The 46,571-nt window shown below is 46.4% G+C and carries 44 protein-coding genes, 1 tRNA gene and 2 rRNA genes; 42 read left to right on the top strand and 5 right to left on the bottom strand.

Annotated features, from left to right (window positions below):
• Positions 1 to 155 precede the first annotated feature (155 nt).
• The 10 genes from rrf (at position 156) to rsmI (ending at position 7,146) form a co-directional block, all read left to right on the top strand.
• Positions 156 to 271 (top strand): 5S ribosomal RNA (gene rrf / locus DP120_RS18075).
• Between the two features lie 208 nt (positions 272 to 479).
• A complete protein-coding gene (locus DP120_RS18070) occupies positions 480 to 1,922 on the top strand; it encodes an aminotransferase class I/II-fold pyridoxal phosphate-dependent enzyme (RefSeq protein ID WP_112225054.1) in 1,443 nt (480 codons plus the stop codon).
• Complete coding sequence (tmk, locus tag DP120_RS18065; protein ID WP_112225052.1) at positions 1,922 to 2,566, top strand: dTMP kinase; 645 nt, start codon at positions 1,922 to 1,924, stop codon at positions 2,564 to 2,566. The genes DP120_RS18070 and tmk overlap by 1 nt, the downstream gene beginning before the upstream one ends.
• Before the next feature lie 58 nt (positions 2,567 to 2,624).
• The gene (locus DP120_RS18060; protein ID WP_084242251.1) at positions 2,625 to 2,954 is read left to right on the top strand and encodes a cyclic-di-AMP receptor; all 330 of its coding nucleotides are present in this window, start codon (positions 2,625 to 2,627) and stop codon (positions 2,952 to 2,954) included.
• Positions 2,955 to 3,033: 79 nt separating this feature from the next.
• Positions 3,034 to 4,026, top strand: a complete 993-nt coding sequence (holB, locus tag DP120_RS18055; protein ID WP_112225049.1) for a DNA polymerase III subunit delta' — start codon at positions 3,034 to 3,036, stop codon at positions 4,024 to 4,026.
• A 3-nt stretch (positions 4,027 to 4,029) separates the two neighbouring features.
• Positions 4,030 to 4,842, top strand: a complete 813-nt coding sequence (locus DP120_RS18050) for a PSP1 domain-containing protein (protein ID WP_112225047.1) — start codon at positions 4,030 to 4,032, stop codon at positions 4,840 to 4,842.
• 10 nt (positions 4,843 to 4,852) lie between these two features.
• Positions 4,853 to 5,215, top strand: a complete 363-nt coding sequence (yabA, locus tag DP120_RS18045; RefSeq protein ID WP_084242258.1) for a DNA replication initiation control protein YabA — start codon at positions 4,853 to 4,855, stop codon at positions 5,213 to 5,215.
• A 71-nt stretch (positions 5,216 to 5,286) separates the two neighbouring features.
• Positions 5,287 to 6,024, top strand: a complete 738-nt coding sequence (locus tag DP120_RS18040; protein WP_112225062.1) for a tRNA1(Val) (adenine(37)-N6)-methyltransferase — start codon at positions 5,287 to 5,289, stop codon at positions 6,022 to 6,024.
• A complete protein-coding gene (locus DP120_RS18035) occupies positions 6,011 to 6,277 on the top strand; it encodes a GIY-YIG nuclease family protein (protein ID WP_112225044.1) in 267 nt (88 codons plus the stop codon). Before DP120_RS18040 ends, DP120_RS18035 begins: the two co-directional genes overlap by 14 nt.
• Positions 6,277 to 7,146, top strand: a complete 870-nt coding sequence (gene rsmI / locus DP120_RS18030) for a 16S rRNA (cytidine(1402)-2'-O)-methyltransferase (protein ID WP_112225042.1) — start codon at positions 6,277 to 6,279, stop codon at positions 7,144 to 7,146. The genes DP120_RS18035 and rsmI overlap by 1 nt, the downstream gene beginning before the upstream one ends.
• Positions 7,147 to 7,185: 39 nt before the next feature.
• Here the strand turns inward: rsmI and DP120_RS18025 are convergent, their stop codons facing one another.
• Entirely contained in the window at positions 7,186 to 7,464 is a 279-nt protein-coding gene (locus tag DP120_RS18025; RefSeq protein ID WP_084242246.1) for an AbrB/MazE/SpoVT family DNA-binding domain-containing protein, read from the bottom strand.
• Between the two features lie 330 nt (positions 7,465 to 7,794).
• Here DP120_RS18025 and metG point away from each other — a divergent pair, with 330 nt between their 5' ends.
• The 18 genes from metG (at position 7,795) to DP120_RS17935 (ending at position 28,042) form a co-directional block, all read left to right on the top strand.
• Positions 7,795 to 9,753, top strand: coding sequence for a methionine--tRNA ligase (gene metG / locus DP120_RS18020; protein WP_112225040.1), 1,959 nt, complete (start codon positions 7,795 to 7,797; stop codon positions 9,751 to 9,753).
• A gap of 191 nt (positions 9,754 to 9,944) precedes the next feature.
• Positions 9,945 to 10,712: a TatD family hydrolase gene (locus tag DP120_RS18015; RefSeq protein ID WP_112225038.1), complete on the top strand. Its 768-nt coding sequence runs from the start codon at positions 9,945 to 9,947 to the stop codon at positions 10,710 to 10,712.
• A gap of 87 nt (positions 10,713 to 10,799) precedes the next feature.
• Complete coding sequence (locus DP120_RS18010) at positions 10,800 to 12,107, top strand: G5 and 3D domain-containing protein (protein WP_240612031.1); 1,308 nt, start codon at positions 10,800 to 10,802, stop codon at positions 12,105 to 12,107.
• Positions 12,108 to 12,216: 109 nt separating this feature from the next.
• The gene (rnmV, locus tag DP120_RS18005; RefSeq protein ID WP_112225036.1) at positions 12,217 to 12,777 is read left to right on the top strand and encodes a ribonuclease M5; all 561 of its coding nucleotides are present in this window, start codon (positions 12,217 to 12,219) and stop codon (positions 12,775 to 12,777) included.
• Complete coding sequence (gene rsmA / locus DP120_RS18000) at positions 12,774 to 13,652, top strand: 16S rRNA (adenine(1518)-N(6)/adenine(1519)-N(6))-dimethyltransferase RsmA (protein WP_112225034.1); 879 nt, start codon at positions 12,774 to 12,776, stop codon at positions 13,650 to 13,652. The genes rnmV and rsmA overlap by 4 nt, the downstream gene beginning before the upstream one ends.
• 160 nt (positions 13,653 to 13,812) lie before the next feature.
• Positions 13,813 to 14,076, top strand: coding sequence for a biofilm formation stimulator Veg (gene veg, locus DP120_RS17995; protein WP_071152415.1), 264 nt, complete (start codon positions 13,813 to 13,815; stop codon positions 14,074 to 14,076).
• Positions 14,077 to 14,222: 146 nt separating this feature from the next.
• Positions 14,223 to 15,086, top strand: a complete 864-nt coding sequence (gene ispE, locus DP120_RS17990; RefSeq protein WP_112225032.1) for a 4-(cytidine 5'-diphospho)-2-C-methyl-D-erythritol kinase — start codon at positions 14,223 to 14,225, stop codon at positions 15,084 to 15,086.
• A gap of 56 nt (positions 15,087 to 15,142) precedes the next feature.
• Positions 15,143 to 15,970, top strand: a complete 828-nt coding sequence (purR, locus tag DP120_RS17985; protein ID WP_112225030.1) for a pur operon repressor — start codon at positions 15,143 to 15,145, stop codon at positions 15,968 to 15,970.
• Positions 15,971 to 15,972: 2 nt separating this feature from the next.
• Positions 15,973 to 16,347 carry a RidA family protein gene (locus DP120_RS17980; protein ID WP_112225028.1) on the top strand — a complete coding sequence of 125 codons (375 nt, stop codon included), beginning with the start codon at positions 15,973 to 15,975 and terminating at the stop codon, positions 16,345 to 16,347.
• A gap of 153 nt (positions 16,348 to 16,500) precedes the next feature.
• The gene (spoVG, locus tag DP120_RS17975) at positions 16,501 to 16,785 is read left to right on the top strand and encodes a septation regulator SpoVG (protein ID WP_084242255.1); all 285 of its coding nucleotides are present in this window, start codon (positions 16,501 to 16,503) and stop codon (positions 16,783 to 16,785) included.
• Positions 16,786 to 17,284: 499 nt separating this feature from the next.
• Positions 17,285 to 18,658, top strand: a complete 1,374-nt coding sequence (gene glmU, locus DP120_RS17970) for a bifunctional UDP-N-acetylglucosamine diphosphorylase/glucosamine-1-phosphate N-acetyltransferase GlmU (RefSeq protein ID WP_112225026.1) — start codon at positions 17,285 to 17,287, stop codon at positions 18,656 to 18,658.
• A gap of 13 nt (positions 18,659 to 18,671) precedes the next feature.
• Positions 18,672 to 19,634 carry a ribose-phosphate diphosphokinase gene (locus tag DP120_RS17965; RefSeq protein WP_112225024.1) on the top strand — a complete coding sequence of 321 codons (963 nt, stop codon included), beginning with the start codon at positions 18,672 to 18,674 and terminating at the stop codon, positions 19,632 to 19,634.
• A gap of 97 nt (positions 19,635 to 19,731) precedes the next feature.
• Positions 19,732 to 20,391 carry a 50S ribosomal protein L25/general stress protein Ctc gene (locus DP120_RS17960; RefSeq protein ID WP_112225058.1) on the top strand — a complete coding sequence of 220 codons (660 nt, stop codon included), beginning with the start codon at positions 19,732 to 19,734 and terminating at the stop codon, positions 20,389 to 20,391.
• A 106-nt stretch (positions 20,392 to 20,497) separates the two neighbouring features.
• Positions 20,498 to 21,061 carry an aminoacyl-tRNA hydrolase gene (gene pth / locus DP120_RS17955; RefSeq protein WP_112225022.1) on the top strand — a complete coding sequence of 188 codons (564 nt, stop codon included), beginning with the start codon at positions 20,498 to 20,500 and terminating at the stop codon, positions 21,059 to 21,061.
• 63 nt (positions 21,062 to 21,124) lie between these two features.
• Positions 21,125 to 24,658: a transcription-repair coupling factor gene (gene mfd / locus DP120_RS17950; RefSeq protein WP_112225020.1), complete on the top strand. Its 3,534-nt coding sequence runs from the start codon at positions 21,125 to 21,127 to the stop codon at positions 24,656 to 24,658.
• A 44-nt stretch (positions 24,659 to 24,702) separates the two neighbouring features.
• Positions 24,703 to 26,289 carry a putative polysaccharide biosynthesis protein gene (locus tag DP120_RS17945; RefSeq protein WP_112225018.1) on the top strand — a complete coding sequence of 529 codons (1,587 nt, stop codon included), beginning with the start codon at positions 24,703 to 24,705 and terminating at the stop codon, positions 26,287 to 26,289.
• Positions 26,286 to 27,749 (top strand): bifunctional methyltransferase/pyrophosphohydrolase YabN, encoded by a 1,464-nt coding sequence (gene yabN, locus DP120_RS17940; protein ID WP_112225016.1) that lies wholly within the window; start codon positions 26,286 to 26,288, stop codon positions 27,747 to 27,749. The genes DP120_RS17945 and yabN overlap by 4 nt, the downstream gene beginning before the upstream one ends.
• A 2-nt stretch (positions 27,750 to 27,751) precedes the next feature.
• Complete coding sequence (locus DP120_RS17935) at positions 27,752 to 28,042, top strand: RNA-binding S4 domain-containing protein (protein ID WP_112225014.1); 291 nt, start codon at positions 27,752 to 27,754, stop codon at positions 28,040 to 28,042.
• Between the two features lie 130 nt (positions 28,043 to 28,172).
• Here the strand turns inward: DP120_RS17935 and argF are convergent, their stop codons facing one another.
• From argF to DP120_RS17920, 3 genes are read right to left on the bottom strand one after another with little or no spacing between them, the layout of a single operon-like run.
• Entirely contained in the window at positions 28,173 to 29,123 is a 951-nt protein-coding gene (gene argF / locus DP120_RS17930) for an ornithine carbamoyltransferase (protein ID WP_112225012.1), read from the bottom strand.
• Entirely contained in the window at positions 29,120 to 32,212 is a 3,093-nt protein-coding gene (carB, locus tag DP120_RS17925) for a carbamoyl-phosphate synthase (glutamine-hydrolyzing) large subunit (protein ID WP_112225010.1), read from the bottom strand. The genes argF and carB overlap by 4 nt, the downstream gene beginning before the upstream one ends.
• Complete coding sequence (locus DP120_RS17920; RefSeq protein ID WP_112225008.1) at positions 32,205 to 33,275, bottom strand: carbamoyl phosphate synthase small subunit; 1,071 nt, start codon at positions 33,273 to 33,275, stop codon at positions 32,205 to 32,207. The genes carB and DP120_RS17920 overlap by 8 nt, the downstream gene beginning before the upstream one ends.
• Before the next feature lie 283 nt (positions 33,276 to 33,558).
• Here DP120_RS17920 and DP120_RS17915 point away from each other — a divergent pair, with 283 nt between their 5' ends.
• The gene (locus DP120_RS17915; RefSeq protein ID WP_112225006.1) at positions 33,559 to 33,945 is read left to right on the top strand and encodes an FtsB family cell division protein; all 387 of its coding nucleotides are present in this window, start codon (positions 33,559 to 33,561) and stop codon (positions 33,943 to 33,945) included.
• Positions 33,946 to 34,084: 139 nt separating this feature from the next.
• Entirely contained in the window at positions 34,085 to 34,504 is a 420-nt protein-coding gene (locus tag DP120_RS17910) for a S1 domain-containing RNA-binding protein (protein ID WP_112225004.1), read from the top strand.
• A 185-nt stretch (positions 34,505 to 34,689) separates the two neighbouring features.
• Here the strand turns inward: DP120_RS17910 and DP120_RS17905 are convergent.
• A tRNA-Met gene (locus DP120_RS17905) sits at positions 34,690 to 34,763 on the bottom strand.
• A gap of 119 nt (positions 34,764 to 34,882) precedes the next feature.
• Here DP120_RS17905 and tilS point away from each other — a divergent pair.
• The 12 genes from tilS to DP120_RS17840 all read left to right on the top strand — a co-directional run.
• Positions 34,883 to 36,295: a tRNA lysidine(34) synthetase TilS gene (gene tilS / locus DP120_RS17900; RefSeq protein WP_112225002.1), complete on the top strand. Its 1,413-nt coding sequence runs from the start codon at positions 34,883 to 34,885 to the stop codon at positions 36,293 to 36,295.
• An 11-nt stretch (positions 36,296 to 36,306) separates the two neighbouring features.
• Entirely contained in the window at positions 36,307 to 36,858 is a 552-nt protein-coding gene (hpt, locus tag DP120_RS17895) for a hypoxanthine phosphoribosyltransferase (RefSeq protein WP_112225000.1), read from the top strand.
• Positions 36,859 to 36,978: 120 nt separating this feature from the next.
• Positions 36,979 to 38,991, top strand: coding sequence for an ATP-dependent zinc metalloprotease FtsH (gene ftsH / locus DP120_RS17890; RefSeq protein ID WP_112224998.1), 2,013 nt, complete (start codon positions 36,979 to 36,981; stop codon positions 38,989 to 38,991).
• A 115-nt stretch (positions 38,992 to 39,106) separates the two neighbouring features.
• Positions 39,107 to 39,874 carry a type III pantothenate kinase gene (locus tag DP120_RS17885; RefSeq protein ID WP_112224997.1) on the top strand — a complete coding sequence of 256 codons (768 nt, stop codon included), beginning with the start codon at positions 39,107 to 39,109 and terminating at the stop codon, positions 39,872 to 39,874.
• Between the two features lie 18 nt (positions 39,875 to 39,892).
• Positions 39,893 to 40,774, top strand: coding sequence for an Hsp33 family molecular chaperone HslO (hslO, locus tag DP120_RS17880; RefSeq protein ID WP_112224994.1), 882 nt, complete (start codon positions 39,893 to 39,895; stop codon positions 40,772 to 40,774).
• Positions 40,758 to 41,702 (top strand): peptidyl-prolyl cis-trans isomerase, encoded by a 945-nt coding sequence (locus DP120_RS17875; protein WP_112224993.1) that lies wholly within the window; start codon positions 40,758 to 40,760, stop codon positions 41,700 to 41,702. The genes hslO and DP120_RS17875 overlap by 17 nt, the downstream gene beginning before the upstream one ends.
• 100 nt (positions 41,703 to 41,802) lie before the next feature.
• On the top strand, positions 41,803 to 42,735 hold the full coding sequence (gene cysK, locus DP120_RS17870; protein WP_112224992.1) for a cysteine synthase A: 933 nt from the start codon (positions 41,803 to 41,805) through the stop codon (positions 42,733 to 42,735).
• A gap of 130 nt (positions 42,736 to 42,865) precedes the next feature.
• Positions 42,866 to 43,678 (top strand): dihydropteroate synthase, encoded by an 813-nt coding sequence (gene folP, locus DP120_RS17865; protein WP_233786025.1) that lies wholly within the window; start codon positions 42,866 to 42,868, stop codon positions 43,676 to 43,678.
• Positions 43,678 to 44,043 carry a dihydroneopterin aldolase gene (folB, locus tag DP120_RS17860; RefSeq protein WP_112224991.1) on the top strand — a complete coding sequence of 122 codons (366 nt, stop codon included), beginning with the start codon at positions 43,678 to 43,680 and terminating at the stop codon, positions 44,041 to 44,043. The genes folP and folB overlap by 1 nt, the downstream gene beginning before the upstream one ends.
• Positions 44,040 to 44,525 (top strand): 2-amino-4-hydroxy-6-hydroxymethyldihydropteridine diphosphokinase, encoded by a 486-nt coding sequence (folK, locus tag DP120_RS17855; RefSeq protein ID WP_112224990.1) that lies wholly within the window; start codon positions 44,040 to 44,042, stop codon positions 44,523 to 44,525. Before folB ends, folK begins: the two co-directional genes overlap by 4 nt.
• Before the next feature lie 157 nt (positions 44,526 to 44,682).
• A complete protein-coding gene (gene lysS / locus DP120_RS17850) occupies positions 44,683 to 46,167 on the top strand; it encodes a lysine--tRNA ligase (RefSeq protein WP_112224989.1) in 1,485 nt (494 codons plus the stop codon).
• A 345-nt stretch (positions 46,168 to 46,512) separates the two neighbouring features.
• Positions 46,513 to 46,571: ribosomal RNA gene (locus tag DP120_RS17840) — 16S ribosomal RNA — on the top strand; the annotation flags it as partial.

Raw genomic sequence — 46,571 nt, 5'->3', positions numbered from 1 at the left:
GAGGTAGATAGGTTCGAGGTGGAAGCGTGGCGACACGTGCAGCTGACGAATACTAATCGATCGAGGACTTAACCAATACTTTTATGAATTGCTTTGCATCAAAAATGTTTCACCGTCGTTTATCCAGTTTTGAGGGCGCAAGCACTCAAATACAGTCCAGTGACGATGGCAAAGAGGCCACACCCGTTCCCATCCCGAACACGGCAGTTAAGCTCTTTTGCGCCGATGGTAGTTGGGGGTCTCCCCCTGTGAGAGTAGGACGCCGCTGGGCATACAGAAGAAGGTCGTTACCGCGTAAGCGGTAGCGGCCTTTTTTGTCATAAATTTTGTCAGAAATAACGATTTTATTGTTAATAACAAGGAACCTGCTAATAAAAAGAACAGGCAAGAAAATTACTGGAAAGGTGCTTTCTATGAATCGACTTTGCCCATTTGGTGCCAAAGTTCGTTATAATGGAAGGAACAAGGAAGATGTGAGGATGGACTATATGACGCAGCGACGCCCTTTAGTGGAAGCGTTAAAGAATTTTCAGCAACAGCGGCCGGTTTCTTTTCACGTTCCCGGACATAAGCATGGGGAATTATCGGGCTTGCCGAACGAGATACGCTCTGCTTTGCAATACGATCAAACTGAATTGAGCGGATTGGACGATCTGCATTATCCGGAAGGGGCTATTAGAGAAGCTCAGCAATTATTGGCCGAGGCTTATGAAGCTGATAAAAGTTTCTTTTTGGTAAACGGATCAACCAGCGGCAACTTGGCGATGATTCATGCAGTCTGCAAAGAAGGGGACCGCGTACTGGTTCAGCGAAACTCTCATAAATCCATTTTTCATGCGCTGGAACTGGCTAAATTGCAACCAGTCTATCTGGCTCCGGAATGGGGCGAAGCGTCACTAAGTGCGGAAAGTGTTTCGTTAAAAACGTTGAAAGATGCCATTCAGCTGTATCCGGAAGCCAAAGCTTTAATTTTAACTTACCCTAATTATTACGGCATGGCAGGGGTAGAAATAGAAGAAATGATAAAGTACAGTCACCAATTTGATATTCCGGTGCTGGTTGACGAAGCTCACGGTGCCCATCTGCTTGCGGGTCCGCCGTTCCCCCGATCTGCTCTCTCTTATGGTGCAGATGCAGTTGTGCAATCTGCACATAAGACATTGCCTGCTATGACGATGGGTTCTTTTCTTCATATAAAAGGAAGCCGGGTGAACGCGGATAGGGTAAGCAAGTATCTGCGTATGTTCCAATCAAGCAGTCCGTCTTATTTGATTATGGCTTCGCTGGATGATGCAAGAGCTTTTATTCAAACATATTCCGGACCGGATAAACAATATTTCCAAGAGAAACGTAAACTGTTTATTGGCAGCCTGAGAACGATTTCTGATCTTGAAGTGGTTGAAGCGGACGATCCGCTCAAAATCATGTTGAGAGTGGAAGGGTACAACGGTTTCAGACTTCAGGAAAAACTGGAAGAAATGAATGTTTACGCTGAAATGGCCGACTCGCTTCAAGTGGTGATGGTATCGCCATTATTAAAACAGAGCCATACTTATCCATTTGCGGAAATCGGAAGCCGAATCAGGGAAGCAGTCCAACAGCTGCGAAAAGAGCAGAGGGATAAGAAGCTGCTGATAACACGTCAGGAGCCAATCGCAATCAGTGAACCGGAAATCTCCTATGAGGCGATTGACTTGGCTGATTCGGAATGGATTTCCTATACAAAAGCGATGGGCCGGCATTCGGCAGCGATGGTCACTCCCTATCCGCCGGGAGTCCCGTTAGCGTTGCCTGGAGAGATATGGACTCAAGCAAAATTAGAGCAGTTAATGGATCATTTGGCAGCAGGTGCGGTGATTCAAGGTGAACATAAACTGGCTGAAAAGCAACTTTTGGTCATACAGCATGGAGGCAACGAATAATGAACAAACCAGGATATTTTATTACCATTGAAGGGCCTGAAGGGGCGGGCAAGACGACCGCTATCGAGCAATTGATGACACAGCTGCAACCACTGGGCATCGAAGCCGTTTTGACGCGGGAACCGGGAGGCATTGAGATTGCTGAGAAGATCCGAGAGGTGATTTTGAATAAAAACCATACGGCAATGGACGGCCGTACAGAAGCGCTTCTTTATGCAGCTGCCCGGCGCCAGCATCTGGTGGAGAAAGTGCTGCCAGCACTGCACCAGGGGAAAGTGGTGCTGTGCGACCGCTTTATCGACAGTTCACTGGCTTACCAGGGGCATGCCCGCGGACTTGGCATCGACGAAGTTCTTTCCATCAATGAATTTGCGATACAGGACACTTGGCCGGATTTGACCTTATTATTTGATGTGTCGCCGGAAATCGGGCTGCAAAGGATTGCGGCAAACAGCGGAAGAGAACAGAACCGCTTGGATATGGAGAAATTGCCGTTCCACCAAAAGGTGTATGAGGGCTATCAGGAAGTTTCACGCCGTTATCCCGACCGCATTGTCAGAATCGATGCTGTCAAAGAGCCGGAAGAAGTTGTGGCGGATGCGCTGGCAGCGATTATAAAAGGCATGGAAAGTTATACAGCGTAATTAATTGTTCGTGTTATAATTATATAGAAGAAAGACCAATAAAAAGGAGTGAGTGCTGATGAAACTCGTCGTTGCAGTTGTACAGGACCAAGACAGTAACCGATTATCCAATGCTTTGACAAAAAATGATTTCCGGGCTACCAAGCTTGCCAGTACAGGAGGGTTTTTGCGCTCAGGGAACACGACTTTTTTAATCGGGGTTGACGATAGCCTCGTTCCTAAATTAATGGATTTAATCCGGGAAAATTGCCGTTCGCGCGAACAGATGGTAGCACCTGTTTCACCTATGGGCGGAAATGCGGATTCGTATATACCATATCCTGTGGAAGTGGAAGTTGGCGGTGCCACGATATTTGTGTTGCCGATTGAGCAATTCCACCATTTTTAAGTGACGCAGATCATAAAATACATGACACCCGTGCTCCCTTGGAACACGGGATTTTTTTAAAAAGGCGGAAGGTGAAATTGTGCAGATGACAACCGAAGAATTCAAACAGATGCAGCCGATTGTGATGAAGAGGCTGCAAGGGGCTTTTGAAAAAGACCGGCTGGCACATGCCTTCCTTTTTGAAGGGCCTGCTGGTTCGGGAATAAAAGAAGTAACGCATTTTTTTGTGAAGCTGTTGCTTTGCGAAAATCCGCAGCAAAATGTTCCATGTGGAACATGCAGAAGCTGCCATTTATATAATTCCGGAAATCATCCGAATATCGTCTTTATAGAACCGGATGGTCAAAACATCAAGATTGACCAGATCCGTGAATTGATTTATTCAATGAATAAAACAGGATTGAATACGGGGCGTAAGATATATGTGATTCAGGAAGCGGATCGGATGAATAATGCTTCCGCTAATGCGTTGCTAAAATTTCTGGAGGAGCCGGAATTCAATGTGACGGCCATTCTTCAGACAGAACGTCTGAATGCGATTATGAGCACAATCCGTTCCCGCTGCCAGCTTGTATCGTTTCAGCCGCTGTCACGCCCAGTGTTAATGGAAAAGCTGATTGCGGGTGGCATGACAGCTTCTATGGCCGCAACGGTAAGCATGCTGACGCAAAGCGAAGAAGAAGCACTGGCTTTGAGTACGGATGAACAATTTCCACAGGCAAGAAAAACAGTTTTGAAGCTGGTCGAAGTGGTCAGCAACAATGTACACGAGGCACTTTTAATGCTTCAGTCGGATTGGCTTCCGTTGTTTAAGGAAAAAGAAGATACCGAAAGAGGCCTGGACATGTTATTATTTGCATATCGGGACATTGCTTCGGTAAAGGCAGGACTCGAGACAGCAAGAACGTATCCAGACATGGAAGAAACTTGGAAGCAGATGGCTCTTCAGCGTTCTTTTACTGTGTTGTCAAAACAGCTGCAGGCTATTTTACAGGCCAAACAGCAATTGCCTCGCAATATGAACCGAACGCTGCTGATGGAGCAATTAATGCTGAATCTGCGGGAGGGGTAAAAATTGTATAATGTCATAGGTGTCCGCTTTAAAAAAGCGGGTAAAATATATTATTTCGATCCAGGTGAATTTACGATCGAAAAAGACGATTATGTAATCGTTGAAACAGCTCGCGGAGTGGAATACGGGAAAGTGGTCGTACCGGTCAAGACGGTCGGCGAAAACGATGTCGTATTGCCGCTGAAACAAGTTGTGCGTGTAGCAAGTGAACGTGATCGTGAGCAGGTGGAAGATAACCGCCGGGAAGCGCAGCGTGCATTTGAGATGGGTACAGGAAAAATCGAAGAACACCGGCTCGATATGAAGCTGGTTGATGTCGAATATACTTTTGACCGCAATAAAGTGATTTTTTATTTCACGGCGGAAGGCCGCGTCGATTTCCGGAACCTTGTTAAGGATCTGGCGTCAATATTCCGGACACGTATCGAACTTCGCCAAATCGGTGTAAGGGATGAAGCGAAAATGCTCGGGGGCATCGGACCTTGTGGACGTATGCTTTGCTGTTCAACATTCCTGGGCGATTTTGAACCGGTTTCGATTAAAATGGCCAAAGATCAGAATCTGTCGTTGAATCCATCGAAGATTTCAGGTCTTTGCGGGCGCTTGATGTGCTGCCTTAAGTATGAGAACGATGAGTATGAGCAGGCGAAGAAAGAAATGCCGGATGTTGGCACACGTGTTGCGACTCCGGACGGCGAAGGTCGTGTTGTCAGTATGAATATTCTGGAACGCGTATTGAAAATCCGCCTTTCTGAGCAGGAACAGACACTTGAATATGCATTAAGTGAGATAATGGACCAAGGAACGAGAGCGTGAGGTGGTTGGTGTGAAAGATAAGAATTTTTTGGACACGGTCATGGATTTTGAGCAGCAGCTTGAATCGATGCAGCAGCAATTTCGCGAATTGAAAGCAGTGGTGGCGCATACGATGGAAGAACATCATGCGCTGCAGCTTGAAAATCATCATTTGCGTGCGCGCCTGGATGAACTTCATGAAGCGGTTCCGGAAGCTGCTGCGGCTGTGGATCCTGTAAAACTCGAAAGAGCGGTCATGGATATCGGCGAGGGCTATGATAATCTGGCCCGGCTTTATCACGAAGGCTATCATGTCTGCCATGTACATTTTGGCAGTTCCCGAAAAGGTGATGATTGCTTGTTCTGCCTTTCATTTTTAAACAAGCAGAATTGATGGCAAAATCAACAAAAGCTTCCGTCACCTTGCGTGGCGGCAGCTTTTTGTTTTGTGGAGGAGTTGAAAATATGCTGTTGGATGACGAACGGCTGGATTATTTATTGGCGGAGGAATTACGGATCATTCAAAGCCCGTCCGTATTTTCGTTTTCACTGGATGCGGTTTTATTGGCCCGGTTTGCTTACTTGCCGTTGAAACGCGGGAAGATAGTGGATCTATGTACAGGGAACGGGGCGATTCCGCTTTTTTTAAGCGCTCGGACGGAATCCCAGATCATCGGTGTCGAGCTGCAGGAGCGGCTTGTGCATATGGCGCAGCGCAGTGTGGCGTATAACGGGTTGGAGCCGCAGATTAGCATTCTGCAGGGCGATGTCAAAACGATCCCGGAAACGCTCGGTTTTGAAAAATATGACGTCGTAACATGCAACCCGCCATATTTTCCGGCGGATAATATGAGCGATAAAAATATCAGTGAACACATGGCGATTGCACGACACGAGCTCTATTTGACGCTGGACGAGGCTGTGCGCTCTGCCAGCCAGTTATTGAAGCAGGGCGGCAAAGCGGCATTTGTGCACCGTGCTGGCCGGCTGATTGACTTGATCACGGCAATGCGCGTCAACCGGCTGGAGCCGAAACGTGTCAGGCTGGTCTACCCGAAAGCCGGGAAAGAAGCGAACACCTTATTAATTGAAGGAATAAAAGACGGCAAGCCCGATCTGAAAATCTTGCCGCCGCTGATTGTCTACGGAGACGACGGGGAATATACGGAAGAAGTGCGGGAAATGCTTTATGGAGACAAATAGCCATTATTTCTATGTGCTTGAATGTGCCGACAATTCCTATTACGCGGGCTATACCAATGATTTGCAGAAACGGCTGGAAACACATAATGCCGGCAAAGGCGCGAAATACACACGGGCGAGAGGGCCGGTGAAAGTGATTCATTTCGAAGAATTTGAAACAAAGCCGGAAGCGATGAAGGCGGAATATGCCTTCAAGCAATTAACGAAAGCGAAAAAAATCCGTTATATTGCTGAAGGGAAGGAGCAGGTCTGATGAAATCCCAGAAAAGTTTTCAGGAAACAACAGCAACTTTATATCTTGTTGCGACGCCGATCGGCAATCTCGAAGACATGACGGTCCGTGCGCTGCGCATTTTAAAAGAAGTCGATATCATTGCAGCGGAAGATACGAGAAATACAAAAAAACTCTGCAATTACTTTGATATTCAAACGAAGCTGGTCAGTTATCATGAACATAACCAGGAAAGCGGCGGTCATAAAATTCTGGCTTACCTGGAAGAAGGAAAATCAGTGGCACTTGTCAGCGACGCGGGTATGCCGTGTATTTCCGATCCTGGTGAGGATATCGTAAAACGGGCGATAGCGGAAGGCTTTCCGGTCGTGCCGATTCCCGGGGCCAATGCAGCGCTCAGTGCGCTTATCGCTTCCGGCATTGCACCTCAGCCGTTCCAGTTCTACGGCTTTCTGTCACGCAATAAAAAAGAGCGGCAGGCTGAACTTGAGCTATTGAGCCAAAACCGCGAGACGCTTATTTTTTATGAAGCGCCTCACCGGTTAAAGGAAAGCCTGAAAAGTATCCAGAAGAATTTCGGCAATGACCGACGGATTGTCCTGGCGCGGGAAGTGACCAAGAAATTCGAAGAGTTCCTGAGAGGGACGGTGGAACAAGCGGTGGAATGGGCGGACGCCAATGAAATACGCGGTGAATTCTGCCTGATCATCGAAGGGAATGCAGAACCGGATCTTGTCGAAACGTCGGTCTGGTGGGAAGATTTATCAATAGAAGAACACGTCGAAGAAGTGATGGAGCGGGAACAGCTTTCCTCAAAAGAGGCGATAAAAAAGGTCTCGACAGACCGGAAATTGTCGAAACGAGATGTTTATCAGGCGTTTCATACTTAAAAAAACCGGAGCGCATGAAGCGCTCCGGTTTTAAAAAACTTATTTTTTCAAGTTGCCTTGAATTTCTTTCATCAGCATTTCTGCGCCTTCAGAACTCAAGACCAATTTGCCGCCGACAAGTTTCATGTTGTCGTCCGATACTTCACCTGTTACAGCGCAAGTCATGTTCGGCATGTATTTTTTCAAGATGATTTTGTCATCATCGACATAGATCTCCAAAGCGTCTTTCTCTGCGATCCCCAATGTGCGGCGCAATTCGATTGGAATAACTACACGGCCCAATTCGTCAACTTTACGTACGATACCTGTTGATTTCATAATATTCGTCCCCCTTGAATTTTTTAGATGTTTTCGCCAAAATTCGACAATTACCACTTCCTGTCATAAATCATACCAACTCCTTTCTTCCAGGTCAACAAAAAACTATCGAATTTATAACGAAATACCATAATTTATGACATATATTATTAAATTCTTTAAAAAGAACCGCTTTAAATGGCAACGATTCGACAATTGGTAAAATTAAACAGAAATTTAGATATAATATTTTTACAAAAAATACCTTGGAACGCCTAAGATTGAAAGATTGTACAAAATTGCGGACTTCGTTAAAATAAACCTTATACAAACAAACTGGAGGAATTTTTCGTGACTGCAAACAAAGATACTTTTTATTTAACGACTCCGATTTATTATCCAAGCGGAAAATTCCATATCGGAACCGCTTATACAACGGTCGCATCTGATGCGATGGCGCGCTATAAACGCCTTCGCGGCTTTGATGTCCGCTTTTTGACGGGCATGGATGAACATGGCCAGAAAATAGAGGAAAAAGCGCAGGAAGCCGGCCTTGCCCCGCAGGAATATGTAAATGGCATGGCGGAAGCTGCGAAAAGTGTCTGGAAAACGATGGACATCACTTATGATGATTTTATCCAGACCACTGAAGCCCGCCACAAAGAAGGCGTGGAAAAGATTTTCCAGAAGTTTCTGGACAACGGTGACATCTATAAAGGGCATTATGAAGGCTGGTACTGCACGCCTTGCGAGTCTTTCTATACAGAAAGCCAGCTGGACAACGGCAATTGCCCGGATTGCGGCCGCCCGGTCCATAAAGTGAAGGAAGAATCGTATTTCTTCAATATGAAGAAATATGCAGCTCGCCTCCTGGATTATTATGAGAACAATGTCGAATTCATCGAGCCTGAATCCCGTAAAAATGAAATGGTCAATAACTTCATCAAACCGGGTCTCGAGGATCTTTCCGTTTCCCGTACATCGTTTGACTGGGGGATTCCGGTTCCTGGAGATCCGAAACACGTTATTTATGTGTGGGTGGATGCTTTGTCGAATTATATTACGTCGCTGGGCTACGGTTCTGACGACGATTCGTTGTTCAATAAATACTGGCCGGCGGATGTTCACGTGGTTGGTAAGGATATCGTCCGCTTCCACACGATTTACTGGCCGATTTTCCTGATGGCGCTTGATTTGCCATTGCCGAAAAAAGTTTTCGCACATGGCTTTATCATGATGAAAGACGGCAAAATGTCGAAGTCGAAAGGCAATGTCGTTTATCCGGAAATGCTGGTCGAACGCTATGGCTTGGATGCCACGCGTTACTTCCTGCTGCGGGAGCTGCCTTTCGGTTCTGACGGCGTATTTTCTCCGGAAGCGTTTATCGAACGGACAAATTACGATTTAGCCAACGACCTCGGGAATTTATTGAACCGCACAGTTTCCATGATCAATAAATACTTTGATGGGGAAGTGCCGCAAATTGCCGGTGAAAAGACGGAGTTTGACGCGACGCTTCAGCGTGTTGCGAAAGAAACGGTCGAAACCTATGAGAAGCACATGGAAAAAATGCAGTTCAGCATGGTATTAAGCGAAGTTTGGGTACTGATTTCACGAAGCAATAAATATATAGATGAAACACAGCCATGGGTGCTGGCAAAAGATGAAAACAGAAAAGAAGAACTTGCTTCTGTTATGGCCCACCTGGCGGAAAGCTTGCGCATGACAGCGGTTATGCTTCAGCCATTCTTGCCGAATGCACCGAAGCAGATCATCGAACAGCTCGGCTTGTCAGAAGAATATCTGGCTTGGGAAACGCTGGACGGTTTCGGCAAGATTCCTGCCAATACAAAAGTGGCTGCTAAAGGAACGCCGATCTTCCCGCGTCTTGAAATCGAACCGGAAGTTGCGTATATTCGTGACCAAATGCGCGGTGGCTCCACTGAGGAACCGGAAGAAGAAGCAATCGAAGAAGTGCCGGATGTACCGGAAATCACGATTGATGACTTTGCGAAGGTCGATCTTCGTGCAGCAACAGTTATAGCTTGTGAGCCGGTGCCGAAAACGTCGAAACTGCTGAAATTGCAGCTGGATCTGGGATATGAGCAGCGCCAGGTGGTTTCGGGCATCGCCGAACATTATAAACCGGAAGAACTGGTCGGCAAAAAAGTCGTGGTTGTCGCCAACTTGAAACCAGTGAAATTACGCGGTGAATTATCGCAGGGCATGATTTTGGCTGGAGAAAAAGATGGTTTCCTGACTATGGCTTCAATCGCCGAGAAGTTGCCGAACGGCGCAAAAATTAAATAAATCTTTATCTGAAGATGGTCCGCTTGACTGAGCGGACCATTTTTATTATGGTGAATTTTGCAGTCTTTTTTTAAAGGATTCCGGGTAAAATGTCACGCAAAAAAGATGTTTTGTTATACAAATGTAATATTACTGAGAAGAAAGAAATGAAGTTTACGGATAAAATAAAGCTTAACGTAAGGAGAATGCATATGTTTATTGATACTCACGTACATTTAAATGCTGACCAATACGATGATGATTTGAAAGAAGTCATCGAACGCGCATTAGAAAACAATGTTACAAAAATGATTGTCATCGGTTTTGATCGGAAGACGATTGAACGCGCCATGGCATTAATAGAAGAATACGATTTCCTTTATGCAGTGATTGGCTGGCATCCGGTTGATGCGGTTGATTGCACGAACGCTGATCTGGAATGGATCGAAGAACTTTCAGCCCATCCGAAAGTCGTCGGCATCGGTGAAACAGGCCTGGATTACCATTGGGACAAATCGCCCAAAGACATCCAGCAGGAAGTTTTCCGCAAGCAGATACAGCTGGCGAAAAAACTGCAGCTGCCGATTATCATCCACAACCGTGAAGCGACAGAAGACGTTTTGACTATCCTGAAAGAGGAAAATGCGGCGGAAGTCGGCGGCATTATGCACTGCTTCGGTGGCAGCGTCGAAACGGCACAGATCAGCATTGATATGAATTTCATGATTTCCCTTGGCGGACCTGTGACATTCAAGAATGCCAAAAAGCCTAAGGAAGTCGCAGCACAGATCCCGCTCGAACATTTATTGATCGAAACAGACGCGCCTTATCTTGCGCCTCACCCTTACCGCGGAAAACGCAATGAACCTTCCTATGTAACGCTGGTGGCGGAAGAAATCGCCCGCTTGAGAGACTTGCCGGTGGAAGAAGTGGCAAAAATCACCACACAGAATGCTGAAAGATTCTTTAAATTGAACTAAAGAGAAAGAATGGCTGAAACCCGTTCTAATTGACATGCAACTAAATGAGTCTATATAATCACACAGGTGAATGAGGAGGAGTTACATTTGACGAAAGAAGAAGAGGATAATAATTACTCAACAATAAAAGCATCCAAAAAGAAATCAGTGATCATCACGTTGGCTACGGTGCTGATGTTTGCAGCAGTTATGGTTTTCGCGATTTATGAAGGTACGAAAAACACCGTCACGATGATTGCAAACGGTGAAAAAGAAGAAGTCAAAACCCACGCTGAAACAGTAGGGGCGTTTCTTGCAGAGCAGGAAATCAAAGTAGGACAGGATGACTATTTGAGCCATACAGCAGAAGCTTCAATCGATAAAGATATCGTAATTGAATGGACGGAAGCCGATCAATTTACCATTACAGTGGACGGCAAACCGACATCTGCCTGGACAACTTCGAATACGGTCGAAGATATTTTGGCAAAAGCGGACGTTGAAATTACTGAACATGATAAAGTAACACCTGCACTAAACGAAGAAGTAGATGCAAATACTGCTATTTCTGTTGAAAAAGCTTATGAAGTGACAATTCTTGATGGACTGGAAGAAAAGAAAGTATGGTCCACTTCGACTACGGTCGCTGACTTTTTAAAACAGCATAAAATCACTTTGAGCGATCTTGATCGCGTAGAAAAAGATATGGATGAATTAATCCTTCCCGGATCTGAAGTTAAAGTTGTTCGTGTAGAAAAGGTCACCGATGTAGTGGAAGATTCAGTGAAATTCGCCAAAGAAACAAAGAAAGATTCCTCTCTTTTGAAAGGATCTGAAAAAGTAGTTCAAAAAGGCGAAGAAGGTCTTGTAGAAAAGACTTATGAAGTTGTTATGGAAAACGGCAAAGAAGTAAAACGTGAACTTAAAGGCGAGAAAGTCATCAAAGAAGCGAAGAAACAAGTCGTGGCAGTCGGAACGAAAACTGTTGTTGCAAGTGTTTCCCGCGGAACTGATACAAAAGCGGCAGCTCCTGCTCCGAAAAAAGCAGCAGCATCTCAGCCGGCAGCAACATCGACTAAAACAACGAAAACAGCAGCACCAGCTCAAAGCAGTGAACCATCAAGCAGCCGCGAGTTCTATGTATCGGCAACAGCTTACACAGCTTCCTGCACAGGATGCTCAGGCATCACGGCAACAGGCATTAACCTGCTTGCCAACCCGCACCTGAAAGTAATCGCGGTTGACCCTTCTGTTATTCCACTTGGCTCGAAAGTATGGGTTGAAGGTTACGGACATGCAATCGCAGGTGATACAGGCGGCGCTATCAAAGGCAATAAAATCGATATCTTCATGCCGGACCGCTCTGCAGCATTGGCGTTCGGACGCAAGCAAGTGAAGATTAAAATTCTGGATTAATTAATAAAGAAATTGGAAAGCTTTCCCGGGGCAGCCCGGGAAAGCTTTTTACATGTTTAGCCGGAACAGGGTAAACTAAAACAAAAAGTTTTGAAACGAGGAACAACTGATGAAAATCAAAGAAGTGATTGTAGTTGAAGGCAAAGACGATACGGTTGCCGTTAAACGCGCAGTGCAGGCCGATACGATTGAAACGAACGGCTCCGCTATTTCCGAAGAGACTTTGAAAAAAATCGCGCACGCCGCTTCCAAACGCGGTGTGATTGTATTTACAGACCCTGATTATCCAGGCAGACGGATACGTGCTATTATTGAGGAATACGTGCCGACAGCCAAGCACGCGTTTTTGGCGAAGGAAAAAACCATTGCGAAAAACGGCAAGGGGCTCGGCATTGAGCATGCCAAAGATGAAGATATCCGGGAAGCGCTGGCTTCCGTTCATACAATCTGGAAAAATGAAGAGCCTGCTGAAATTACGATGGAAGATTTAATTATAGCCAAGCTGGTGGCTCATCCACAGGCAAGGCAGCGCCGTACGGAAATTGGAAATATTCTGCAGATCGGCTATACAAACGGCAAGCAGCTTGCCAAACGGCTGCATATGTTCGGCATAACGAAACAGCAATTCATCGAAGCGGTGCAGGCGCTGAATCAGGAGGAACGAAAATGATGAAAGATATAGCAACACCTATACGCACCCAGGAAATTATGGCGAAACATGGCTTAACAGTGAAGAAAAGTCTGGGACAGAACTTTTTGATCGACCCGAATATTCTTCGGAAAATCGTCAGCCAGGCAAATCTGACAAAACAATCAGCAGCTATCGAAATAGGGCCCGGCATTGGAGCTTTGACAGAACACCTGGCGCGTGCCGCCGGAAAAGTGCTGGCTTTTGAAATTGATCAGCGCCTGTTGCCGGTGCTTGATGACACCCTGTCACCTTACGACAACGTCAGCATCATCCATTCCGATATTCTGAAAGCGGATGTTGCGGACGCCATTGCGAAAGAACTAGAGGGTTACGAAGACATTATGGTAGTGGCCAATTTACCGTATTACGTAACGACACCAATCATCATGAAATTGCTATTGGAGAAATTGCCGATTCGCGGACTCGTGGTCATGCTGCAGAAAGAAGTGGCGGAACGGATTACGGCGAAGCCTGGAACGAAAGCTTACGGTTCTCTGTCCATCGCTATTCAATATTACACGGAAGCGGAAATGGCTTTGACGGTGCCAAAAGGCGTCTTCATGCCGCAGCCCAATGTCGACTCTGCGGTCATAAAGATGACGAAGCGCCCAACACCGCAAGTGGAAGTCATCGATGAAGATTTCTTTTTTAAAGTGACGAGAGGTTCTTTTGTGCAGCGCCGCAAGACAATATTCAATAATTTGCAGGCAGCAATGCCTGATGGAAAAGAAAAGAAGGATTTGATTTTAAAGGCTTTGGAAGAAGCGGGGATTGATCCGACAAGGCGCGGTGAAACCTTGAGCATCAAGGAATTCGGCGGCCTCGCTGACAAGCTTTACGGCTATTTTGGCTGATTTCCATCATTCTGTTGAAAAAACGGCACAACTCGAATAAAAAAGGGTATTTCGGATAAATAAATATTGACACCAAGCGGATTCCAAGATAAAATTAAAAATTTATTTGACAATTTGGGCATTTTGTAGTAAGGTTTATTTATAGTGAGGTGTAGACAAAATGCCCAAAACTTTGGCGGATATCAAGAAGTCGTTGGATTTGCATTTAGGGAAACGATTGCTGTTGAAAGCAAACGGAGGTCGCAAGAAAACGGTCGAACGTGCCGGAATCCTGCGCGAAACATATCACTCCGTGTTCGTAATTGAGTTAGATCAAGATGAACATGCATTTGAAAGAGTGTCCTACAGCTACGCGGACATCCTGACAGAAGCAGTGGAAATCACTGTGTATGAAGGAACAGAAGACGCTTTAGTCGTTAAATAATCGAACTATATTTTATATTTTCTTTGTAGCCCATACCTTGCCGGCTTCGGCAGTGTATGGGTTTTTTGTTTTTTCCCCAAAAACTCCCCATTCCACCACCGTGTGTTAAAATAGTCTTCATCAGATTATAAAAGGAGACAGTGGAGATGCTCTATGTGAAGGCACCTGCCAAAATCAACTTAACATTGGATGTACTACATAAAAGACCTGACAATTACCATGAGGTCGAAATGATCATGACTACTGTGGATCTTGCAGACCGCATCGGGCTGATGGAAACCGAACGCGGAATCCATATCGAATCAGCCGATCGCTTTGTGCCGAATGATTCGCGCAATCTTGCCTATCAGGCGGCGAAGTTATTGAAAGACACCTACCACATCAAATCCGGAGTTATCATCAAGCTCGATAAACAGATTCCGGTTGCTGCGGGACTGGCGGGTGGAAGCAGTGATGCAGCTGCGACACTAAAAGGCTTGAATAAGTTATGGAATCTGAATCTTTCATTGGATGAGTTGGCTGAACTGGGCACGAAGATCGGTTCAGATGTCGCTTTTTGCGTATACGGGGGGACGGCGCTTGCAAAAGGCCGCGGCGAAATCATCCAACAGCTCCCGGCACCGCCGAATTGCTGGGTCATTCTTGCAAAACCGACAATCGGTGTTTCCACCGCTGAAGTTTACGGTGCCTTCGATGTCAATAAAGCAGAGCATCCGAATACACAAAAAATGATCGAGGCGATTGAAAATAAAGATTACGCCGGTGTCTGCGCAAACTTAGGAAATGCTTTGGAAAGTGTCACATTATCCTTGTATCCCGAAGTGGCACAGATAAAAGATCAAATGAAGAAGTTCGGAGCAGACGCTGTACTTATGAGCGGCAGCGGACCGACTGTCTTCGGATTAGTGCAGCAGGAAGCGCGTATTCCACGCATCTATAACGGATTGCGCGGTTTCTGTGCAGAAGTATACGCCGTAAGACTGGTCGGCGAGCGGGACCCACTTGCTTAAAGACGGATAATTATGGTAAGTTTTCTATAAATCATTCGTGTTCAGGAGAGTGGAAAATGAAGTGGAAACGCAGTGAACGTTTAGTAGATATGACGCATTACTTATTGGAGCATCCACATAAATTGATTCCGCTGACGTATTTCTCCGATTTATATGAATCGGCCAAATCGTCCATCAGTGAAGATTTAGGAATCGTCAAAGAGACTTTTGAGCAAAAAGGCATTGGTTTATTGGCGACGGTGCCCGGAGCTGCAGGAGGAGTGAAATATATTCCGAAATTGCAGGAACCGGAAATCAGAGCGATCATGCAGGAACTGATCAGTGAATTGAGCCATTCTGACCGGCTTCTGCCGGGAGGCTATTTGTATATGACCGATGTACTGGGCAATCCGGATATGATGAACCGCGTCGGCAAAGTTTTCGCCACGGCATTTGCGCATCAGAAAATCGATGTCATCATGACAGTGGCGACAAAAGGCATTCCAATCGCCCATGCCATCGCGCGGCATTTGAATGTTCCGGTCGTTATCGTACGCCGCGACAGTAAAGTCACCGAAGGCTCCACTGTCAGCATTAATTACGTGTCAGGTTCGTCCCGGCGCATCCAGACGATGGTGTTGTCGAAACGCAGCATGAAGAGCGGTCAGCGTGTGCTGATCACAGACGATTTCATGAAGGTCGGCGGCACGATGAACGGCATGAAGAATCTCCTCGAAGAATTCGAATGCACGCTCGCCGGAGTGGCAGTGCTTGTGGAAGCGGAACATAAGGATGAACAATTGGTTGAAAAATACTTATCACTTGTTAAATTGCGCGAGGTCAGCGAAAAAGAACGGAAAATTGAATTACAAGAAGGAAACTATTTCTCGGATGGAGGTTATTGATCATGAAATATGTAGCAACTGATAAAGCAGCGGCCGCAATCGGCCCGTATTCACAAGGTGTCGTGTCCGGCGACATGTTCTATAGTTCAGGACAGATTCCATTGACGCCTGCAGGTGACATTGCAGGAGATACAATCGGCGAACAGGCCCATCAGGTTTTTGCCAACCTGAAAGCGGTCTTGGCAGAAGCGGGCTCCTCACTGGATAACGTTATTAAAACAACCGTTTTCATCAAGGACATGAATGATTTTGCTGCGCTGAATGAAATTTACGCCTCTTATTTCGGTGACCATAAACCGGCCCGCTCTACAGTGGAAGTGGCCAGATTGCCGAAAGATGTGAAAGTTGAAATCGAAGTTATTGCGAAAGTTAAGTAAGGAAATGAAACTGCCTTTTACAGGCAGTTTTATTTTTTTATCATAAAAACAAAATATTCTAATAAATTTTGTAATTTTTGAAGGATATTAGTCCTTAATAGCGAATAACATAAAAAGCTCCAAAAATTACATCTTAGGGGAGAGGTGATGAGAATGGAAGTAACTGATGTGAGGTTGAGACGGGTTCAAACGGATGGCCGTATGAGAGCAATCGCTTCCATCACCCTGGACAACGAGTTTGTTGTACATGATATTCGGGTGATTGATGGAAATGACGGCTTGTTCGTAGCGATGCCCAGTAAACGAACTCCGGATGGCGAATTCAGAGATATAGCACATCCGATTAACTCAGGAACAAGAAGTAAGCTTCAGCAAGCTGTGTTGGCTGCTTATGAACAAAGTGAGAATGATCCCGTGTTTGAAGAAGCGGGCGTGTGAATTTAACAGACAGAAGAGCCTGAAGCAAAATACGGGCTCTTTTTATTATGGTTAGAAATTGGCCAGTTTTCATTTTCTAAGCTAGGCGGCTGAAAACATGCCGCTACGCCAGCGTATCTTATACTTGTCAGAGCTAACCGGGCGTTGTCGCTTTTCTATTTGTCATGGGATTGACATAGCGGCGAACCTTGAAAAATCAAGGTTTTTCCGATATAGTTAAAGTAAAGCTGAAACAGTTGTGTGGCTTACGCAATCACGAATTGCATTTTCACAGCTGCGCTTTTTTCTAACAAGCCGATGGGTTTGTAGTGGGGGAATAAGTCATTGAAGCGAAAAAGCCGGATGGCACAGCTTCTTAATAGAGAGAAAAACGCAAGCGTTTGTTTACAGCAGGCAATTGCAAAAGTATGCCGTAACGGCTTTTTTTTGCGCTCAGACGCGTAAGCGTTACGGAATAGATAATGATTAAACAAAAATCTTATGGATGGAGGATCGATACATGACGAATACATATGCAGTAATACTCGCGGCCGGACAAGGCACGCGAATGAAATCGAAATTGTATAAAGTTTTGCATCCGGTTTGCGGCATGCCGATGGTTGAGCATGTAACCGGCAATGTTTCACAGCTGGGTGTGGAGAAAATCGTTACGATTGTCGGACACGGAGCGGAAAAAGTGCGGGAGCAGCTTGGCGACAGCAGCGAGTACGCCTTGCAGGAAGAGCAATTGGGTACGGCTCATGCGGTGCAGCAGGCGGCTTCATTGATTGAAGGAAAACCGGGCACGACTTTGGTCGTTTGCGGAGACACGCCGTTAATTCGTGCAGAAACGATGCAGGCGCTCCTTGATCATCATAAATCCACAGAAGCCAAGGCTACTATTCTTACAGCCATCACCGATAACCCGGCTGGTTATGGCCGCATCATCCGCGACGGCAGCGGGCAGGTTTCGAAAATCGTTGAGCAGAAAGATGCTTCATCTGATGAACAGCAGGTCAAAGAAATCAACACGGGTACGTACTGTTTTGACAACGAAGCGTTGTTCGAAGCATTGAAGCTTGTTTCAAATGATAACGTGCAAGGGGAATATTACTTGCCGGATGTTATCGAAATCCTTCAGAAACAAAGTGAAATTGTTTCTGCTTACGCTACAGACAGTTTTGATGAGACGCTTGGCGTCAACGACCGTGTGGCATTGAGCCAGGCTGAGGGAATCATGCGCGCGCGCATAGCCGAAAAACATATGCGTAACGGCGTTTCCATCATCGATCCCGCTTCCACTTACATCAGTGCAGAAGCTGAAATTGGAGCTGACACGATTCTTTATCCAAATGTCATCATCGAAGGGCGCACGGTAATCGGGGAAGATTGTTTCATTTCATCCAATAGCCGTATCGTTTCAAGCGTAATCGGCGACCGGACAGAAATCCGTTCTTCCGAAGTCTACAACAGCTCGATTGGCACGGATACGGCAATTGGGCCATTCGCCCACGTCCGTCCGGACAGCAATCTTGGCAATGAAGTCAAAATCGGCAATTTTGTTGAAGTGAAAAAATCCGAAGTTGGCAATGGCAGCAAAGTGTCCCATTTGAGTTATATCGGCGATGCGGAAGTTGGAACAAACGTCAATATTGGCTGCGGCACGATCACAGTCAATTACGACGGTAAAAATAAGAGTCTCACGAAAATTGAAGACGACTCCTTCATCGGCTGCAATTCAAATCTTATTGCCCCGGTTACAATCGGCAAAGGCTCTTATGTGGCGGCAGGCTCTACTATTTCCAAGGACGTACCAGAAGATGCATTGGCGATTGCGCGTGCCCGCCAGGAAAATAAAGATGGCTATGCTTCAAAACTAAACGTGAAAAAATAGGAGGTAAACCTTAATGGGTTATCAAAATGCAGACAGTAAACTGAAAATCTTTTCATTGAATTCAAATAAGGAATTAGCGGAGGAAATTGCCGAGAATGTGGGCATTCCGCTAGGAAAGAGTTCGGTTACACACTTCAGTGACGGAGAAATCCAAATCAACATCGAAGAAAGTATTCGCGGCTATGATGTTTTCATCGTCCAATCCACTTCACAGCCTGTCAACGAAAACCTGATGGAGCTGCTGATTATGATTGATGCGGTAAAACGCGCTTCAGCCCGCACGGTCAACGTCGTGATTCCGTATTACGGCTATGCCCGCCAGGACCGAAAAGCGCGTTCGCGTGAGCCAATCACGGCGAAACTGGTAGCGAATCTTTTGGAAACAGCCGGAGCTACCCGTGTGGTTGTACTGGATCTGCATGCACCTCAAATTCAAGGCTTCTTTGATATTTTGATCGACCATTTAGTAGCAGTACCTCTTATCTCGGAATATTTCCTGAATGAAAGCGGCATCGACCTTGAAAATGTCATCGTCGTTTCGCCTGACCACGGGGGCGTAACGCGCGCACGCAAGATGGCGGATCGCCTGAAAGCACCGATTGCCATCATCGATAAACGCCGTCCGCGTCCGAACGTAGCGGAAGTCATGAACATCGTCGGTAATGTGGAAGGCAAAACTGCCATCATCATCGACGATATCATCGATACGGCCGGCACAATCTCGATTGCTGCCAGTGCTTTGATTGAAAGCGGAGCAAAAGAAGTTTACGCCTGCTGTACACATCCTGTATTATCAGGACCTGCCGTTCAGCGCATCAATGACTCTGTCATCAAAGAATTGATCATCACCAACTCAATTGCTTTGCCTGAAGAGAAAAATTCTCCGAAAATCAAGCAATTGTCGGTAGCTAAACTATTGGCGGAAACTATCGTTCGCGTACACGAACAAAAATCAGTCAGCAGTTTATTCGACTGATCATAAAATCCTTTCTCACCCTTCAAGGTTTGATGATAAATGTTTAAGGGTATCCACTAACTACGAACATTTATAAAACTTGGAGGGTGAAATGTATATGGCTACAAAAATGAAAGCACAAAAAAGAGAAAGCGGTACGCCGCATTCAGCATTAACGGAATTACGAGGAAAAGGTGACGTACCGGGAATCGTATACGGCTATCAAGCTGAAACGACACCGCTGACAGTTTCTGAAATAGATTTAATCAAAACATTACGCGAATCTGGGCGAAACGGTGTTATCAACCTGGAATTGGACGGGAAAACATTCAATGTGGTATTAAGTGATTACCAAATGGATGCTTTAAAAGGCAACTTTAAGCATGTCGACTTTTTAGCGATCAATATGTCTGACGAACTTGAAGTAGCAGCGGCTGTGCATACAGTCGGTGAAGCTGCAGGGGAATCAGAAGGCGGTATCGTTAACCAGCCTAACCGTGAAGTTAACATCAAAGTGAAGCCTTCGGATATTCCGGATGCTCTTGAAGTGGATGTCAGCAAACTTGAAATTGGCGATTCTCTTTCTGTAGGGGATATCCGTGGAACAGTGCCTTATGAAATTCTGGATGATGACGATTTCCTATTGGTATCTGTATCTGCACCACGTACTCAGGAAGAAATTGACGAGCTTGAAGAGACTCCTGAAACTGAAGGCGCTGAGCCGGAAGTTGTCGGAAGCGACGAAGAATCAGGTTCTGACGAAGAAAAAGAAGCGTAAAATTAAACAGAAGAAAACAGGGACTGTCTTCTGGCAGTCCCTGTTTTTTCATTAATAAGAGTATGTGGTAAAATAGACAGCAGTGAAAAGCAAAGGACGAGTTGCAATGAAATTAATTATTGGCCTGGGCAATCCGGGCAAAACCTATGAACAGACCCGCCATAACATCGGCTTCCATGTAATTGATCATTTGGCTTCGAAGTGGAATGCACCGCTGACGCAGGCGAAATTCAAGGGCATGTATTCCGTCATCCACCGGCCGGAAGGCAAAGTGATGCTGTTGAAGCCGCTGACGTACATGAACTTATCTGGTGAAAGTGTCAGTGCCATCATGGATTATTACGATATCGGCATTGACGATATCCTTGTCATCTACGATGATCTGGACTTGCCGACAGGGCAGTTGAGGCTGCGCCAAAAAGGCAGCGCCGGAGGGCATAACGGCATCAAGTCCCTGATTCAGCATCTTGGGACCCAGAACTTCAACCGGATCCGCATCGGCATCAGCCGTCCGCCCGCAGGAATGAAAGTGCCTGATTACGTATTATCCAGATTTTCAAAAGATGAAAGCGCGGATATGGCAGAAGCAGTCCAAAAATCAGCTGAAGCCTGTGAATTTTGGCTGGGCAAACCGTTTATAGAAGTCATGACTAAATACAATGGAGCATAGATTCGCTTTGGCGCGTAACGCGTTCAGAGCTTTTTTCTGTTTCCCAGGAAAGGAGGAATCTTCATGAATCATATTTTAGAAGCTTTTTCAGAGGATTCACAAGTACAAAAGTTAATTGCTGATTTGAAGAAAGGGCAGGATCATCAGCTGGTTTCGGGATTATCGGGCAGCGGGCGTACTTTCTTCTACCGTACCCTTTACGGTGAGCTTGATGCACCGATGCTGATTGTCACACCGAACCTTTTGCATGCGCAACGGGTCTACGACGATCTTGTGAAATTGCTGGGCGAAGAACTGGTCCATTTGTATCCGGCAGAAGAATTGATTGCGGCGGACGTTTCTTTTTCAGGTCCCGAACTCCGCGCTCATCGAATTGACACACTCGATCATATGGCGAATACCGGAAAAGGCATCTACATTACGCCCGTAGCTGGAATGCGCAAATTATTGCCTTCCAGAAAACAATGGGACGCCTCTACTTTGCGGGTGGAAGACGGGGAAGAACTGGATACCGACCAATGGCTATTGAAATTGGTGGCTATGGGCTATTCCCGTACCACAATGGTGACGGCACCTGGGGAATTTGCATTGCGCGGTGGCATCCTCGATGTCTATCCGCTGAACTTCGAGCATCCGGTCCGCATTGAATTGTTCGATACGGAAGTCGACTCAATCCGTATTTTTGACGCGGAAGACCAGCGTTCTCTGAAGAAGATTGCTTCATTATGCATTCTGCCGGCCAACGAACTGGTGCTTGATAAATCGCAAAGAAGCGCTTTGGCAGACCGCATTGAAGAACAATTAGCCTTTACATTGAAGAAAACAAAGGCTGACGATACGAAAGAGTTGCTGCTTCAATACATCCAGCATGATATTGATATCCTGCGGCAAGGGGATATCCCTGACCAGGCAGCTAAATATGCATCATTGGTAGAAACCCAATCCGCTTCTTTAGGTGATTATTTCCCGGGAAATGGTTATGTGTTTTTCGATGAATTAGGCCGTATTCAGGAAATGACGGAAACACTGGAACGTGAAGAAGGCGAATGGATCGTGTCTTTATTGGAGGAAGGGAAATTCCTTCAAGGCGTCAATCTGTCCTATACGTTCCGTGAATTGATTGGCCAAATGAAACAAAAGATGACGTATCTGTCTTTATTTGTCCGGACGTTCCCGATGGTTTCAGTCAAAAAATCGATTGCCTTCTCCAGTAAGCCGATGCAGTCGTTCCATGGCCAGATGAATTTATTGAAAGCGGAAATGGAACGCTGGGTGATGGGTAAATTCCGTGTGTTTGTTATAGCCGAAGGCGATGAGCGGCTGCGGAAAGTCCGTTCGGTACTGGAAGATTACGGAGTTGAAGCTGAAATTCTTACGGAATCTACTGCAGTGCAGCCCGGAAAAGTGTATTTGGCGGATGGAGATCTGGCAAATGGCTTTGAGATGTCATTGCAGCGCTTTGCCGTCATTACCGATTCGGAATTGTTTAAACAGCAGCCGAAGAAAAAGACGCGTGCGCAGAAACTGACTAATGCCGAACGCATCAAGAGTTATTCCGAGATTAAACCGGGAGATTATATTGTCCATGTCCACCACGGAATCGGGCGCTATGTCGGCATCGAGACCCTGGAAGTCAAAGGCGTCCATAAAGACTACCTTCATATCGTCTATAAAGCGGATGATAAATTATTCGTGCCGGTCGATCAGATCGACTTGATCCAGAAATACATCGCTTCCGAAGAGAAAGAGCCGAAGCTCCATAAAATGGGCGGCGCCGAGTGGAAAAAGACGCGCGCGAAAGTTTCGAAAGCGGTGCAGGACATTGCAGACGATTTGATCAAGCTTTATGCCGAACGGGAAGCGCTGAAAGGCTATGCTTTCTCGAAAGAGCAGGATATGCAGCGGCAGTTTGAATCAGAGTTCCCTTACGACGAAACCGTCGACCAACTGCGTTCAATCAATGAAGTCAAAAAGGATATGGAAAAAGAACGTCCGATGGACCGGCTGATTTGCGGGGATGTCGGCTACGGTAAAACAGAAGTCGCCATACGCGCCGCTTTTAAAGCAGTACTGGACGGCAAACAAGTGGCTTTCCTGGTGCCGACGACGATTCTGGCGCAGCAGCATTTTGATACGATGAGTGAACGCTTTAAGGATTATCCGATTGAAGTGGGCCTCATGAGCCGTTTCCGTTCCAAAAAGCAGCAGGCGGAAACCGTTAAAGGTCTGAAGAATGGATCTGTGGATGTTGTAGTCGGAACACACCGTATCCTTTCAAAAGATATGCATTATAAAGATCTCGGTTTATTGATCATTGATGAAGAACAGCGCTTTGGCGTAACCCATAAAGAGAAGATCAAGCAGATGAAGACCAATGTCGACGTATTGACGCTGACGGCAACACCGATTCCGCGGACGCTTCATATGTCGATGATAGGGGTGCGCGATCTCTCTGTAATCGAAACACCGCCGGCAAACCGTTTTCCAGTCCAAAGTTATGTAATGGAACAGAATGGTGCCCTCGTGCGGGAAGCTATCGAACGCGAAATGGCGCGTGGCGGCCAGGCATTCTACTTATACAACCGGGTCGACGATATGACGCGGAAAGTGGAAGAGCTTCAGCAATTGGTGCCGGAAGCCCGTATCGGCTATGCCCACGGCCAGATGTCTGAAACCGAGCTGGAATCGATTATCATCGGTTTCCTGGACGGCGACTATGATGTATTGGTGACGACGACGATCATTGAAACAGGCATCGATATTCCGAACGTCAATACTTTAATTGTTGAAAATGCAGATCGCATGGGCTTGTCCCAGCTGTATCAGCTGCGGGGGCGTGTAGGCCGTTCAAGCCGTGTAGCCTACGCTTACTTCATGTACCAGCGGGACAAAGTACTGACGGACGTGGCGGAAAAACGCCTGATGGCAATAAAAGAATTTACTGAGCTTGGCTCCGGCTTTAAAATCGCCATGCGTGATTTGACGATCCGCGGAGCAGGGAATCTGCTGGGTTCGCAGCAACACGGCTTTATTGATTCGGTCGGATTCGACCTTTATTCCCAAATGCTGGAAGAAGCGATCGAAGAACGCCAGAGCGGCGTCAAGAAAGAGCCGGTTCAGGAAATCGAAATTTCGCTGGATGTCGATGCATATATACCGGATTCCTATATCAGCGACGGTTATCAGAAAATCCAGATGTACAAACGGGTCAAAGGCATAGATGAAGCCGAAGAAGTCGCAGAACTGCAGGATGAACTGATTGACCGTTTCGGCGACATGCCGCTCGAAACGGACCGTCTGCTGCGCATCGCCCTGATGAAAGTATGGGGACGCCAGGTGGGCGTTGAATCGATCAAGCAAAACGGCAAAATCATCTCCATTAAATTAAGCGAAAAAGGTACGGCGGCAGTAAACGGCGGCAAGCTCGTCGAAGAATCGGCAGCTTACGGCCGTGCAGTCGGCTTCAGCATGGCGGGCCAGCAGCTTGTCATGGCAATCGATGAAAATAAAACAGCCAAACATCATCCTTTTGATGTTCTGGAAGGCATGATGAAATTATTGCCGGAATCTCTCCGGGAAGTTGAAACAACAAATTAATCCGATGATGGAATGGGTGAATCCGGTTGAACACAGAAGGTGCGATGAAGACATTTATGAAAGGTGCGGTCCTTTTGACGCTGGCCGGCCTGATCGTGAAAATACTCAGTGCGGTTTACCGGGTGCCATTCCAGAACATGGTCGGGGATCAGGGCTTCTACATTTATCAGCAGGTTTATCCATTTATTGCTGTCTTTGGCATCTGGACTTCTTATGGTTTTGCGGTGGCCGTCTCCAAAATGCTGGCGGATTCGCAGGCGAATGAGCACCGCGCCATTATCCGGATCGCTTTTTGGACGATTGCCAGTATCTCTCTGGTAATATTCGCAGCCCTCTTCCTTGGTGCGGATTTATTGGCGGCGTGGATGGGGGATAACCAGTTAAGCGCATTGTTGAAAGTCGGTTCATTTGCCGTTTTGCTGATGGCACCGCTGGCAGTGATGAAAGGTCATTTCCAAGCAGGCAGTGTGATGCAGCCGGTCGCTTATGCACAGGTCATCGAGCAGGCAATCCGGGTAACAGTCATTTTGCTCGGTACCTGGCTTGTTGTCACGAACGGCTTTTCCCTTTACGCCGCGGGACAGACGGCGATGCTTGGGGCTGTTGCGGGAGAACTGGCGGCAGTGGGCCTGCTGATTTATTACTTTAATAGATTGGCAATCAAACAGCCGCAGCCCGTACCGGTTGAATTATGGCCGACTGTTAAAAAAATGCTGGCGATCAGTTTAAGTGTCAGCATGAGTTCATTGATCTTGCTGATATTCCAGATGGCGGACTCCTTCAGTGTCTTCCGCCTGCTTGAAGCCAGCGGAATTGGAAGGCTTATGGCAATGGAGCAAAAAGGCATCTACGACCGCGGCCAGCCGCTTGCCCAGTTCGGTTTGCTCGTTGCAACGTCACTGGCGCTGTCGATTGTACCGCTGGTTGCTCAGATGCAGCGCAAAAAGAATGGGCGTTCGGCTGAACTGTACGCTAAACTGGCGTACCGGATTTCCCTGCTGTTCGCCATAGCAGCTGCGGCCGGGCTGACATTTGTCATGCCTTATGTGAATGAAATGCTGTTCCAGACAAGAGCGCAATCAGCCGCGCTTATCGTTTTCAGCTGGCAGATTGTCTGGATGTCGCTGCTGCTCATTCTTACTGCCTTGCTTTACGGCGTTGGAAAAGTAGCTGTGCCTGCCCTGTTGATGGCAGGCGGCTTGGCGGTGAAAGTCATCGGCAACTGGCTGCTCATTCCCGTGTACGGAGTAATGGGTGCAGCAATAGCAGGAAACCTGGGCTTAGCTTTTATTGTTTGCGGACTGGTGACTTATTTTAAAAAACAATGGCCGTTACGATTTGCACCATCCCGTTTTTACGGATGGATTTTCATTGCTTCAACTGCAATGGGGGCAGCAGTGCTCGGTTGGGCGGTTTTCGCTGACTGGACATTGTTTGATGCATTGCCGAGTCGCTTAGCGGCTGCAGCAACGGCGCTGACAGCAGTCCCGCTCGGTGCCGCTGTGTTCCTCGCGATAATTGCGAAAAGCCGCATCATTACGGAAAAGCAATGGTATATCATGCCGTTCGGCCGAAAAATGGCCAAGCTGCAATTAGCGATCAATTCAAAGAAAAAAGGTGATAGACGATGAATACAATCCATATCATCGGACTCGGCGCTGGCGACCTCGACCAGCTGCCGCTCGGTGTCTATAAAAAGTTAAAAAAAGCTGAGCGTTTGTATGTGCGGACGGCAGACCATCCCGTGCTCACTGAATTGGTGCAGGAAGGCCTGGTCTATACCAGCTTTGATGAAGTATATGAGAAATACGATGAATTCGCTCCGGTCTATCAGGAAATTGCGGATACGCTGCTCCAACTGTCGGAAGAAGGGCCGGTTGTGTATGCAGTTCCTGGCCATCCGCTGGTTGCTGAACAAACTGTACAGCACCTGATTCAAGCCGAGAAGGCAGGTAAATGCCAATTATTGATTGAAGGCGGCAGCAGTTTTCTCGATTCGATATTCGGCGCTCTTCGCATCGATCCGATCGATGGCTTCCAATTGGTCGACGGCACTACGATGGAAAGCGATCGTTTGAATATGACCCAGCATATTCTCATCGCCCAGATTTACGACACACTCAGTGCCTCGGAAGCCAAACTGACGCTGATGGAAAAATACCCGGACGATTACCCGGTGACAATTGTGACGGCTGCTGGATCCTCACAGGAAAAACTGCAGACGGTTCCATTGCATGAACTTGACCATGCTGCTGAAATCGATAATCTGACAACAGTTTATGTGCCGCCGGCAGCCGACCAGCAGGAACGGCTGAAGGAATGGCAGACATTCCGCTCGGTCATCGCAAAACTTCGCAGCCCTGATGGTTGTCCGTGGGACCGGGAACAGACGCACGAAAGTCTGATGCCTTATCTATTGGAAGAAGCGCATGAACTGCTGCAGGCGATTGATGAACAGGACGACGATGCCATTGCCGACGAACTGGGTGATGTTTTATTGCAAATTTTCCTTCATGCCCAAATTGGACAGGACAATGGTTATTTCCAGCTCGAAGATGTGCTCGAATCAATTTCTGCCAAAATGATCCGGCGCCACCCGCATGTATTCGGCGATGCTGAGGTCGATAGCTCAGATGAAGTCGTCAGCAATTGGCAGGCAATCAAAGCGCAGGAAAAACCGGCGGCCGATTCTTTACTCGATGGCCAGGAACGCTTCAGTTCATCACTCACAACCTCTTATAATTACCAGAAAAAAGCGGCGAAGGTTGGTTTCACCTGGTCGGATGCGGAAGGTGCCTGGGAGAAGTTCCAGGAGGAGCTGCAGGAATTCCGGGATGAACTGGCGAATGGTTCCAAAGAAGACCAGCTCGATGAACTGGGAGATTTACTGTTTACACTCGTGAACATTGCAAGATTTTATGATCTGTCGCCGGAACAGGCGATGGTGCAGGCCAACCGCAAATTCCGCAGCCGATTCGGTTTTGTTGAGAGGAAAGTGGAAGAAGGCACCGGCAATTTCAGCGATTATACATTGGAACAGCTCGATGAGTTTTGGAACGAAGCCAAATTATTGGCAAGAAAGGGAGAATGATTATGCGTCTCGATAAATTCCTGAAAGTTTCCCGGCTGATCAAACGCCGGACATTGGCCAAGCAAGTGGCAGACCAGGGCCGCATTACCGTAAACGGCAATAAAGCCAAAGCGAGTTCGGTCATCAAAGAGAATGACGAACTGCAAATCCGCTTCGGCCAAAAGGTTGTAACTGTACGGGTGGATATGCTGAAAGAAAACGTCCGTAAAGAAGAAACAGCCAATATGTATACGATATTAAAAGAAGAAAAGCTGGACAAGGTAGAACCTGAGTTCATCGATGACGAAGCGTAAGGGTTCAAAATATAAAAAGCTGCACTGTGAGCGTAATGCTCAAGTGCAGCTTTTTTGCATATACCGGTGTATAGCTGTCATTTGCAGAAAAAAGAAACTTATACTTTGATGGATCACGTATAGTGCATGCTCACTTGGCCATCAGTGCAAACAACAATGCTTTTTGCGCATGCAGCCGGTTTTCTGCTTCTTGGAACACCACGGAGTTGGGACCTTCCAAGACTTCTGTAGATACTTCTTCCTCCCGGTGGGCAGGCAAGCAGTGCATGAAAATATAATTTGAATTAGCATGCTGAACAAGTTGTTCATTGACTTGGAAGCCTTGGAAATGCTTCATTCGTTCAAGTGCTTCCGCTTCCTGCCCCATGCTTGCCCAAACGTCAGTGTAGATGATGTCGCTGCCGGTTGCGGCTTCCACCACGTTTGCAGTCACCTGGATATTGGAACCCGTATGGACAGCAATACTTTTCGCCAATTCAATCATTTCCGGTTTCGGCGCATATGCAGGAGGACAAGCAACGGTAATGTCCATCCCGACTTTTGCAGCACCGATCATCAAAGAATTAGACATATTATTGCCATCGCCGATATAAGTCAGCTTTTTCCCTTTAAAAGTGCCGAAATGTTCTTGGATCGTCAATAAATCTGCGAGCACCTGACACGGATGAAAGTCGTCGGTCAACCCATTGATAACCGGTACACTGCTATTGTCAGCAAGTTCCTCGACAGTCGCCTGGTCAAAAGTCCGTATCATGATGCCATCCAGATAGCCGGACAGGACTTGCGCTGTGTCAGCGATGGTCTCACCGCGCCCCATTTGAATGTCACGCGTGCTCAGGTATATGGCGTGTCCGCCAAGCTGCAGCATGCCGGCTTCAAAGGATACTCGTGTACGGGTGGAAGATTTCTCAAAAATCATGCCGAGAACTTTCCCTTGCAGCAGCGGCAAATGTTTGTTCTCCGGCTTTTTCAGTTCTGCAGCCAAAGCCAGCAGTTCCAGAATCTCCGAAGGGCTGTAATCTTTCAGTGACAATAAGTGATTTTGAACAATTTGCGGGGCATACGGCATCGTCAGGGTCATTTTACAAGCACTCCTTTTTGGTTTTTCATAAGTTTTACAGATTCTTTGAATGCGTTGATTGTTTCTGCGCGTGTCCATACATGCACACGATGGACGGCAGCTTGGGACGCTTGAACTTTATCGGGGGCCGGGGTCAAATCGATATAAGCTTTTTTGGATGCAGTCATCATCCATTCGGTAAAGGGCAATAATGTTTCTGTATAGACGGTGAAACCATGCTTTTCCCAAAAACCGGTTTCGAGGAGCGGCAGGGATTTTTCAGTAATGAAAATACTGCCCCCTTCCGTCAGGTCAGCCAGTTGCAGAGAAGCTCCGCTCAATGCTTTATGCATTGCGACGGCGGGGTCGGTATCTTGACCAATCACTTCACCTGTCGACATCATTTCAGGTGACAGGAGAGGGGACAGGCCTGGCAGCTTAATATGCGAGAATACCGGCGCTTTGACGGTATATTCAGGTTGGCCGTTATACAGGCCGGCTATATCCAGTTCTTCATAAGGCACACCGGTCAAAAGAGCTGTGGCCAGCTGCACAAGAGGTACGTCGGTCACTTTTGAACTGATTGGAGCAGTGCGCGAAGCCCGGGGATTGATTTCCATGACAAACAGCTGCCCTTCTTCATAAACAAATTGAATATTGAACAAGCCGGTGTAATTCATGTTCCGGGCAATATGCTTGGCGGTTACGGCAAGTTCCTCCCGTTCAGCGTTTGTCAGTGAGACGGGCGGAGTAATGGATATGCTGTCCCCTGAATGGACGCCGGTTCCTTCAATATGTTCAAAGATTGCTGGTATCCATGAATTTTCACCGTCGGTCAGAATATCCGCCTCCACTTCCTTGCCGGTGATGAAATGATCGACAAGAACCGGGAATACTGCTTCTGTCTTCGCAAGCCAGTCTTCAAGCTCTTGCTTGTTAGACAGTACTATCATGCCTTTGCCGCCGATTACATAAGACGGGCGCAGCAGCACCGGATAGCCGAGCGTTTCCGCAAATTGCGGAATCTCTGTCGGTGTTTCCGCTGTGAAACTCGGAATCACAGGTAGACCTATCGACTTGAGGAACGAATAAAATCGGTCACGGTCTTCCATCTGGTCCAGTAAATCGACCGAAGAGCCGAGCACGGTGATGCCCGCTTCTTCAAGCGCTCCTGCAACGTTGAGTGATGTCTGGCCGCCGAACTGGATAATGACATCAGAAATACCTTCGAAATCGAGTACATTGAGAATGTCTTCCGCAGTCAACGGTTCAAAATATAGCGCATCGGCAACTTCGTAATCGGTGCTCACCGTTTCAGGGTTGTTGTTGATCATCACTGCTTCGTAGCCTAGCTTCTGAAGCGCCTTTACACTATGGACGCAGCAATAATCGAACTCAATACCCTGGCCTATCCGAATCGGACCGGATCCAATTACTGCCACTTTTTTGCTGTTTGCCTGGCGCAAGTCAGAAACGCCGTTCCAGGTGGAATAATAGTAATTTGTCTGGGAACGAAATTCTGCTGCACAGGTATCAATAACGCGGTAGGCGGGAAACAGATTCCAGCATTTCCGTTGTCCCCAGATTTCTGAAGCGGAAATCCCCCACATTTTGGCGAGATGCTGATCGCTGAATCCAAGCATCTTTGCCTGCTGGAGGCGCTCATACGTCATGCCAAACCAGGATAAGGATGATAATTTATTCCACTCGTCGACAATCCGCTTCAGTACATACAGGAAATACGGTGCGATGCCGGTCGATTGCTGCAGCGAATCGATGCTCTTGTTGCGTATCAGCAATTCGAAAAGCACGAAGAGGCGCCGGTCATCCGCTTCAATCGCCAGTGTTTCAAGTTGGTCCATCGGCATAGTGGAAAGTGCGGGAAGGCGAAAGCCATCAAGCGTCATATCGAGCGAGCGGATCGCCTTCTGGAGTGCCGCTTCCATGCTTCGTTCAATCGCCATGACTTCGCCGGTTGCTTTCATCTGAGTTCCGAGCAGTCGATTGGCATCCTGGAATTGATCGAACGGCCAACGCGGCAATTTTACAGCTACATAATCAAGTGCCGGTTCAAAACTGGCGAACGTGGTGCCAGTCACCGGGTTTTTCAATTCGGAAAGCGAATAGCCGAGTGCGAGCTTGGCGGCGATTTTGGCGATCGGGTAGCCGGTTGCTTTGGAGGCAAGCGCCGACGAGCGGCTGACTCGCGGATTTACTTCGATTAAATAATATGCCGACGTTTCCGGATGAAGCGCGAATTGAACATTACAGGCACCGATAATCCCAAGTGCTTCGATAATCTTGATGGATGCACTCCGCAGCATGTGGTAATCCCGGTCGTTGATTGTCTGGCTTGGGGCTGCAACGATCGAGTCACCGGTATGTACGCCCACTGGATCCAGATTTTCCATATTACAAACCGTGATGCATGTGCCGTCGGCATCGCGCATTACTTCGTATTCGATTTCCTTATAGCCGGCAATGCTTTTCTCTACGAGGCATTGCTGGATGGGACTTGCACTTAGCCCTTGTCCGACGAGCGTGATATAGGCTGTTTCATCTTTTGCAATGCCGCCTCCGAAGCCACCGAGTGTATAAGCGGGGCGAACGATGAGCGGATAGCCGATTTGATCAGCAAATTCCAGTGCATCCTCAACTGAATAAACAATATCGCTGTGCGGCACAGGTTCATCCAGTTTATTCATCAAGGCACGGAATTGCTCCCGGTCTTCCGCTTGTTTGATGGAATCAATATTGGTGCCAAGGAGTTTTATGCCGAATTTTGCAAGAATCCCTGCATCTGATAATGCCATTGCCAAATTCAGCCCTGTTTGCCCGCCTACAGTTGCGAGCAGACCATCGGGACGTTCTGCTTCAATAATGGCAACCAGACTTTCCATGTTCAAAGCTTCAAAGTAAACCTTATCTGAAACGGATTTATCCGTCATGATTGTTGCTGGATTGTTGTTGACGAGAATTACGGTAACGCCTTCTTCTTTCAATGCCAGGCAGGCTTGTGTGCCTGAATAATCAAATTCAGCGGCCTGGCCGATGACGATGGCTCCGGAACCTATGACGAGTACTTTCTTTATATCATTATTTTTAGGCATGCATTTTCACCTTCTTTTTCTGTTGTACAGTGGATAGGAACTGGCTGAACAATTCAAGATGATCAGCGGGGCCCGGCGCCGCTTCCGGATGGAATTGTACGGTCATAATCGGAAGCTCCGGGTGGAAAAGCCCTTCAATGCTTCCGTCATTGACATTTCTATAGAGAATGGAAAACGGCGTTTCTTTGATGCTGGTGTCCTCCACTACGTAACTGTGATTCTGGGAACTCATTGCGACGCGCAGCGTTTTCAGGTTTACCACAGGATGGTTGGCCCCGCGATGACCGAACAGCAGCTTTGTTGTCTTTGCTCCGAAAGCTGACGCAAGAACTTGATGTCCAAGGCAGATGCCGAAGGCCGGATACCGCTCTGCCCAGTCCCGGTAAACAGGAAAACGAGGAGACAATGCGGCGGGGTCCCCCGGTCCATTCGAGAATAATAGACCATCAAGCTGAAGAAGATCCAATCGTTCGGTCGATATTGTATATGGAATGACACTGACTTTGCATTGTCGCTTGAGCAATTCAGCGAGAATGGAAGATTTGTAATGGAAATCAATCAAGCCGATATGGATTTCTCCTTCACCGAATGTCACGATTTCCGCATGATTGTCAGCATCTGAAAAGAAATCAGTCTGCACGGCTGACCATTGGACGATTCCGGAAAGAGAAGACCCAATATGTGACTGCATAGTGCCAAAATCGCGCAAGGACTGAATAACAGAGCGGGTATCAACACCGCTTAATACAGGCACTTGTGCATTTTCCAAGAAACGGCCAAGCGTCATTGCCCCTTTTTCGACAGGCCCGTTATATAACTCAGCTACTACAATACCTGCTGCTTGAATCTTCTCTGATTGAAGATGACTGGCTTTAACGCCATATTGGCCGATTAATGGATAAGAAAATACAATGATTTGGCCCTTATAGGACGGGTCGGTCAACACCTCTTCGTATCCGGTCATTCCGGTGAAAAATACAATCTCTCCTTGAACAGCTCCGAGATTTCCATTCCAATCCCCTTTAAACGAAGCACCATTCGCTAACGACAACAATCCCTCCATTTTCTCTGCCTCCTTTGATTATTCAGTAAAAATGTATATTTATTAAATTGGAAAATGTAATGAAAAGATAAAATGCATATAATTAATAGGTTTAAGGTATAGTATCTCATAATAAAGTATGCATAAATATTAAGTCAATAGTATTTTTATTAATTAATAAAAAAGAAATATAAATTTAAAAAGGAAAAGTCACACTGGTTGGGAAGAAAATAAAAAAAACCCTTATAAAAGCAAGGGTTTTCATGTATAATGGCAACAACGTAAGCAAAGGGGGAAACAAGTCATGAGTTTGAAGAGAGAGAAAACCACCGCTGCTCCGGATGTCGCTTCAATACGGAATGACTATGTCCGCTCGGTGGAACGGAAAGAAAAAAGGCAGATGGCCCATAAAGTACGGTTGTTCAGAAGACTTGCTGTCTTCGGCTTGGTTGTTTTGCTGGCAACCGTCTGGATCGGTACCACCATCTATGCACAATCGCAGACAATGGCCGAAAAAGAGCAATTGCGGGAAGAAGCACAGCTTGCACTTAAGGAAGTCAAAAAAGAGCAGGCGCAACTGGAAGAGCAGATTATCCTGTTGAATGATGATGAATATTTGGCAAAACTGGCCAAAAAAGAACTGTTTGTATCTGAACAGGGCGAAATTATCTTTACATTACCGGAAAAGTGAAGAAAAAACGTGAGAAAAAGAGTCGTCGGTTGACACTCTTTTTTTCATGGTTATAATAAAAAGTAGGGATAAAACCCTAGGATATTAACTATATGGCTTTTAACAGCCATCTTAATTTTTAAGGAGGAGCATTTTTTTTATGTCGATTGAAGTAGGCAGCAAGTTAGAAGGTAAAGTTACAGGTATTACAAATTTTGGAGCGTTCGTTCAGCTTCCAACTGGTGCAACAGGCCTCGTGCATATTAGTGAAGTCGCCGACAACTATGTAAAAGACATCAATGATCATTTAAAAGTTGGGGAAATGGTGGAAGTTAAAGTAATGAATGTGGAAGCTGACGGTAAAATCGGCCTTTCCATTCGCAAAGCAAAACCACAGCCAGCTGGCGCAACAGATCGTCCACAACGCCCACGTCCAAGCAACCGTTCGTTTGACCGCGCGCCTAAAGAGAACTTTGAAACAAAAATGGCGAAGTTCCTTAAAGACAGCGAAGAGAATATGACGACGTTGAAACGCGCTACAGAATCCAAGCGCGGTGGCCGAGGCTCAAAAAGAGGCTAACTTGCTAGCTGTTTTAATGGCATGGAAAGATGCTTCAGCGCAGCTGAACCATAGTGATAATGGAACGCTTCTCAAACTGGGAAGCGTTTTTTTCTAACAAATTTTCCAGTGTAGATTGATACTTTTCTGGCAGCAAGGCAAAAAAAATAAGCGTCCCTGCGAAAGGGACGCTTATTTCTATAAGATGGCGGCAGAGGGGATCGAACCCCCGACCTCACGGGTATGAACCGTACGCTCTAGCCAGCTGAGCTACGCCGCCTTGGTGAAACGGACATTTCATATCATACTATCGAAATGGCAACAAGTCAACCGCGATTTACAAAAAACTTTATTCCAGTAAAACAAGAGAATGCACCACAAGACCAGGGGGTGATTGATATGAAGAGTTTCCACGAGCAGATGGCTGAGTATATAACAAAGTATAAACTCCTCGAATCAGGGGATCGCGTGCTTCTTGGCTGTTCGGGAGGAATCGATTCGATGGTGCTGCTGCATTATTTGAAGTCTTGCGAAACAACACTTGGAATCACTGTTGAAGCGGTTCACGTCAATCATATGCTGCGCGGCGATGAATCCGTCAAAGACCGGCTGTTTACAAAAAACATCTGCAGTCAATGGGATATCCCCTGCCACAGCCGCGACATTCCCATTCCCTCTATTTTAGAAGCAGCCGGCGGCAATAAACAGCAAGTATGCCGCCAGGAACGCTACAGCTATTTCGAGGAAGTGATGGAACAGAGGGGTGCCACCAAGTTGGCAACTGCCCATCATGCAGATGACCAGCTCGAAACTATTCTGATGTCCGGGTTGCGAGGGACGCTTCAGTCCGGAGCTTTCGGGATGCCCTCGAGCCGTCCGTTCGGCAAAGGCCAGCTTGTCCGTCCCCAGTTGGCTGTGACAAAACAGGAAATCACCGTTTATGCGCAAGACAATGACATCCCTTTCAGGGAAGACCCGAGCAACGCAGAAAATATTTATACCCGGAACAGAATCCGGAAAAATGTAGTACCCGAATTAAAGAAAGAAAACGCTGACGTATCGAAACAGTTTGTAGAACTCTCTGAAAGCCTGCAGGATGATCAAAAATTTCTTGTGGAATTGGCCAAGGAGAAGTTGGATTTGCTTCTTTCGTCCACAGACGAGGAAATCAGATTGTCAGCCGAAAGATTCAGAACCCATGCATCTGCTTTACAAAAAAGAATGGTTCTACTACTATTAAACTATCTATATAGTGGCGAGCAAGTAATAGTCACAAGACAACTTGCCGAACAGGTGCAGGAAATGATGCAGAGTTCTTCTGGTACCATTTTTTTGCATTTGCCGCAAAATTATATGATGATTCGTCAATATGATCATGTTTTATTCAGTCGTCGAGAGTTGGAAGCGGCTCCGGAAGAATTCAATTCATTGATTACCGGTGAATGGTCTGGAGCGGTAAATAATTTTCGTTATAAACTGATTTCTATGCAGCATTTCGAAGAACAGGAAGATGCTGTTGCTTGGTATTTCTCGGAAACAGCCGAGCCGCAGCTGCAAATTCGCAGCAGGCTGCCGGGTGATCGCATTAAACTGCCTGGAATGGACCATTCAAAAAAAGTGGCCAGGCTGATGATTGACGAGAAAGTTCCTTCCCCTTTGAGGAAGGAATGGCCCGTCATCACAGGCAGCAATGGCGAAGTTTTACTGGTGCCGGGCTTGCGCCCGTCACTGCATATCAGCCGTTTCCCGCGCCCGCAGGACAACTGGGTGCTTATGGAACAAAAATGTGAAGATCGCGAAAGCGAATTATAGGAGGCCCACTTATGTTACAGAAAGACATCGAAGAAATCTTGATCTCAGAGGAACGGCTTCAGGAAAAAGCCCGTGAACTCGGAGAAACCTTAACCAATGATTACAAGGATAAGTATCCTTTGGCAATCGGTGTGTTGAAAGGTGCAATGCCATTTATGGGAGATTTGATGAAACGTTTTGACGGCTATGTTGAAATGGATTTCATGGATGTTTCGAGTTACGGCAATGCCACGGTTTCTTCAGGGGAAGTAAAAATCATTAAAGACCTGAATGCCAGTGTGGAAGGGCGCGATTTGCTGATCATCGAAGATATCATCGACAGCGGCCTGACGCTCAGCTATTTAGTGGACCTCTTTAAATACCGGAAAGCGAACTCGATCAAAATTGTTACTTTGCTCGACAAGCCAACTGGGCGGAAAGTGGATTTGAAAGCAGATTATATCGGCTTTGAAGTTCCTGACGCATTCGTCGTCGGCTACGGCCTTGATTTTGCGGAAAAATACCGCAACTTGCCTTATATCGGGATTCTTAAGCCAGAGGTTTATAGCGAAGAACAGGAATAGACATAAGTAGTTCACAGTCTGTCAAATTACCCCGTCAGGCGAGTGCTTATCGTTGTATGCTTAAATGTTCCTATGTTAGTATTTAGTATAGTTTTGGGAAACTTTGTGAGGAGGCTCGGGATGAATCGGATATTTCGATACACCATATTTTATTTACTGATTTTCCTAGTTATTATCGGGATTCTGGGGACATTTAACAATAGTGGCCAACCAACTGAAGATATAGGATATAACGAATTTTTGCAGGCTTTGGAAAATGGAGAAATCGACACAGTGACGATACAGCCTACGTCGATGGTTTATGAAGTAACAGGAACAATGGATGGTTATGAGGAAGACGAGTCATTCGTCACGAATATCCCTCTTGAAAATGAAGCTTTGATGAACCAGATCGATGACGTTGCACGAGCTGATGGTGCTGAAATCGATTATCTGGAAGCTCCGCAAACAAGCGGCTGGGTCCAGTTCTTCACAGGCATAATTCCCTTCATCATCATCTTCATCCTTTTCTTCTTCTTGCTAAATCAGTCACAAGGCGGCGGAGGCGGCCGTGTGATGAACTTCGGCAAAAGTAAAGCGAAGCTGTATGACGATCAGAAGCAGAAAGTGCGCTTCAACGATGTAGCGGGAGCGGACGAAGAGAAACAGGAATTGGTCGAAGTGGTCGACTTCCTGAAAGATCCACGCAGATTTGCCGATATCGGCGCCCGTATTCCAAAAGGGATTTTGTTAGTCGGACCTCCGGGTACCGGTAAAACCTTGCTGGCCCGTGCGGTTGCAGGAGAAGCGGGAACGCCGTTCTTCTCAATCAGTGGTTCGGATTTCGTGGAAATGTTCGTAGGGGTCGGGGCATCACGTGTTCGTGACCTGTTCGAAAACGCCAAGAAAAATGCACCATGTATTATTTTCATCGATGAAATTGATGCAGTCGGACGCCAACGTGGCGCAGGCCTCGGCGGCGGACATGATGAACGTGAACAAACATTGAACCAGTTATTGGTTGAAATGGATGGTTTCGGCGCGAATGAAGGAATCATCATTATTGCTGCAACAAACCGTCCGGACATTCTGGATCCGGCACTTCTACGCCCTGGCCGTTTTGACCGCCAGATCACAGTTGGCCGCCCGGATGTAAAAGGACGCGAAGAAGTATTGCAAGTCCATGCACGCAACAAACCGCTTGACGAAAGCGTGGATATGAAAGCTATCGCTCAACGTACTCCAGGCTTCTCTGGCGCCGATTTGGAGAATTTATTGAACGAGGCAGCACTTGTTGCAGCCCGCCGCAATAAACTCAAAATTGATATGTCCGATATCGATGAAGCAACGGACCGCGTAATCGCGGGGCCTGCTAAAAAGAATCGTGTCATCTCGAAAAAAGAACGCAATATCGTCGCTTACCATGAATCAGGCCATACGGTCATCGGCTTGGTACTGGATGACGCTGATATTGTCCATAAAGTAACTATCGTTCCTCGCGGACAAGCAGGTGGATACGCTGTAATGCTGCCACGTGAAGACCGTTACTTTATGACGAAACCGGAGTTGCTTGATAAGATTGCTGGCTTGCTTGGCGGACGTGTCGCCGAGGATCTGACTTTCGGTGAAGTTTCAACCGGCGCTCATAATGATTTCCAGCGTGCAACGGCAATCGCCCGCAGCATGGTTACGGAATACGGAATGAGTGATAAAATCGGGCCGATCCAATTCGGCCAGGCACAAGGCGGAAATGTTTTCCTTGGCCGCGATTTTAATTCAGAGCAGAATTATTCAGATGCCATCGCATTTGAAATTGACCAGGAAATCCAACGTATCATCAAGGAGCAGTACATCCGCACAAAAGAGATTCTTACGAAAAACAAAGAACTTCTCGAATTGCTTGCGCAGACATTGCTTGAAGTTGAAACATTGGATGCTGCTCAAATTCAGCATTTGAAGGAACACGGTACTCTTCCAGAGCGTTCATATGAAGCGCTGAACGGAGAATATGAAGATAAAGATGTTGAACTGGAAAAGGACGCGGAAATTCCTGATGTAACAGGAGCTCCGAGCGACCCTTCGGCTGGAGATCTTCCGAGTGAAGAACCATCCACTGGAGAAGTGAAAGATCCTATCCAGGAAGACCGTAAATAATAAGCTGAAAGCTGGCTGTCCGATTCCGTTATGGAAGAGGGCACCAGCTTTTTTTCTTTCCTATGAAACTATGGTATGATATTTTGGAAAATTGCAGATAAATGGGGACCGCATAATGATTCTAGTAATGGACATCGGCAACAGCAATATCGCTTTGGGTATTTACGATCAGGATGTACTGACCCAGCATTGGCGAATGGAAACAGACCGCCATAAAACTGAAGATGAATATGGTATGAAAATCAAAGCGTTCCTGCAGGATGTCGGCTTGGAATTCAAAAACATCAGAGGCATCATCATGTCATCGGTAGTGCCGCCGATCATGTTTTCGTTGGAGCGTATGGCTTTGAAGTATTTTGGCATTAAGCCTTTGATCGTTGGACCGGGATTGAAAACCGGATTGAACATCAAATACGACAATCCGCGTGAAGTCGGCGCAGACCGGATCGTAAATGCTGTAGCGGCCATCCACGAATACGGCGGGCCGCTGATTATTGTCGATTTCGGTACGGCCACCACTTATTGTTATATCAATGAAGCCCATCAATACATGGGCGGAGCGATTGCGCCGGGAATTGGAATATCGACAGAAGCTCTTTACAGCCGGGCAGCGAAACTGCCGCGTATAGAAATCACCCGTCCGGACAGCATCATCGGAAAAAACACGGTTTCTGCCATGCAAGCCGGTATTGTCTATGGCTTTGTCGGGCAGGCGGAAGGCATCATCACAAGGATGAAACTAGAGAGCCGGGAAACGCCTGCGGTTATTGCGACTGGTGGAATGGCGCCATTGATAGCGGCTGAATCAAAACTCATCGATAAAGTGGAACTGTTCCTTACATTAAAAGGACTTTATTTAATTTATAAACGAAATGAAGCGTAACAAGAAAGGGCGATTGGGATGGCAGATTATTTAGTACGCGGGCTTGCTTTTGGCGGCAGCGTCCGGGTTTTTGCGGTAAACAGTACCGAAACTGTAGGGGAAGCACAAAAGAGACATATGATGTGGCCGACTGCTACAGCGGCAGTAGGACGTTTAATGACAGGCGGTGTGATGTTCGGCGCAATGTTGAAAGGCGATGACAAAGTCGTGTTGAAAATCGATGGAGGCGGGCCGCTTGGCGCGATTCTTGTGGACAGCAATGCGCGCGGCGGTGTCCGTGGCTATGCGAGAAATCCGCAAACGCATCTCGATCTTAGTCCTGCGGGCAAATTGGACGTCGGCGGAGCAGTCGGCAAAGACGGCATGGTATCAATCATCAAGGATCTCGGCATGCGTGATTATTTCACTGGACAGAGCCCGATCGTTTCCGGCGAGATAGCGGAAGATCTTACTTATTATTTTGCAGTGTCTGAACAAGTTCCTTCTTCAGTGGGCCTCGGCGTATTGGTAGATACGGATAATACGGTTCTGGCAGCCGGCGGTTTTATTGTCCAGTTAATGCCGAACGCGGATGAAGAAACGATTTCGAAATTGGAAAATCGATTGTCCAATATTGAGCCTGTTTCCAAAATGATTCAGCGCGGATTAAGTCCGGAAGGGATTCTGGATGAAATTTTCGGTGAAGGAAATGTTGAAATCCTGAACAAAATACCGGTGAAATTTGAATGCAATTGCTCCAAAGAACGGTTTGCTGAAGGAATTATGGGCCTCGGTGCAGAGGAAATCCAGGAAATTATTAATGAAGAAGGCGAAGCTGAAACGCAATGCCATTTCTGTCTGGAAACATACAGCTACTCAAAAGAAGAATTGGAAGCGATGATCGATGAGCTACAGTCGTGACAACGGGCGGCCCGGCGCATCACCGGGCGACACGGGCAAGCCCCGAAGAAGATTAAAAACAAAACCATTGATGATCCTGCTGTTGATTTTATTCGCAGGGAATCTATTATGGTTTATCGCCTGGCTGATACCGAACAATCCGGGCGGCAATGAGGAAGTGGCTTCTGTCAGCGGCAAAGAAATTACCCGCCAGGAATGGATGGCCGCGATGGAAGAACAGCATGGACGCGAAACCCTGCTTGAACTTGTTAACCTCCAAGTAATGGAAACAGCGGCAAAAGAATATGACATCAAAGTAAGCGATAAAGAAGTCGACCTGGAACTGGCGATGATGCGCTCAGCGCGTGATGGCAGTGAAAAAACGCTTTATTCCGCCGATGAAGAACGAATGCGCGAAAAAGTGAAGGCTCAGTTAATTCTTGAAAAAGTGCTGACGAAGGATGTGGTCATTGAAGAAGCTGCCATAGAAACCTTCTATCAGGATAACCAGGCTCTTTACGATATCCCGGATTCCTACAGAACACGGATGATTGTGCTGCAGTCAACGGAAGAAGCACAGGGTGTAATAGAAGAACTTGAAAATGGCTCTTCGTTCGAAGCGTTGGCGCGGGAACGTTCAATCGATACAGCAACCGGCAGCCTCGGCGGTGACATCGGCTATGTCGTTCCCGGACAGTCCACTGTCGATGCAGCGATTGCGAATGTCGTCGCCTCAGTTGAAACGGATAAATGGTCGGAGCCGCTGACGATGGCGGATGGCCGGGTGGCTGTAATTACAGTAACCGACAAGGCACAAGGCCAGACTTTTACATATAAAGACGTCGAAGGCCATATCAGCCGCGAGCTGGCTCTTGAACAATTGCCGCAATCAGTTACTCCGGAAGCTTTCTGGCAGGAGTTCGATACCGAATGGTTCTACGGCGAATAAATCCAAAAGCCAATCCTGCTGTTTGACAGTGAGGGACAAACATTGATACGATGAATCCATGAAATGCCGATTAAACTACTAGGGATTAGGAGTGTTGAAAATGGCTCGTATTGCAAATGATATTACAGGATTGATTGGGCAAACGCCTATCGTCAAATTAAATCGTCTGACTGGTGCAGAGGATGCAGAAGTTTATTTGAAATTAGAGTACTTCAACCCAGGCAGCAGTGTGAAAGACCGCATTGCGTTATCCATGATCGAAGCGGCTGAAAAATCAGGAGACTTAAAAGAAGGCGACGTCATTATCGAACCGACAAGCGGAAATACCGGCATCGGCTTGGCAATGATTGCAGCTGCAAAAGGCTATAAAGCGATTTTGGTTATGCCGGATACGATGAGCACGGAACGCCGCAATCTTCTGCGTGCTTATGGGGCGGAACTGATCCTGACTCCGGGAGCGGAAGGAATGAACGGCGCTATCAAGATGGCTGAGCAACAGGCAGCCGAAAACAATTGGTTCATGCCTCAGCAATTTAATAATGAAGCGAATCCGGAAGTTCACCGTCTGACTACGGGTCCTGAAATCGTGGAAGCGATGGGCGACCAGCTGGATGCTTTTGTTTCAGGCATCGGAACCGGTGGTACAATCACGGGAGCCGGACAAGTCTTGAGAGAGAATTATCCGGATATCCTTATTGCAGCAGTGGAACCATCCGATTCACCAGTTCTATCGGGCGGCAAACCAGGCCCGCATAAAATCCAGGGAATTGGAGCAGGCTTTGTTCCGAAAGTATTGAATACCGAGATTTACGACGAAGTAATTCAAGTGTCCAATGAACAGTCTTACGAAACGGCGCGAAAAGTTGCCCGTGAAGAAGGCATTTTGGGCGGTGTTTCTTCCGGTGCTGCTGTTTACGCAGCGCTTCAGCTGGCGAAACGCCTTGGAAAAGGCAAAAAAGTGCTGGCAGTTCTTCCGTCCAACGGCGAACGCTACCTGAGCACTCCGTTATATCAATTCGAAGAAAATAACTGATAAACTAAGGGGGCATGCTGACGCATGCCTCTTTTTGTGGTATAAAAACGATTATTCGCGTTAAGATAATGACAGATAATATTTCCCAGGAAATATAAAAGATGATTTATTGAAATGGACGGTGACAGTTTTGAAAATCGATTTTAATGGAAAAACCCTGGTGATGGGCATATTGAATGTAACTCCCGATTCGTTTTCCGATGGCGGCAAGTACAATTTTGTTGAAAACGCCATCGAACATGCAAGTACAATGATAACGGATGGAGCTGATATCATTGATGTTGGAGGAGAATCCACTCGCCCAGGCCATAAACAGATTTCTGTCGAAGAGGAAATCAGCCGAGTCGTCCCTGTGATTAAGGCATTGAAAGACGACCTGGACATCCCGATTTCGATTGATACATACAAATCGGAAGTGGCGGAAGCTGCAATCGCTGCGGGAGCCGATATTATCAATGATATTTGGGGAGCAAAATACGATCCTGCGATAGCGGCGGTTGCAGCCAAACATCAAGTGCCTATCATTTTGATGCATAACCGTAACGATACGTTATATACCGATTTCTGGAATGAAGTGAAAAGCGATATGGAAGAAAGTATTCAAATCGCTTTGGAGGCAGGTGTGAAAAGAGAGCAAATATGGCTTGATCCGGGCATTGGGTTCGGTAAAGACACATATCAGAACATCGAGATGATGCAATTATTGGAGGCGTTTTGCGGAATGGGGCACCCGGTTTTATTGGGGACCTCGCGAAAATCATTGATCGGAAAGGTTTTGGGTCTTCCGGTAAGTGAGCGGCTGGAAGGTTCCTTAGCTACAGCATGCTACGGGGCGAGCAAAGGATGCAGCATCGTTCGCGTTCATGACGTCAAAGAAACAGTGCGTGCTTTAAAAATGACGGATATTCTGAATGGCAAAGTAACTTACAAGGGGGCAGAATAATGGATTATATTCATTTAAATGAAATGGAGTTCTATGGTTACCACGGAGTTTTCCCTGAAGAAACAAAGCTCGGTCAACGGTTTCGCCTGACGGTTTCGTTGGCTGTGGATTTAAAGAAAGCGGGAGAAACTGATGGCCTGGAGCACACCGTGCATTACGGCGAAGTTTACAATGTATGCCAGTCAGTAATAGAAGGTAATCCGAAAAAACTTCTTGAAGCAGTCGCGGAAAGCCTTGCTGCTGAGATACTTTCCGCTTTTTCATTAGTAAAAGGAATTCGTATTCAATTGATCAAACCCGACCCGCCGATTCCTGGCCATTACAAATCCGTAGCGGTCGATATCACCAGAGGAGAATTCATATGAATAAAAGCTATTTGTCACTCGGTTCCAATATGGGCGACCGTATCGGGATGCTCAGGGAGGCAGTGCGCTTATTAAAAGAGCATCAGGCAATTGATATTATGAAAATTTCCTCTCTATATGAAACGGACCCCGTAGGATTTACAGAGCAGGATGCATTTTTGAATATGGTTGTTTATTTGCAAACGGATCTTTCTGCATTTGAATTACTTGAAGTGTGCCAGAGCATCGAAAGAAAATTAGATAGAAAACGCGAAATAAGATGGGGCCCGCGGACAATAGACCTTGATATTCTGCTTTATAATCAAGATGAATTAGAAACAGATAAGCTGGTCATACCACATCCGCGAATGCATGAACGCGCGTTTGTGTTAGTGCCGTTGCTGGAACTTGACCCAGATCAGGATTTTATTGAACCTCAAAGAGAAGGCATCGAGATATGGAAAACTTATAACAGCATCGATTCGTTTTTGCTTGAAGAATAGAATAGTACTTAAAGCTGTAAGAAATATTGAGTCGGCAGAGGATATTCAGCTGTCTTGAATTTTAGGCAGCTTTTTTTTATGTAGGAAGAAGAGAAATTGTGTACAATAGATAAATACACGAACGAGCGTGGTTTTTATAAATAAAGGAGTGTAGGGAATGTCAGAAGAGTTAAATGATCAAATATTGGTGAGACGACAAAAATTGCAAACTTTACGTGATAGCGGAATGGATCCATTCGGCTCCCGTTTCGAACGAACACATTTATCAGAAGAAATAGTACAGCAATACGATAAATTTTCCAAAGAAGAGTTGGAAGAGGCTGGACACGAAGTAGTGATTGCCGGCCGTATTATGACAAAACGAGGCAAAGGGAAAGCAGGATTTGCCCATCTACAGGATTTAAAAGGCCAAATTCAGATATATGTCCGTAAAGACGCTATAGGAGAAGAAGCATATAGTTTCTTCAATACAGCAGATTTGGGGGACATTATCGGAGTGAAGGGTACTGTATTCAAAACTAACGTAGGTGAACTATCTGTAAAAGCGAAAGAAGTAGAGTTTTTAACAAAAGCTTTGCGTCCGTTGCCGGAAAAATTCCACGGACTGAAAGACGTTGAACAACGTTACCGTCAGCGCTACCTGGATTTGATTACAAGTGAAGACAGCAAAGAGACCTTCATTCTCCGCAGCCGCATTATCCAGTCAATGCGCCGCTATCTAGATAACTTAGGTTTTCTTGAGGTGGAAACGCCAATGCTGCATTCAATTGCCGGGGGAGCAGCAGCCCGTCCATTCGTAACTCATCACAACGCGTTGGACATGGAACTATATATTCGAATTGCAATAGAACTGCACTTGAAGCGCCTAATTGTGGGTGGACTTGAAAAAGTTTATGAAATTGGCCGTGTATTCCGCAATGAAGGAATCTCTACTCGTCACAACCCGGAATTTACAATGCTGGAACTATATGAAGCGTATGCAGACTATAATGATGTAATGGAACTTACCGAAAACTTAGTAGCTCATGTCGCTCAAGAAGTATTGGGAACAACTACTGTCAGCTACAACGGAGAAGAGATCAATCTTGCTCCAGGCTGGAAACGTCTTCACATGGCAGATGCCGTTAAAGAATACGTAGGTGTGGATTTCTGGAAGCCGGTGACAAAAGAAGAAGCCCAAGCTTTAGCGAAAGAGCATAACATTGAAATAAAGCCTACTATGGAAACAGGTCATATCCTAAATGAATTCTTCGAACAAAAAGTGGAAGAACAACTAGTTCAACCTACATTTGTTTATGGTCATCCGGTTGAAATTTCTCCTCTTGCCAAAAAGAACCCTGAAGATGAGCGTTTCACAGACAGATTTGAATTATTTATTGTACGTAGAGAGCATGCGAATGCTTTCACCGAATTGAACGATCCTATTGATCAGCGTCAACGTTTCGAAGCCCAGCTTGTAGAAAAAGCGGAAGGCAATGATGAAGCGCATGAAATGGACGAAGATTTTATTGAGGCTCTTGAATATGGGATGCCTCCAACCGGCGGTTTAGGGATTGGAATCGACAGATTAATTATGCTGTTAACTGATTCAGCTTCAATTAGAGACGTTCTTTTATTCCCGCAAATGCGTCCTAGAGACTAACTGTTTTTCAGAAGAAAAGCCCATTTTAAATTGGGCTTTTTCTTTTTTGAAAAAACGCTTGTCTTTTTTTTGAAGCAGTGATACAATATTTCTTGTCGCGTTTTTAATACACGCACAGGCTTCGAAAAGATAAAGCAATTTTATTGTTGACATCGTCAAAAGAAGCTGGTAATATTGAAAAGTCGCTGTCACAAACGACGGCATTGATATTATTTTGAACCTTGAAAACTGAACAGCAAAACGTCAACAAACAATCTACTGATCAGCACTTGTGCAGATCAAAGCGAATCGCGCTGTCTTCGGACAGGCGATGCGCCAGCAAGTATGTGAGCAATCAACTACTCTATAATGGAGAGTTTGATCCTGGCTCAGGACGAACGCTGGCGGCGTGCCTAATACATGCA

The organism is Planococcus halotolerans (assembly GCF_003289955.1).
In the GTDB taxonomy this organism is placed as follows: Bacteria; Bacillota; Bacilli; order Bacillales_A; family Planococcaceae; genus Planococcus; species Planococcus halotolerans.
Note: the sequence above shows the minus strand (reverse complement) of the source record. Positions and strands in the feature narration are given on the sequence as shown.

Coding starts and splice junctions, on each gene's coding strand:
- DP120_RS18070 (WP_112225054.1), top strand. CDS start 480: ATGGACTATATGACGCAGCGACGCCCTTTAGTGGAAGCGTTAAAGAAT.
- tmk (WP_112225052.1), top strand. CDS start 1,922: ATGAACAAACCAGGATATTTTATTACCATTGAAGGGCCTGAAGGGGCG.
- DP120_RS18060 (WP_084242251.1), top strand. CDS start 2,625: ATGAAACTCGTCGTTGCAGTTGTACAGGACCAAGACAGTAACCGATTA.
- DP120_RS18040 (WP_112225062.1), top strand. CDS start 5,287: ATGCTGTTGGATGACGAACGGCTGGATTATTTATTGGCGGAGGAATTA.
- DP120_RS18035 (WP_112225044.1), top strand. CDS start 6,011: ATGGAGACAAATAGCCATTATTTCTATGTGCTTGAATGTGCCGACAAT.
- rsmI (WP_112225042.1), top strand. CDS start 6,277: ATGAAATCCCAGAAAAGTTTTCAGGAAACAACAGCAACTTTATATCTT.
- DP120_RS18025 (WP_084242246.1), bottom strand. CDS start 7,464: ATGAAATCAACAGGTATCGTACGTAAAGTTGACGAATTGGGCCGTGTA.
- DP120_RS18015 (WP_112225038.1), top strand. CDS start 9,945: ATGTTTATTGATACTCACGTACATTTAAATGCTGACCAATACGATGAT.
- rnmV (WP_112225036.1), top strand. CDS start 12,217: ATGAAAATCAAAGAAGTGATTGTAGTTGAAGGCAAAGACGATACGGTT.
- rsmA (WP_112225034.1), top strand. CDS start 12,774: ATGATGAAAGATATAGCAACACCTATACGCACCCAGGAAATTATGGCG.
- veg (WP_071152415.1), top strand. CDS start 13,813: ATGCCCAAAACTTTGGCGGATATCAAGAAGTCGTTGGATTTGCATTTA.
- ispE (WP_112225032.1), top strand. CDS start 14,223: ATGCTCTATGTGAAGGCACCTGCCAAAATCAACTTAACATTGGATGTA.
- purR (WP_112225030.1), top strand. CDS start 15,143: ATGAAGTGGAAACGCAGTGAACGTTTAGTAGATATGACGCATTACTTA.
- DP120_RS17980 (WP_112225028.1), top strand. CDS start 15,973: ATGAAATATGTAGCAACTGATAAAGCAGCGGCCGCAATCGGCCCGTAT.
- spoVG (WP_084242255.1), top strand. CDS start 16,501: ATGGAAGTAACTGATGTGAGGTTGAGACGGGTTCAAACGGATGGCCGT.
- glmU (WP_112225026.1), top strand. CDS start 17,285: ATGACGAATACATATGCAGTAATACTCGCGGCCGGACAAGGCACGCGA.
- DP120_RS17965 (WP_112225024.1), top strand. CDS start 18,672: ATGGGTTATCAAAATGCAGACAGTAAACTGAAAATCTTTTCATTGAAT.
- DP120_RS17960 (WP_112225058.1), top strand. CDS start 19,732: ATGGCTACAAAAATGAAAGCACAAAAAAGAGAAAGCGGTACGCCGCAT.
- pth (WP_112225022.1), top strand. CDS start 20,498: ATGAAATTAATTATTGGCCTGGGCAATCCGGGCAAAACCTATGAACAG.
- mfd (WP_112225020.1), top strand. CDS start 21,125: ATGAATCATATTTTAGAAGCTTTTTCAGAGGATTCACAAGTACAAAAG.
- DP120_RS17945 (WP_112225018.1), top strand. CDS start 24,703: ATGAAGACATTTATGAAAGGTGCGGTCCTTTTGACGCTGGCCGGCCTG.
- yabN (WP_112225016.1), top strand. CDS start 26,286: ATGAATACAATCCATATCATCGGACTCGGCGCTGGCGACCTCGACCAG.
- DP120_RS17935 (WP_112225014.1), top strand. CDS start 27,752: ATGCGTCTCGATAAATTCCTGAAAGTTTCCCGGCTGATCAAACGCCGG.
- argF (WP_112225012.1), bottom strand. CDS start 29,123: ATGACCCTGACGATGCCGTATGCCCCGCAAATTGTTCAAAATCACTTA.
- carB (WP_112225010.1), bottom strand. CDS start 32,212: ATGCCTAAAAATAATGATATAAAGAAAGTACTCGTCATAGGTTCCGGA.
- DP120_RS17920 (WP_112225008.1), bottom strand. CDS start 33,275: ATGGAGGGATTGTTGTCGTTAGCGAATGGTGCTTCGTTTAAAGGGGAT.
- DP120_RS17915 (WP_112225006.1), top strand. CDS start 33,559: ATGAGTTTGAAGAGAGAGAAAACCACCGCTGCTCCGGATGTCGCTTCA.
- DP120_RS17910 (WP_112225004.1), top strand. CDS start 34,085: ATGTCGATTGAAGTAGGCAGCAAGTTAGAAGGTAAAGTTACAGGTATT.
- tilS (WP_112225002.1), top strand. CDS start 34,883: ATGAAGAGTTTCCACGAGCAGATGGCTGAGTATATAACAAAGTATAAA.
- hpt (WP_112225000.1), top strand. CDS start 36,307: ATGTTACAGAAAGACATCGAAGAAATCTTGATCTCAGAGGAACGGCTT.
- ftsH (WP_112224998.1), top strand. CDS start 36,979: ATGAATCGGATATTTCGATACACCATATTTTATTTACTGATTTTCCTA.
- DP120_RS17885 (WP_112224997.1), top strand. CDS start 39,107: ATGATTCTAGTAATGGACATCGGCAACAGCAATATCGCTTTGGGTATT.
- hslO (WP_112224994.1), top strand. CDS start 39,893: ATGGCAGATTATTTAGTACGCGGGCTTGCTTTTGGCGGCAGCGTCCGG.
- DP120_RS17875 (WP_112224993.1), top strand. CDS start 40,758: ATGAGCTACAGTCGTGACAACGGGCGGCCCGGCGCATCACCGGGCGAC.
- cysK (WP_112224992.1), top strand. CDS start 41,803: ATGGCTCGTATTGCAAATGATATTACAGGATTGATTGGGCAAACGCCT.
- folB (WP_112224991.1), top strand. CDS start 43,678: ATGGATTATATTCATTTAAATGAAATGGAGTTCTATGGTTACCACGGA.
- folK (WP_112224990.1), top strand. CDS start 44,040: ATGAATAAAAGCTATTTGTCACTCGGTTCCAATATGGGCGACCGTATC.
- lysS (WP_112224989.1), top strand. CDS start 44,683: ATGTCAGAAGAGTTAAATGATCAAATATTGGTGAGACGACAAAAATTG.